The sequence below is a fragment of the Pseudomonas sp. B5(2017) genome, from assembly GCF_002112825.1.
GTDB lineage: Bacteria > Pseudomonadota > Gammaproteobacteria > Pseudomonadales > Pseudomonadaceae > Aquipseudomonas > Aquipseudomonas putida_Z.
Genome location: NZ_NEIR01000004.1, coordinates 343,672 through 400,619, shown reverse-complemented (window position 1 = coordinate 400,619; position 56,948 = coordinate 343,672). Strand labels below are relative to the sequence as shown.

The following is a 56,948-nucleotide window of genomic DNA, read 5'->3' as shown; positions in this document are numbered from 1 at the left end:
GGCCTCTTCCAGCAAGCCTTGCAAGCGCTCCACCGGCAACTGCCGTGCCGCCGCCACCCGCGGGATCTGGTAGGCCACGGCCTCCGGCGGCAGGTGCGGGTCGAGGCCGCTGCCCGAGGTGGTGAGCAACGCCTGGGGCACCGGCCCCTGCTGCGCCTGGTACAACGCAGCCGCATCGCCCTTGACCCGCTCGGCCAGCGCCGGGTTGCTCGGCGACAGGTTGCTGGCGCCGCTGGCCACGGTGGCGTAGGCGCCTGCCGATGGCCGCGCGTGAAACCAGCCATCGCCCTGGAAATCCTGGGCGATCAGCGCCGAACCGCGCACCTGGCCCCGGTCATCGCGCACCAGGCTGCCATTGGCCTGGCTGGGGAAAGCCACCTGGGCAATACCGGTCACCGCCAACGGATACAGCGCGCCGGTCACCAGGGTCATCAACAGGGCCAGGCTCAATGCCGGGCGTACATAAGCATTCATGGTGGCCTCCTCAGACCAGGTGCAGGGCATTGAGCAGCAGGTCGATCAGCTTGATCCCGGCAAACGGCACGACAATGCCACCCAGCCCGTAGATCAGCAGGTTGCGCCGCAGCAGGTGTGCCGCGCTGGCCGCCTGCACCCGCACGCCGCGCAGCGCCAGCGGGATCAGCACGATGATGATCAGCGCGTTGAACACGATGGCCGACAGAATCGCACTCTGCGGGCTGGCCAAATGCATCAGGTTGAGCACGCCCAGCTGCGGGTAGATGGCGGCGAACAGCGCCGGCAGGATGGCGAAGTACTTGGCCACATCGTTGGCGATGGAGAAGGTGGTCAACGCGCCGCGGGTCACCAGCAGCTCCTTGCCGACCTGCACCACATCCAGCAACTTGGTCGGGTCGCTGTCCAGGTCGACCATGTTGGCCGCCTCGCGCGCGGCCTGGGTGCCGTCGTTCATGGCCATGCCCACGTCTGCCTGGGCCAGTGCCGGGGCGTCGTTGGCGCCGTCGCCGCACATGGCCACCAGGCGGCCGTCGTTCTGCTCCTGGCGGATGCGCGCCAGCTTCTTCTCTGGCGTGGCCTCGGCCAGCACGTCATCCACGCCGGCCTCGGCAGCGATGGCGGCGGCGGTCAGCGGGTTGTCGCCGGTCACCATCACCGTGCGGATGCCCAGCTTGCGCAGCTCGGCAAAGCGCTCGCGGATGCCGGGCTTGACCACGTCCTTGAGGTGGATCACGCCGAGCAGGCGCTTGTCGATGCACACCAGCAGCGGTGTACCGCCGCTCTGGGCAATGCGCTCCACTTCACGGGCCAGCGCCTGGGGCATTTCCAGGCGTTGCATGCCAACGAACGCCAGCACGGCGTCGACGGCGCCCTTGCGGTAGCGGTGCTGCTGCAGGTCGATGCCCGACAGGCGCGTCTCGGCGCTGAACGCCACCGCCTCGAACTGCCCGGCGGCCGGTTCGACGAAGTCATGCAACTGGCGCAGGTACTCGACGATCGACTTGCCCTCGGCGGTGTCGTCCGCCAGCGAGGCCAGCAAGGCGCCCTCCCCCAGCTCGCGGGCGGTGATGCCCGGGGCGGCGTGCAGGGCGCTGCAGCGGCGGTTGCCGAAGGTGATGGTGCCGGTCTTGTCGAGCATCAGCGTATGCACATCACCGGCCGCCTCCACCGCGCGGCCGGAACGGGCGATGACGTTCAGCCGCACCAGCCGGTCCATGCCGGCAATGCCGATGGCCGACAGCAGGCCACCGATGGTGGTGGGGATCAGCGTCACCAGCAATGCGGCGAGAAAGATCAGCGGCAGGCTGCCACCGACGAAGTGGGCGAACGGCTGCAGGGTCACCACCACGATCAGGAAGATCAAGGTCAGGCCGATCAGCAGGATGTCGAGGGCGATCTCGTTCGGAGTCTTCTGCCGCTTGGCGCCTTCGACCAGGGCAATCATGCGGTCGAGGGTCGATTCGCCCGGGTTGCTGGTGATGCGGATCAACAACCAGTCGGAGACCAGCCGGGTATTGCCGGTCACCGCCGAGCGGTCGCCGCCGGACTCGCGGATCACCGGCGCGGACTCGCCGGTAATGGCGGCCTCGTTGACCGCAGCGATACCTTCGAGCACCTCGCCGTCACCGGGGATCATTTCGCCGGCCACCACGCGCACCACATCGTCCTTGCGCAGCGCACTGGCCGCGACGGTCTCGTAGCTGCCATCGCGCTTGCGACGCTGGGCGGTCAGGCCCTGGCTGCCGGCCTTGAGGCTGTCGGCGCGGGCCTTGCCACGGCCTTCGGCAAGGGCCTCGGCGAAGTTGGCGAACAGCACGGTGAACCACAGCCACAGGGCGATCTGCACGGCAACGCCGGTGCTCACGCCGCTGCCGGGGGCAAAGCACAGGACGGTGGTCAGCACAGCAGTCAGTGCGACTACCAGCATCACCGGCGAGCGCTTGAGCTGGCGCGGGTCGAGCTTGACGAATGCCTGTACCAGCGCCGGGCGCCACAACGCGGCGAAGCGGGTCTGGTCCTTGGCACTATGCCGAGTTTGTACTTCAGGAATGGGCATGTTCATGGTCGGTCCTCAAAAACCCAGGCTCAAGTGTTCGGCGATCGGCCCAAGGGCCAGGGTCGGCAGGAAGGTCAGGCCACCGACCAGCAGGATGGTGACCAACAGCAGGCCGGTAAACAGCGGGCCATGGGTGGGGAAGCTGTTCAGCCCCTGGGGCGCGCTTTTCTTCGCCGCCAGGCAGCCGGCCAACGCCAGCACCGGCAGGATGTAGCCGAAGCGGCCGACAAGCATGGCCAGGCCGATCATCAGGTTGTGGAACACCGTGTTGGCACCGAAGCCGGCAAAGGCCGAGCCGTTGTTGGCCGTGCCCGAGGTGTAGGCATACAGCAGCTGGCTGAAGCCATGCGCACCCGGGTTGCTGACTGCACCTGCCGGGCCCGGCAGGCTGGCGGCAATGGCGCCGAGCACCAGCACGCCGACCGGCATCACCAGCAGGGTCGCCACCAGCAACTGCACCTCGCGGGCCTGCAGCTTCTTGCCCAGGTATTCCGGGGTGCGGCCGATCATCAGCCCGGCCAGGAACACCGCGATCAGCACGAACAGCAGCATGCCGTACAGCCCTGCACCAACGCCGCCAAAGATCACCTCACCGACCATCATGTTGACTATCGCCACCATGCCGGTCAGCGGGTTGAGGCTGTCGTGCATGGCATTGACCGAACCGTTGGAGGCGGAGGTGGTAGTCACTGTCCACAGCACCGAACCGGTGGTGCCGAAGCGGCTTTCCTTGCCCTCCATGGGCGCGCTTTGCTGTACCTGCGCGCTCTCGAGGGCCGGGTTTGGCTGGTACTCGGACCACAACGCCGTGCTGCCGCCGATCAGGAACAGGGCGAGCATGCAGGCGAGGATGGCGCGGCTCTGGCGCAGGTCCTTCACGTAGTGACCAAAGGTGAACACCAGCGCCACCGGAATGAGGATGATCGAAGCCACCTCGAACAGGTTGCTCCAGGCCGTGGGGTTTTCGAACGGGTGCGCCGAGTTGACCCCGAAGAAGCCACCGCCGTTGGTACCCAGCTGCTTGATGGCGATCTGGCTGGCGGCCGGGCCCAGCGGGATGGTCTGCTCGGTGCCTTGCAGGGTGACCGCGTGGGCGTAGTCGGCCAAGGTTTGCGGTACGCCCTGCCATACCAGCAACAACGCCAGCAGCAGGCACAGCGGCAGCAGGCCGTAGAGGGTGGCGCGGGTCATGTCGACCCAGAAGTTGCCCAGCGTCGTGGCGCTGCGCCGGGCGATGCCGCGGCACAGGGCGACCAGCACGGCCAGGCCGGTGGCAGCGCTGACGAAGTTCTGCACGGTCAGGCCGAGCATCTGGCTCAGGTAGCTGACCGATGCCTCACCGCTGTAGGCCTGCCAGTTGGTGTTAGTGACGAAGCTGACCGCGGTATTGAACGCCAGCGACCATTCCTGGCCGGGCAGATGCTGCGGGTTGAATGGCAGGTAGCCCTGCAACAGCAGCACGGCGAACAGCAGCAGGAACCCGGCCAGGTTGAAGGCCAGCAGGGCCAGGGTGTACTGCTGCCAGTTCTGTTCCTGGCCGGCGCGCACGCCCGCCAGCCGGTAGCAGGTTTGCTCGACCGGGCCCAGCAGGGGCGACAGCCAGGTGCGCTGGCCTTCCATGACCTTGAAGTAGAACCGCCCGAGCCAGGGTGCCGGTAGCAGCACGATGGCGAAAAATGCCAACAGCAAGGCGAAGTCGTAACTGTGCATGGCCGCTCCCTAGCTGCGATCGGCGCGCAGCAGCGCCACCAGCAGATAAAACGCCAATGCCACTGCCAGCAGCAGTGACAGCCCGTCGAGCATGTTCATGTGTGGTTCTCCCCGTGGTGCGGCTTGGGCCGCTTTGGGGAAATTGTCCGAGCGAGGGGCGTAAAGGGGCGAGATTGGGGGGTGGGGATGGGAATAAAGAAGGTGTAAAAATCAGGGGTTGAAGTTGCCTGAGCCGGCCTCTTCGCGGGTAAACCCGCTCCCACAGGAGCTGCATCAGGTTCAAGGCCTGTGTTGTCCCACAGGAACTGCACCAGGGGCAAGGCCTGTGCTGTACCTGTGGGAGCGGGTTTACCCGCGAAGAGGCCGGTACAGGCTACCGCTGGGGCGGCTGCTGCGCCGCGTTGCGGCTCCAGTCCAGCAGCAAGCTGTAGCCGACCGCCAGCAAGGTCGGCCCGATGAACAGGCCAATGAAGCCAAAGGCGATCAAACCGCCGAATACCCCCAGCAGCACGATCACCAGCGGCAGGTTGCCGCCACGGCTGATCAGGTACGGTTTGAGCACGTTGTCCACGCCACTGATGATGAAGGTGCCCCAAACCCCCAGGAACACCGCCATGCCGTATTCGCCCTTCCATACCAGCCAGCCCGTGGCCGGGATCCAGGCCAGTGGCGGGCCCATGGGGATCAGGCTGAGCATGAAGGTCACCAGCCCCAGCACGATGGCCCCGGGCACACCGGCAATCAGGAAGCCGATCAACGCCAGCACGCCCTGCGCGGCGGCCGTACCGATCACCCCGTTGACCACCCGCTGCACCGTACCGGCCACCAGTTCCAGGTAGTACTCGGCACGGTCGCCCATCAGGCGGTGCAGCAAGCGCAGGACGAACGCCGACAAGCGCGGGCCGTCGCGGTAGAAGAAGAACACGAATACCAGGCTGAGGGTCAACTCCAGCACGCCGCTGCCGATCTGCGCGCTGCGCGCCAGCAACCAGTTGCCCACCTGCCCCAGGTGCGGCTTGACCGAGGCCAGCAAGGCCGCGCCCTGCTGGTCCAGCGATTGCCACCAGCTGACCAGGCGCTCGCCAACCAACGGGATGCCACCCAGCCACGCCGGGGCGTCGGGCAGGCCGTCCACCTGCACGTCACGCACGAACGCCGTCGCATCGCGAATGTGGTCGGCCAGGTTGAACCCCAGCCACACCAGCGGCAGCGCCACGATCAGGATCCAGGCAGTGGTCAGCAGGCTGGCTGCCAGGGTTTCGCGCCCGCCCAGCGCACGCGTCAGCAAGCGCATCAACGGCCAGCTGGCAAAGGCCAGGATGGCCCCCCACAACAGCGCTGAAATGAAAGGTGCCATCACCCACAGGCCGGCACCCAGCAGCGCCAGCAGCAGAATCTGGACCAGCAAGCGGTCATTGTTAGCCATGGTGGTGCCCGTTCAACGGATCAGTTCAAGGTGCAGGCCGTCGGTAGGCGCGCTACCGACTTCGAGGCGGCCATTGCGCACCCCCGCCTTGACCAGCGCCTCGCGCCAGGCTTCAGCCTGGGCGCCACTGAGGCTGGCACGCAGGGTGCTGTCGAGGTTCAGGCTGCGGGCCAGCAGGTTCGCCCAGGCGTCTTGCGGCGCGGCCAGGTCAGGGTAGTCGAGCTTGCCGGTGTCGCGCATTTCGCGCAGCACCGTGGCGGCGGTCGGCAGCAGTTCGCCCAGCGGGCTGCCGGCGACGAACTCTTCCACGTGCAGGTAGGCTCGGCGGTTGCCGCGGGTGACGCTGTACAGCGCAACCAGGGTATCGGCCTGCTCCGCCGAGCGGCGCAGCAGGATGAACGCCTGCTGCTCGTCGCCGCCGTTGAGGCGGGCATTGGCGAACACATCATTGGCCCACAGGCTGGCCTCGCCGCAATCGCGGCCCTGGCACCAGAACAGCGGGTAGCCACCGTCGCGCTGCAGTGCTTCGCGAGCGCTGGTGAAGGCTTCGCGGGCGGTACGCTCGACCGGCAGTTCGTAGGTTACCGAGCTGACCTGGCCACGGCTTTCGACCTTGTCCTCGACCCGCAGGCGGCCGCTGATCTTGCGCAGCGGGCCCATGGGGTAGACACGCTCCTGCTCCACGGCCGGGCGCTGGTCGACCACCTTGGCGTCCACCGGTACCGGCAGGCTGCCGGCCCACAAAACGGGGCTGGCTAACACCAGGCAGGCAGCGAAGGCATTACGGATGGCAACAGGCGCGCTCATTGGCGAACCAGGTGGCGCTCAGCGCCGAGGTGAAGCTCCAGGATGTCTGGCAGTTGCATGGTTGTCTCCCTGTTCAACCCGCCAAGCCTCGACACTTGTCCGGTGCAAGTCAAGCAAAGCCAAAGAAGCGATTGAAACAGTCTGCGACAAGGGCCGCGCCCTGCTCATCGTTCAGGTGCAGGTGATGGCCACCGGGCAGCGTCACCTGCTCGAAGGGTAGCTGCTCCAGCAACCCTGTGTGGCGCGCCAGCATGCCGTCGGCAGCCACCACCAGGCGCGCCGGGCAACTCACCCGGCGCACGTAGGCCATGGCCTGGGCCTCGCTCAGGCGCACTGGCGAAGGCAGGGTCAGGCGGCTGTCGCTGCGCCAGCTGTAACCGCCGGGCACCGGCATCAGGCCACGCTGGGCCAGCAGCTCGGCTGCCTCGCGGCTGACCGCGACCATGCCTTTCATGCGCGCCTGCACGCCCTGCTCCAGTGTGGTGTACACCGACTTGCGCTTGCCATCCAGGCGCAACTGGGCCTGCAGTGCCATGCCCAGCCGCTCACCGGCATCCTGCTCGGCGCCGGTCGGCGGGATGACGCCGTCGATCAGGGCCAGATGGGTAACCCGCTCCGGCAGCGCGCCAGCCAGTTGCACGGAAATGATTGCTCCCAGCGAATGGCCCAGCAGGGCGAACCGTTGCCAACCCAGCTGCTCGGCCACCCGCAGCACGTCATGGGCGTAGTCGGCCAGGGCATAGCCGGCGCCGAGCGGCCGGTGCTCGGAGTAACCATGCCCGGCCAGGTCCAGGGCGACGATGCGCAGGCCTTTCAGCTGCGGCGCCAGGCGGGCGAAGCTGTTGGCGTTGTCCAGCCAGCCATGCAGGGCGATTACCGGCAGCCCGTCCTCGGGGCCGAACAGGTGCGCCGCCAGTTCGATATGGCCCAGGCTCAGGCGGATTTCCTCGACCTGCGCGCTCATGCCTGGCTCCAGCGGTCGAACAGGCCCTTGATCAGGCTGGCGGTGTCGGTTGGTCGCTCCAGCGGGAACATGTGCCCACCCGGCACGCTGTGGAACTCGCCCCTGGGCATGCCGCGCACAGCCAGTGTGTGGTGGCGGCGAATGACGTTGCTGCGCTCGCCGCGGACCATGGCCAGTGGCACCTGCAATTGCCGCGCGGGCGCAGGGCTGGTATGCGGGATGCTGCGGTAGATGCTGATTTCCGTGGCCGGGTCGAAGCGCAACTGCAGCCCCTGCTCCATCGCCTGCAGGCCGTGCTCTATGTAGGCATCAAGGCAGTCGGGGTCGAAATGGCGAAACAGTGACTTGCCGGCGAAATAGTCTCGGGCACTGTCTCGGTCATTGAAGGTTTCGCGGCGCCCCAGGGTGCGGCCAGCCGGGGTGATACGGTCAATGAAGCCGAAGCGCTTGGCGGTGCGCAGCAGCCACTGGTCGGCGCGGGTGAGCACCGGCGAGTCGAGCATCACCACGCCGCGGTAGTACTCGGGGCAGCGCAAGGCTGCGTGCAGGTGCAACACCCCGCCCAGCGAATGGCCGACGCCCCATACCGGCTGGTCCTGACGGGCCAGGTGGTGCAGCAGTTCATCGACCAGGCTCTGCCAGTTGTCGTCCACCGGAAAGCGCGGATCGTGGCCGTGCTGGGCCAGGTGCTGCACCTGGTAGTCCGGTGCCAGGGCGGCAAACAGCTTGCAGTAGGTGGCCGAGGGGAAACCGTTGGCATGGGCGAAGAAGATCTGCTGCAACATGGCGCCGGGTCCGGATGGGGATGATGGCCCATTGTCGGTATCGCGGGGCAGTTCGGCAACGTCCGGAAAGGTCATCGGCGAGGGCTATCAGGTCAGGCTTGCGGGAGATCGCCCAGCCCTTTGGGCTGCGCTGTCGCGTAGATAACTGAGTTCGCAAGCAATCCGCAAACACTGTGGGAGCGGCTTTAGCCGCGAAGAATCCAACACGATGCATGGCACCGGCTGCGCCGGTGTTCGCGGCTAAAGCCGCTCCCACAGCTCAAGGCGGGGGCGGTACCTGTCCGCGCAGCGCCCCCCTGGGTTTCAGGCCGGCGAGTTGATCGCCCGAAGGGTCATCAACCCAGCCAGCGGCCAGTCCCCTTCCAGCTCCGCCAGGCTTGCAGTGCTCATGCCTGCCGGTTGCTGCTGGTGGCCATGCTGCAACGCCCCGACCAGGGTACCCACCAGCGGCTGGTGGCTGACCAGCAGCACATGCTCCAGGCCCAGGCGCTCGATTTCGCCGATAACCTGCTGCACATCACTGTCAGGCGTCAGCCAGGGCACGGTGCGCACCGGTTCGGCGAAGCCCAGGGTGTCATGCACCAGGGCGGCCGTTTGCTGGGCGCGTACGTAAGGGCTGGCGATGATCGCCTGCAGCGGCTGGCCCAGCAGGCGGGCGGCGCTATGCAGCACCTGTTCGCGACCATGGGCGGTCAGCCGGCGCTCGGCATCGCTGTTGGCCCGCGGCTCCGCTTCACCGTGGCGCAGCACCCACAGCTTCACAGCTTGGGCTCCTCGTCACGCACCGGGTGCGGGGCCGGAGCCACTGCATGCGGCGCCTCGCCTTCCGGGGCACGCGGTGCCGGCCAGTCGGCGAATGGCCACGGTTTCTGGTCGCTGTGGAAGCTACCGAAGCGGCCGATCTGCGCCAGATACTGGCTCAGGCTGTCGCCGAAGTTCATCAGGCTGGCGCTGGGGGCGCCGTACACCAGGCGGTAGATCAGTTGTACCAGCACCAGGCCACCGAGCAGCAGCTCGGCCAGCTGCCAGACCACCAGGAACACCACCATCCACAGGACCCGCAGGATGATCGACTCGCGCTGGGCGCGTTCGGGCGTATCGTTCATGTGTTGCTCCTTGCTGTTGTCAGAGCCGCTGAAGGCTCAGTTGAAACCGCTGATGGAAATGAAATCGACATCGGTCTTCGGCTCGGCACGCATCAGGTGCTCGATCACCTGGTTCAGCGTGCGGCCTTCGAACAGGATGGCATGCAGGCCAGCCACCAGCGGCATGTACACCTGCACTTCCTGCGCCTTGGCCTTGAGCACCTTGAGGGTGTTGACGCCTTCGGCCACTTCGCCCAGGCGGTTGACCGCCTGCTCCAGGCTCAGGCCCTGGCCCAGCGCGTGGCCGACCTGGTAGTTGCGGCTCTTGGGCGAGGAACAGGTGACGATCAGGTCACCGACACCGGCCAGGCCGAGGAAGGTCATGGGGTTGGCACCCTGGCTGACGGCGAAGCGGGTCATCTCGGCCAGGGCGCGGGTAATCAGCATGCTCTTGGTGTTCTCGCCCATGCCCAGGGCCACCGCCATGCCGGCGATGATGGCGTAGACGTTCTTCAGCGCCCCGCCCAGCTCGACGCCAAAGCGGTCGGCACTGGCGTAGACGCGGAAGGTACGCCCGTGCAGCACGGCCTGCACCTGCTGGCACAGTTTTTCGTCCTCGCTGGCAACCACCGTGGCGGTCAGCGCATGTTCGGCGATTTCACGGGCCAGGTTGGGGCCGGACAGCACGCCGATGCGCGCCTCGGGGGCGATTTCCTCGAGGATCTGGCTCATCAGCTTGAAGCTTTGCGCTTCGATGCCCTTGGTCAGGCTGACCAGGCCCTTGCCGCGCAGCAGCTCGGCATGCGGGGCCAGCACGCTGCGCAAGGCACTCGATGGCAGGGCGACGAAAATCAGCTCGCTGGCCTGCAGGGTGGCCAGCAGGTCGCTGACCGGCTCGACGCCGTCGTGCAGGCGGATGCCCTTGAGGTAGCGCGGATTCTCGCGATTGACGCGCATGGCCTCGGCCTGTTCCGGGTCGCGCATCCATTGGCGCACCGGCACACCGTTTTCTGCCAGCAGGTTCGCCACGGCGGTGCCGAAGCTGCCGCCTCCCAGAACTGCAACAGGTTGCTGTTCAGTCATATCCAATCCGTTAAAGCCAAAAGTTAAGTGGCGACCCGGCCATTATACGGCTCGCCTGCTACAGAACCAGTGTCAGTACCGGCCCTTTCGCGGGCACGCCCGCTCCCACAGGGATAGCGCAGTCCTTCAGAGCGGCTGTGGGAGCGGGCGTGCCCGCGAAAGGGCCCGACAGGTAGAGCAGATCACTGGCAAAACCCCCGCGGTCGGTTACCATGCCTGTTTCAATCCTGATACAAGGCCGCTTTGTGTTCCCTGGCACGCCCCCGTACCCGCGCCTGCTCATACTGACTGCCCTGCTCGGTGGCCCGGCCGTGGCCGATGACCTGTTCATCGACAACACGGACCTGCCGCAGGTTCTGACCGCCACGCGCCTGAAACAATCCCCCGCCGCAGTCCCGGGCAGCATGACCGTGCTCGACAGCGAGCTGATCCGCGCCAGCGGTGCCCGCGACATCCCCGAGCTGCTGCGCCTGGTGCCGGGCATGATGGTGGGCTACAACGCCGGCAACCAACCCACGGTCAACTACCACGGCAGCAACGTCAACGATGCCCGGCGCATGCAGGTGCTGATCGATGGCCGTTCGGTGTACCGCGCCGGCCTGGCCACGGTGGACTGGAGCGACATCCCCCTGGCCATGGAGGATATCGAGCGCATCGAGGTGTTCCGCGGCCCCAACACGGTCAGCTACGGCGCCAATGCGCTGATGGCGGTGGTCAACATCCTTACCCGCAACCCTGCCGACAGCCATGGCACGCGGCTGAAGATGACCCGCGGCCAGGACGGCATCAACGATTTCTACGCCAGCCACGGCTTCGGCTGGGATGGCGGCGACCTGCGCCTGTCGCTGTCCGGCCAGCAGGACGATGGCTTCGACGAGAACCAGTTCGGCCAGGACTACCGCGACAGCCGCCGGCTGACCCGCTTCAATATCAACGCCAGCCACAGCCTGGCACACGACCAGACCCTGGAATGGCAACTGGCGGCGAAGGAAGGCAGCAACCAGCGGCCTTATACCTATCAGCCGGTGTTCGCCAAATACGAAGCCGGTAACAACGCTGACGTCAATGCCAAGGACTACGCCGGCTCATTGCGCTGGACCAAGGACTTCAGCTCCGAGCACAGCCTGTATATCCAGGGCTCTGCCCAGCATTTCGACCGCCAGCAGGTGTGGCGTGCCTGTGACGCCTTGCAGTCGTTCAGCCCGGAATTGACCCAGCTGTGGCAAATGAACCCTGACTTCGCCGAAAAAGTGGCGCGCGGCATTGCTACCGGCGCACCACTTTCGACCAACGATCCCGTCATGAACGCGCTTCTGGAGAAGGTCCAGCAGCAATGGGCGAACGGTGGCAAGCAGCAGGTCTGCGGCGACGTCGACCAGAGCACCCGCGAAACCCGCTACGACCTGGAAATCCAGGACACCCTGAGCCTGACTGACAGCCTGCGCCTGCTCAGTGGCATGAACTACCGCTATGATCGTGCCGACTCGCAGACCTACTTCAATGGCAGCATCGACGACCAGACCTGGCGCCTGTTCGGCCAGCTGGAGTGGCGCGCCGACGAGCACTGGATCCTGCAGGGCGGTGCCATGTTCGAGGACTCACGCCTGTCCGGCAGCTCGCTGACCCCACGCGTGGCGGTCAACTACCTGATCACCCCGCGCCATGGCCTGCGTGCGGTGTATTCCGAGGCAGTGCGCTCGCCAGACATGTTCGAGAACAACATCAACTGGAGCTACACGGTCAAGAACCTGACTCCCAACGCTTTCGGCCTGCAAAACGGCGAATACTTCGTCAAGACCCGTGGCCCGGGCGACCTCGACCAGGAACGCATGCGTTCGCGCGAACTGGGCTACAACGGCTACTTCAGCGACATCGACCTGAACATGGATGTGAAGCTGTTCTACGACGAGATCACCGGAATGATCAGCGAGCCCCTGAAGAACAACCAGTACATTGCCAGCAACGCCAACAAGGCCCGTTTCAGCGGCAGCGAGGCGCAACTGGACTGGCGCCCGACCCTGCGCGACCGCCTGCGCCTTACCTACGCCTACGTGGATGCCTGGGCCAGCAACCCCGCCGACCGCCGCCTCAGCGCGCGCAACAGCGGCTCGGCCGGGTGGATGCGCGAGTGGGGCGACGGCTGGTCCAGTGCGCTGTTCTATTACGGCGACGATGCGCTCAACCAGTACCGCTACGAGCGCCTGGACCTGCGCCTGGCCAAGCGCTTCCGGGTGCATGGCAGCAACCTGGAGCTGGCGGCGCTGTGGCAACAGCGCCTGGACGATGAGCCGACCACGGCAATCCAGAACCGCTACGACAGCCGCCACCGCCTGAGCGTCAGCGCGGAGCTGGAGTTCTGATGGCCCTGCTGCTGCGCCTGTTGCTGTTGTGCCTGTGGCCGATGGGGCCGCTGTCCGCCAGCGAAATCGTGTTGGTAGGCGCGGAAGACCAGCCCGGCATTCGCAGTTTCGTCGCTGCGCTGGAAAGCCGCCGGCCGCACGATCACGTGCATTTCCAGACCACCGCCGACCTGCCACCCCCGGGCAAGCTCAAGGCTGACCAGCGCCTGATCTTGCTGGACAACGCCGCACTGGAATGGCGCCTTGGGGAAACCGCCGGCCCGCCGGCCCTGGCCATGAGGGTCAGCCGGGTACAGGCTGAACAGCGCCTGGGAAAGTCGCGGCCCGCGTTCCTCACGCTGCTGTGGAGCGACCCGCCGCTGGGCCGGCAGCTGCGCCTGGCGCGCTATCTGCTGCCGCAGGCCCAGCGCATTGGTGTGCTGTACGGTGAGCACAGCAGCTTTCTGCTCGAAGAGCTGCGCCATGCCGCCCGCGCGCTGGGCCTGGAGATCATTGCCCAGGACTGGCCCGACCCGCGCGACAGCCGCCCTCTGCAACATTTGTTGGCCAACAGTGACGTGCTGCTGGGCCTGGACGATGCCGACCTGTTCAACTCCAAGACTGCGAAGAACCTGCTGTTGAGCAGCTATGGCCGGCAGATGGCGCTGATCGGCCCGAACGCCGGGTTCGTCCGCGCCGGCGCCCTGGCCAGCACCTTCAGTGACCAGGACGATTGGCTGGCGGTGCTCGACCAGTTGCTCGACCAGCCACCGGCGCGCTGGCCGCGCAGCCTGTACCCGGTACGCTTCGGCGTCAGCGGCAACCAGCAGGTGGCGCGCGCCCTGGGCCTTGAACCGATCGATCCGAACGCCGCCGCCAAGGCCCTGGCCGAAGGAGAACCCACCCCATGAGCAAGCGCCTGAGCTGGGACATCCACACCCGCACCCAGATCATCAGCCTCGGCCCTGCCCTGCTGCTGACCTTGCTGCTGATCAGCTTCTTCACCTTCGTGCGTATCCAGGACCTGCGCCAGGAACTGAACCACACCGGGCAACTGATCGCCAACCAGCTGGCGCCAGCCTCGGAATACGGGGTGATCTCGGGCAACAACGAAGTGCTCGAGGGCCTGATGCGCGCCACGCTCAGCATCCCCCACGTGCGCTTCCTCGAGGTGCAGGACAGCCGCAACCACATCCTGGTGTATGTGGAGCAGTCCGACGAAAGCGCCAACCGCGCGCAGCGCGTCGAAGTGTTCCAGGCGCCCATCCGCCTGCAGCAGATCCGCCTGGACAGCGACTTCCTGCAACAGGGCAAGGCCACCACCCCGGCCATCGGCGACGATTACCTGGGCCGGGTCATCGTCGGCATGTCCGATGACGCCTTCAGCCAGCGCCAGCAGGAAATCGTGATCAAGGCCGGTATCCTCGCGCTGTTCGCCCTGCTGTTCACCTTCCTGCTGGCGCGCCGCCTGGCCCTGAGCCTGGCCAAGCCGATCAGCGACATGGGGCATGCGGTCAAGGCCATCCAGCAGGGCGAGTACCACACCCTGTTGCCGGTGGTCGATGACAGCGAACTGGGCCACCTGGCGCACCACATCAACAACCTGGCCCACGCCCTGGAGCAGGCCAGCAATGAACAGAAGCAGGCCATTGCCGAACTGATCCAGGCCCGCGAGGAGGCCGAACAGGCCAACCGCGCCAAATCGGACTTCCTGGCGATGATGAGCCACGAGCTGCGCACGCCGATGAATGGCGTGCTGGGCATGCTGCAGTTGCTGGAAACCACCCAGCTGAACAGCGAACAGGCCGAGTACACTGCGGTGGCAAGCGAATCCACCGGGCACCTGCTCAAGGTCATCAACGACATCCTCGACTTCTCGCGCATCGAACGCGCCGCGCTGCAACTGGAGCACATCGACTTCAACCTGGGCGAGCTGATCACCAGCAGCGTCCAGTCGTTCCAGCACAGCGCCCAGCAGCGCGGGCTTGCCCTGCACCTGCAACTGCCGGCGGGTATCGAGCAGCTGCAGGTGAACGGCGACCCCACGCGCATCCGCCAGATCCTGCTGAACCTGGTCGGCAATGCGCTGAAATTCACCGAACGCGGCCAGGTACAGGTCGAGGCGCGCTGGCAGGTGCTCGACCGCCAGCTGATCTGGCTGACCTGCAGTGTGCGCGACACCGGGATCGGCATCGACAACGAGCGCCTGGAAATGATGTTCGTCGCCTTCCAGCAGGCCGACAGCTCGATTTCCCGCCGCTATGGCGGCACCGGGCTGGGGCTGTCGATCGCCCGCACCCTGGCCGAACGCATGGGCGGCAAGCTGCGCGGCGAAAGCCGCGAAGGCCTGGGCTCGACCTTTACCCTGGAGATGCCGCTGGCCCTGGCCAGCCCTGCCCCGGTATCGCTGACGCTGCCAAGCGCTGCGCCGCCGGCGGTGGCCGACAATGATCAGGTGCTGCTGGTAGAGGACAATCCGGTCAACCAAAGTGTCATCGAGGCCATGCTGCGTAGCCTGGGCCTGGCGGTTTGCACGGCCGAGGACGGCCTGGAGGCGGTCGAACGGGTCAGCCGGCAGCGTTTTGCCGCCGTGCTGATGGACTGCCGCCTGCCGCACCTGGACGGCTATGAAGCCACCCGGCGTATCCGCCAGCTGCCCAACGGCGCCAGGCTACCGATCATCGCCCTGACCGCCAACGCCTTGCAGGGCGACCGCGAGCGTTGCATGGCGGCCGGCATGGACGACTACCTGAGCAAACCCTTGCGCCGCACCGAACTGCAGCGCGTGCTGCAGCGCTGGCTACCCGGTCAGACAACCGCGACTGGCGATAAATGCTAAAGTGCGGCAGTCTTAAACACTGGACAGGACCTTCATCGGACCTGAAAATAGACGTTTCAGTGCACACCTGTACTTCTTTCACCGGGTGCACTGTGACTTTCACCACAACGCAATAGTCTACCTGTAGGCTGCCGTCTCGGACGCGATGCGTATCGGGCCGGCCGGGAAGATTCATCCCCTGCCGCAGGGGGTTATTGAGGAGCTCGCATGACCAAACAACACGCCTTTACTCGGGAAGACCTGCTGCGCTGCAGTCGCGGTGAGCTGTTCGGCCCAGGTAATGCGCAACTGCCCGCGCCGAACATGCTGATGGTCGATCGCATCACCCATATCAGCGAAGAAGGCGGCAAGTACGGCAAAGGTGAATTGGTCGCCGAGCTGGATATCAATCCGGACCTGTGGTTCTTCGCCTGCCACTTCGAAGGCGACCCGGTAATGCCGGGCTGCCTGGGGCTTGATGCCATGTGGCAGCTGGTAGGTTTCTTCCTCGGCTGGCAGGGCCTGCCAGGCCGCGGGCGCGCCCTGGGTTCGGGCGAGGTGAAGTTCTTCGGCCAGGTACTGCCGGAAGCCAAGAAAGTCACTTACAACATTCACATCAAGCGCGTCCTGAAGGGCAAGCTGAACATGGCCATCGCCGATGGCTCGGTCAGCGTCGACGGCCGCGAGATCTACACTGCCGAAGGCCTGCGGGTCGGCGTGTTCACCTCCACTGACAATTTCTAAGGGTTATTCGCATGCGCCGCGTCGTTATCACTGGTCTGGGCATCGTATCGTGCCTGGGCAATGACAAAGCTACCGTCACCGAAAACCTGCGCAACAGCCGTCCGGGTATCCGTTACAACCCGGAATACAAGGAAATGGGGCTGCGTAGCCAGGTTTCCGGGTCCATCGACCTCAACCTCGAAGAACTGATCGACCGCAAGGTCTACCGCTTCGTCGGCCACGCTGCTGCCTACGCCTACCTGGCGATGCAGGACGCGATCAAGGACGCCGGCCTGACCGAAGAGCAGGTATCCAACCCGCGTACCGGCCTGGTGGCTGGCTCCGGCGGCGCCTCGACCCTGAACCAGATGGAAGCGCTGGACACCCTGCGCGAGAAAGGCGTCAAGCGCGTCGGCCCGTACCGCGTTACCCGCACCATGGGCAGCACCGTTTCGGCGTGCCTGGCCACCCCGTTCAAGATCAAGGGCATCAACTACTCGATCTCGTCGGCCTGCGCCACTTCGGCACACTGCATCGGCACCGCCCTGGAACAGATCCAGTGGGGCAAGCAGGACATCGTCTTCGCCGGTGGCGGTGAAGAAGAGCACTGGAGCCAATCGTTCCTGTTCGATGCCATGGGCGCCCTGTCGACCAAGCGCAACGAAACCCCGGACCAGGCCTCGCGCGCCTACGACGCCGACCGTGATGGCTTTGTCATCGCTGGCGGTGGCGGCATGGTGGTGGTCGAGGAGCTGGAACACGCCCTGGCCCGTGGCGCCAAGATCTACGCGGAAATCGTCGGCTACGGCGCCACTTCCGACGGCTACGACATGGTTGCCCCGAGCGGCGAAGGTGCCATCCGCTGCATGCAGCAGGCGCTGTCGACCGTCGACACCCCGGTCGACTACCTGAACACCCACGGCACCTCGACCCCGGTCGGTGACGTTGCCGAGATCAAGGGCGTTCGCGCAGTGTTCGGCGACAAGGCACCGAAGATCAGCTCGACCAAGAGCCTGTCGGGCCACTCGCTGGGCGCTGCCGGCGTACACGAGGCGATCTACTGCCTGCTGATGATGGAAAACAACTTCATCGCCGGCTCCGCCAACATCGACGAGCTGGACCCGGAGGTCGCCGACCTGCCGATCCTGCGCAAGACCGAAGAAAACGCCAAGATCGACACGGTCATGAGCAACAGCTTCGGCTTCGGCGGCACCAACGCCACCCTGGTGCTCAAGCGCTGGGAAGGCAAGTAAGACGCTGCCGCGGTAAACGAAAACGCCCCGACTGGTTCGGGGCGTTTTCATTTGTGTTGCCTGTACCGGCCCTTTCGCGGGTAAACCCGCTCCCACAGATACAGCGCCGGTTTCAAGAGCAGCACGGTCCCTGTGGGAGCGGGTTTACCCGCGAAAGGGCCGGCACAGGCGAAATACTATTGCTTGGGCAACACAGCCAGAAAATTCTCCCTGGCCACCTTATTGGCAACTTGTTCCGGCAATGCATCCAGAAACGGCCTGAACCCATGCATCTGCTCCCCAAGGCTACCAAACTGCCCCACCACATCCGAACCCAGCATGAACCGCTCCGGGTATTTCTCGACCAGTGCCAGCCACGCCTTGCGCGGCACACCCCGGTCATCCAGCAGATAAGGCTCCAGCACGCTCCACGACAAATCGACATACAGGTTCGGGTAATCCTCCAGTAACCGCGTCAGCACCGGCAGCAGAAAGTCCATCTGTGTCTGGTGCCGGTGAATCTCCATGCTGCTGCCGGCGTGCGCCCAGATGAACCGCGTGTGCGGGTGATTGCGCAGCGGCTCTTCGATCTCCGCCAGGTACAAGGGGTTGCGCTCGCGTTTGGAGGTGATGTTGGAATGCAGCAGCACCGGCAAGTCGCGCTCGGCTGCCAGGTGATAGATACGCGTCATGGCTTCGTTGTTGGCGCGCGGCGTGTCACCGCTGGTCAGTGCCGTCAGGTCATCGTGGCGGGTGAACACCTCGCCAATGCCCTGCCACAGCCCCGGATACAGATCGAGCATGCGCTCGATATGGCTGGCGGCGTTCTTGTCCACCGGATTGAAGCCGGCCAGGAACGGATGAAAGCGCTTGCGCTGCTCGTCGGGCAATTGCTGCAACGCCGCGGCCACATAGGTGTCGGTGGCGCTGTACCAGTAGGCTTCGGCGTCATCCCCAGCGTAATAGCGCGGGCGCTTGGGCTCGTCTTCGTGCCACTTCTTGGCCACCGGGACGCCGGAAATCATCGACTGCTCGATACCGGCGGCATCCATGGCCTTGATCAGCGCGGGCATGCCTTCGCTTTCCTGGAAGAAGTCGACGTAGTGCAGGTGGGCATCACTGTAGCGGTAGTCGCGCGCCTGCGCCGCTTGGCACAGCCAGGTGGATAACAGCACGCAGGCGAGCGCTCTGACGATCATGATGAAGCTTCCTTTTCCGGGTACCACACCTCTAGACCGGCCAGCCAACGAGACGGTTCAGCCGCAGCGGGCAAACCGCTATGCTTGGGGCATTTCCACCTTGCCTGGAGCCTTCCCATGAGCAGCCCCCTGGTCATCCGCCCACGTGCCGAATCGGTCGAGGGCCAGCCGATCCTGCGCCCGCTGCCGTCGGCCCAGTGCCGCAGCGTCGGCCCGTTCGTGTTTTTCGACCACATGCTCGAAACCGACTATGCCCCTGGGCATGGCATGGACATCCGCCAGCACCCGCATATCGGCCTGTCGACCCTTACCTACCTGTTCGAAGGGGCAATCCTGCACAAGGACAGCCTCGGCTCGGCGCAACGGGTGCTGCCGGGCGATGTCAGCTGGATGACCGCAGGCAGCGGCGTGGCCCATGTCGAGCGCACACCTGAAGATGCCCTGGCCCATGGTTCACGCCTGCACGGGTTGCAGGTATGGCTGGCGTCACCACGCGAGCATGAACAAGGCCCGCCAAGCTACAGCCACCACCCGGCGGCGAGCCTGCCGGTCAGCGACAACCTGGGGGTGCGCATCTGCATGATTGCCGGCAGCGGGTTCTGCCTGGAGTCGCCGGTGCCGGTGCTCTCCCCTACCCTTTACGCGCATGTGCGGATGCAGCCGGCGACTACCTTGCAGGTGCCGAATGAGCATGCGCAACGGGCGCTGTACGTACTGGATGGCGAATTGCTGATGAACGATGAGGAGGTGGAGCCGTGCAGCCTGGTGGTGCTGCCGGAGGGCGAAGAGGTGACACTGTATGCGGAAGGTGAGTGCCAGCTGGTGCTGATTGGTGGCGCGCCACTGGATGGACCGCGGCGGATGAACTGGAACTTTGTCTCCAGTGACCCGGATCTGATCGAGCGGGCCAGGGCGCGATGGGCAGCGGGGGATTGGCCGGTGGTTTCGGGGGAGACCTCCAGGATCGAGTTGCCGCGCTGATTTTGGGGCTGCTTTGCAGCCCATCGCGACACAAGGCCGCTCCTACAGGGACCGCGCATGCCATGAGCCATGCTATCCCTGTAGGAGCGGCCTTGTGTCGCGATGGGCCGCAAAGCGGCCCCCTGCATTGTCAGCGCTGGAACACTTCGGTCAGCAGGTTATGCATCGAGCGGAACGCCCGCTCCGAGGTACGCCGGTCATACTGCATCTTGCCCGGCACATTGGCACTCGGGTCGGTAAACGAGTGCACCGCGCCGCCATAGCTGAGCAATTGCCAGTCAACCTTGGCCGCGTTCATCTCCTCCTCGAACGCCGGCAACTGCTCCTTCGGCACCAGTGGGTCGGAAGCGCCGTGCAGCACCAGCACCGAACCCTTGATGCGCTTGGCATCTTCCGGGTTCGGCGTGTCCAGCGTGCCATGGAACGACACCGCCGCACGCAAATCGGCACCGGTACGGGCCAGTTCCAGTGCACAGCAGCCACCAAAGCAGAAACCAAACGTGCCGACCTTGCCCGGCTCCAGCAGCGCCTTCGACTGCCCCACCAGTTGCGCCAAGGCTTCCTGCATGCGCTTGCGCAGCTCGCCACGGTCGTTCTTCAACGGCATCATCGCCGCGCCGGCCTCGTCGGCGTTGGACGGACGCACCGATTGCCCGTACAGGTCGGCAATCAGCACCACATAGCCCTTCTCGGCCACTTCCTTGGCGATGCGCTCGGCACCTTCGCCGATACCCATCCAGTTCGGCGCCATCACCAGGCCTGGCCGCCCCAGCGCGCCCGGCTCGTAGACCAGGCGGCTTTCATACGCCTTGCCGGACAGGTGATAGACCAGCGATTCGACGATTACTTTGCTCATCAAGCACTCCTTTGGCACTCGTCATCAATATGCTCGCCATGAAAAAAGCCCGCCGAAGCGGGCTTTCCTATGCATCAACTCAAGCAGACAGCTCGACCAGCAGCTTGTTCAGGCGACGAACGTAAGCCGCCGGGTCCTTCAAGCTGTCACCGGCCGCCAGGGCCGCCTGATCGAACAGGATGTGCGACAGCTCGGCGAAGCGGTCTTCGCTCTGCTCGTTGTCCAGCTTCTCGATCAGCGGGTGGGTCGGGTTGAACTCGAAGATAGGCTTGGACTCCGGCACCTTCTGCCCGCTGGCTTCGAGGATCTGGCGCATCTGCAGGCCCAGGTCCTGTTCACCGATGGCCAGGATCGCCGGCGAGTCGGTCAGGCGGTGCGACACGCGCACTTCGGCCACGCTGTCACCCAGCGCGCCCTTCAGGCGCTCGACCAGGCCTTCCTTGTCCTTGGCGACTTCTTCCTGGGCCTTCTTGTCTTCTTCCGAATCCAGCTTGCCCAGGTCCAGGTCGCCACGGGCGACGTCGACGAAGGCCTTGCCGTCGAACTCGTTGAGGTAGCTCATCAGCCACTCGTCGATACGGTCGGTCAGCAGCAGCACTTCGATGCCTTTCTTGCGGAAGACTTCCAGGTGCGGGCTGTTCTTGACCTGCGCGTACGACTCGCCGGTGAGGTAGTAGATCTTGTCCTGGCCTTCCTTGGCGCGTGCCAGGTAGTCGGCCAGGGCAACGCTCTGCTCGCCGCTGTCGTCCTGGGTGGAAGCGAAGCGCAGCAGGCCGGCGATCTTTTCCTTGTTGGCGAAGTCTTCGGCCGGGCCTTCCTTCAGCACCTGGCCGAAGTTCTTCCAGAAGCCCTTGTACTGCTCGGGCTCGTTCTTCGCCAGCTTCTCCAGCATGTCCAGCACGCGCTTGGTCAGCGCGGTCTTCATCGAGTCGATGATCGGGTCTTTCTGCAGGATTTCACGCGACACGTTCAGCGACAGGTCGTTGGAATCGACCACACCCTTGATGAAGCGCAGGTACAGCGGCAGGAACGACTCGGCCTGGTCCATGATGAACACGCGCTGCACGTACAGCTTCAGGCCGCGTGGCGCTTCGCGCTGGTACAGGTCGAACGGCGCGCGGGCCGGCACGTACAGCAGCGAGTTGTATTCGAGCTTGCCTTCGACCTTGTTGTGGCTCCAGGCCAGCGGGTTTTCGAAGTCATGGCCGATGTGCTTGTAGAACTCCTGGTACTCCTCGTCCTTGATCTCGGTACGCGGACGGGTCCACAGGGCGCTGGCACGGTTGACGGTTTCCCACTCTTCGGCCGGCTGTTCTTCACCTTCGGCGGCAGCTTGCTCTTTCGGCAGCTGGATCGGCATGGCGATGTGGTCGGAGTACTTCTTGACCACGTTGCGCAGGCGCCAGCCATCAGCGAACTCCTGCTCGTCCTTCTTCAGGTGCAGGACGATGCGGGTGCCGCGCTGTGGCTTGTCGATGGTGGCGACTTCGAACTCGCCCTCGCCTTTCGACGACCAGTGCACGCCTTCGGCGGCCGGCTGGCCGGCACGGCGGCTGTACACATCGACCTTGTCGGCAACGATGAACGCGGAGTAGAAGCCCACACCGAACTGACCGATCAGGTGCGAGTCCTTCTTCTGGTCACCGGTGAGGTTCTTCATGAAGTCGGCGGTGCCGGACTTGGCGATGGTACCCAGGTGGGCGATGACGTCTTCGCGGCTCATGCCGATGCCGTTGTCCTCGAGGGTCACGGTACCGGCGTCCTTGTCGAAGCTCAGGCGAATCTTCAGGTCGGCGTCGCCTTCGAACAGCTCTGGCTTGGCCAGGGCCTCGAAACGCAGCTTGTCGGCGGCGTCGGAGGCGTTGGAGATCAATTCACGCAGGAAGATCTCCTTGTTCGAATACAAGGAATGGATCATGAGGTGCAGCAGCTGCTTTACCTCGGTCTGGAAGCCCAGCGTTTCTTTTTGAGTCTCCACACTCATGGTCTTCAAAACTCCGATCTGATGGCAGTTGACGCCTGGCGGCCAGGTTGGCCTGCGTTAGCGGCGGATGTCATGCAGATGGGGGCTGCCCGGATGATTTCAAGGGCTTTTCCGGTTCGATCTTGAAATGCGCGCGAGCCGTGGCGATCGGCGACTGCCTGTCACCCTGCCAGGCGGTGATGGCCACATTGGTCACCCGCCGGCCCTGTCGCCACAGTTGGCACTGGGCGTAGGTATCGCGAAAGTGCCCGGCGCGCAGGTAATCGATGGAAAAGTCGATGATCTTCGGAATGCTCGCGCTCTCGCTGAAGATCAGCAGGTACAGCGCTGCCGACAGCTCCATGAAGCCCGCGATCACCCCGCCGTGGATGGCAGGCAGCAGCGGGTTGCCGATGTTGTCCTGGCTGGCCGGCAGACGGAACAGCAGGTCATCGCCCTCGCGCTCGCATTCGATGCCGATCAGGCCGGCATAGGGGATCAGTGCCAGCAAAGGCCGATAGTCTCCCACTGCATGGGCGGCGTTGAGCTGTTGGCGAACCTCGTGCGGAATCATGCCCCGCCCTCCTTCAGGCTGTTGCCGAAACGGATGCCACCCTTGATCCCCTGGCCCAGGCGCATGAACGTGCCCACCACCTGGCAGATCGGCTGGGCGGGGTCGTCCTGGTAGGCCGTGCCACGGGTGAAGATCACATCGCGGGTGACCCGGTAGCACTGGGCATGGCCGTAGATGTCCTTGCCGGCTTCTGCCGGGTGCATGTAGTCGATGCGCAGGTCCAGTGTCGGGCACACCTCGAAGCGCGGCAGCACACACAGCGTGGCCATGCCGCAGGTGGTGTCCATCAGCGTGGTCAGCGCGCCGCCATGCACGGCGCCGGTCTGCGGGTTGCCGACGATGGCCGGTGACCAGGGCAGCACCAGGGTCATGCCATCGGCATTGGTTTGCGCCACGCGCATTTGCAACAACTGACAATGTTTCAGGGCCGAGAGAAAACGCTCGGCCATGGCCATCAAGGTTGAATCGCTCATTGGCTGTTTCCCTGCCATTGCCGCAGCGGCATAAAATCGTTAAAAAGTCTATATAGAACGGGGCGTTATATATGTGTAATCTTCGCGGAACTTATTCCGCGTAGTTGCACTCGAAGGAACAAGTCACTTATTCCACCAAGGAGAAACACCCCCATGCGTAAACCTTTTGCTTTTGCTCTGATGCTGGCCGCTGCCATGGGCCTGGCCGCTTGCGATAAAGCGAGCGAAGACAAAGCCCAGGACGCACAGCAACACGCCGAGCAAGCCCAGGAAAAAGCGGGCGAAGCTCAGGATAAAATGAACGAGGCTGCCAAGGAAAACGCCGAAGCCGCCAAAGATCAGGCCGAAGCCGAGCAGAAGGCCGCCGAAGAAGCCGCTCCGGCTACTCCGGCTCCGGAAGCCGCTCCAGCTGCTCCAGCCGAACCTGCCAAGCAGTAATCGGCTAAAACAAGAAAACCCGACATTGTCGGGTTTTTTTGTGCCTGAAACTTATGGATTAAACGTTTCAGGTTCCAGAAACGGTGTTTTCCTTGGCGGGTTCGATCGAAACACTTTCGGTAGGTGTGAACACCATCACATCCAACACATCCGAATGGAACTCGCGGCGGTACAGAATCAGCACTACTCCGACACTCATGACCATGAACAACCATGGGCTGATGAACCAGCTCAACATGGCCATGCCGAAGTAATAGGAACGCAGGCCCAGGTTGAACTGGTTGGCGGCAAGCGACAGCACCCGCGCCGCCCGCGAGGCGAATGCCTTGCGTTCAAGTTCATTGACCAGCCGTTCACCGATCATCGGCGCCGAACCCACCAGCACTGCCGCGAAGTTGTATTGGCGCATGCACCAGCTGAAGGTGAAAAAGGCGTAGACGAAGACCATGGCCAGGCACAGCAGCTTGATCTCCGACATGCCCTGGGACGTCTGCTGCACCAGCGGCAGGTCGGCCAGCAGCGAAAGCGCCCGGTCGGAGGCCCCTAGCACGGTGAGGATACCGGCAAGGATGATCAGGGTGCTGGAGGCGAAGAACGAGGCGTTGCGCTCGAGGTTGCCGATCACGCTGGCATCGGCAATGCGGTTGTCGCGCAGCAGCATACGGCGCATCCAGTCTTCGCGGTACAGGTGCAGCACGCTGGCCAGGCACGCGGTGTCGCGGCCCTTCCAGATGGCATAACGGGTGTAACCGCCCCAGCACAGGGCGAACCAGGCGATGGCCAACAGGTTGTTGAAGTTGCTTTGGATGAAGTTCATGCAGGGTTCCCGGGAGGGCCAGATACCTGAAGGATAGGGACCGGATTTCGACGCTGGCAAGCGGCAAAAGGCACACATCCATCCTGATATTTGCACTGCTCATCCGGCCTCTTCGCGGGCACGCCCGCTCCCACATGTACAGCGCCAATTCTGAGATTTGCGCTTGACCTGTGGGAGCGGGCGTGCCCGCGAAGAGGCCGGTACAGGCAAAGAAAAAGCCCCGCATCCTCTAGGATACGGGGCTCTTGAGTTTCCACCCTTGGCGAGCACCCTTCGGCTTGTGGCCGGTGCCGCCCTCAGGCTTCGACTATCAGGCCAGCGCTTCGCGCGGCTTGCCGAGCATGCGGTCGCAGGCCACGGCGCCAACCAGGGTCACCACCGAAGGAACCAGCCAGGCCAGGCCCTGGTCGCTCAACGGCAGGTGGGCCATGAAGTCCGGCAGCACGTGGGCAATGCCGCTGCCCTTGATCGCATCGACCATGCCGAACAGCAGCGACACCAGCATCACTGGCGCCAGGATGCGGGTTGGCGAGTTCCACAGGTCCTTCACGAAGCTGAGCCCGACCACCACGATGCACGGCGGGTAGATCGCGGTGAGCACCGGGATCGAGAACATGATCAGCTTGGTCAGGCCGAGGTTGGAGATCAGCAGCGAGAAGCCCGCCAGGATCACCACCAGTGCACGGTACGACAGCGGCAGCATCTGGCTGAAGTACTCGGCGCAGGCACAGGTCAGGCCAACCGCGGTCACCAGGCAGGCCAGCGCGATCAGCACGGCGAGGAAGCCGCTGCCCAGCGAACCGAAGGTGTGCTGCACGTAGGCATGCAGTACCGCCGCGCCGTTGGTGGCGTCAGCCGCGATATCGTGGCTGGTTGCACCCAGGCGGAACAGGCTGATGTACACCAGAGCCAGGCCGACCCCGGCGATCAGGCCGGCGATGATGGCATAGCGGGTGATCAGCTTCGGCGACTCGACACCGCGCGAGCGGATGGCGTTGACGATGACGATACCGAACACCAGGGCACCCAGGGTGTCCATGGTCAGATAACCATCGGAGAAGCCCTTGGAGAACGCTGCGGCGGCATAGGCCGGCTGCGCGTCACCAATGGTGCCGGCAGGCAGCGCGAAGGCGGCGATGCCCAGCACCGCCAGGGCGATGATCTTCAACGGCGCCAGGAAGCGGCCCACGGTATCGAGCAGCTTGCCCGGGTACATGGACACGGCCAGTACCACGAGGAAGTACACCAGGCTGTAGATGAACAGCGCCAGCGGACTTTCACCGGTCAGCGGCGCAACGCCCACTTCGAACGATACGGTCGCGGTGCGCGGGGTGGCGAACAGCGGGCCGACCGACAGGTAGCACACGGCCGCCAGCAGGCCACCGAAGAACTTGCCGATCGGGCTGCTCAGGGCATCCATGCCGCCGCCGACCTTGGCCAGGGCGACCACGGTGATGACCGGCAGGCCCACGGCGGTAACCAGGAAGCCCAGGGCCGCCATCCATACGTGCGGGCCAGACTGCAGACCGACGATAGGCGGGAAGATGATGTTGCCAGCGCCCACGAAAAGCGCAAACGTCATAAAGCCAAGCGCCAGGATATCCTGGCCTTTGAGAACTTTCATTTAAGGTAGTACCACACTGCTGAAATCGGGATTCGAGAGGGGATTTCCCTTTGGATGAGGGGAAATGCTGCCCGGCTTGATAGGCCAGACCCGTTTAGCGTGTCGTTCCCTTTTGGGGTACGGGCACAGAGTGAACGCGTAATGTAACTGTTTTGTCAGTCAAACGCACTGGCACAGTGCTGCTTGTCCGATGTGCGTACATGTTTGTCGTCTGTGCGACCGAGGACAGCGAGAATTATCCTCGGATTGAAATATTCGTCTGCGTGAAAATTCCTATCAAACTCATCGAAAAATCCCTGTTGTCTGTGCCGGCCTCTTCGCGGGTAAACCCGCTCCCACAGGTGCTTCACAATTCTCAAGGTTAGTGATTTCCTGTGGGAGCGGGCAAGCCCGCGAAGAGGCCGGCACAGGAATACCCAACCCCCAGAAACGACAAAGGCCACCCGAAGGTGGCCTCTGTGCGCGTGGGGGGTGTAGCAGTATTACTTCTTGACTTCCCAGCCAGTCAGCTCGGCCAGGGCCTTGCCGATGTCAGCCAGGGAACGCACGGTCTTCACACCAGCGTCCTGCAGGGCGGCGAACTTCTCGTCCGCAGTGCCCTTGCCGCCGGAGATGATGGCGCCAGCGTGGCCCATGCGCTTGCCCGCAGGTGCGGTAACACCAGCGATGTAGGAAACGACAGGCTTGGTGACGTTGGCCTTGATGTAGGCCGCAGCTTCTTCTTCAGCCGAACCGCCGATCTCGCCGATCATGACGATCGCTTCGGTCTTCGGGTCTTCCTGGAACAGCTTCAGGATGTCGATGAAGTTGGAGCCCGGGATCGGGTCACCGCCGATGCCGACGCAGGTCGACTGGCCGAAGCCGGCGTCGGTGGTCTGCTTCACAGCTTCGTAGGTCAGGGTGCCGGAACGCGAAACGATACCGACCTTGCCTGGCAGGTGGATGTGGCCTGGCATGATGCCGATCTTGCACTCGCCCGGGGTGATGACACCTGGGCAGTTAGGGCCGATCAGGGTCACGCCCAGCTCGTCGCACTTGACCTTGGCATCCAGCATGTCCAGGGTAGGAATGCCTTCGGTGATGCACACGATCAGCTTGATGCCGCCGAAGGCAGCTTCCAGGATCGAGTCCTTGCAGAAAGGAGCCGGAACGTAGATGACCGAAGCGTCAGCGCCGGTAGCTTCCACAGCTTCTTTCACAGTGTTGAACACTGGCAGGCCCAGGTGGGTGGTGCCACCCTTGCCTGGGGTTACGCCGCCGACCATCTTGGTGCCGTAGGCGATGGCCTGTTCGGAGTGGAAAGTACCCTGCGAGCCGGTGAAGCCCTGGCAGATGACTTTGGTGTCTTTATTGATCAGGACGCTCATTACTTGCCCTCCGCAGCTTTGACAACTTGTTGAGCAGCGTCGGTCAGGCTGGTTGCCGCAATGATGTTCAAACCGCTTTCTGCCAGTACTTTAGCGCCCAGTTCGGCGTTGTTGCCTTCAAGGCGAACGACAACCGGAACTTTCACGCCGACTTCTTTCACTGCACCGATGATGCCTTCGGCAATCATGTCGCAGCGAACGATGCCGCCGAAGATGTTGACCAGAACGGCCGCGACATTGCTGTCGGACAGAATGATCTTGAACGCTTCGGTAACGCGCTCTTTGGTAGCACCACCACCAACGTCGAGGAAGTTGGCCGGCTTGCCGCCGTGCAGGTTGACGATATCCATGGTACCCATGGCCAGGCCGGCACCGTTGACCATGCAGCCGATGTTGCCTTCGAGGGCAACGTAGTTCAGTTCGAACTTGGCAGCGTGGGCTTCACGGGCGTCGTCCTGCGACGGGTCGTGGAAGGTTTTCAGCTTAGGCTGACGGTACATGGCGTTGGCGTCGATGTTGATCTTGGCATCGAGGCAGTGCAGGTCGCCGTCGGCCTTGATCACCAGCGGGTTCACTTCCAGCAGGGCCAGGTCGTGATCCTTGAACAGCTTGGCCAGACCAACGAAGATCTTGGCGAACTGTTGAACTTGCTTGCCTTCCAGGCCCAGCTGGAATGCCAGCTCGCGACCCTGGAACGGCTGAGCGCCGACCAGCGGGTCGATGGTGGCCTTGAGGATCTTCTCAGGCGTTTCGTGAGCGACTTTCTCGATGTCCACGCCACCTTCGGTGGAAGCCATGAACACGATACGGCGGCTCGAACGATCGACTACAGCGCCCAGGTACAGCTCTTTGGCGATGTCAGTGCAGGATTCGACCAGAATCTTGGAGACGGGTTGACCGTTGGCATCGGTCTGGTAGGTAACCAGATTCTTGCCCAACCACTGTGCAGCGAACGCCTTGGCGTCTTCTTTGCTGCGAACCAGCTTGACGCCGCCCGCTTTACCGCGACCACCCGCGTGAACCTGGGCTTTTACAACCCACTCGTTCCCGCCGATCTTGTCGCAGGCTTCTGCAGCTTGCTCAGGGGTATCGACAGCGAAACCCTTGGAAACTGGCAGGCCGTATTCAGCGAACAGCTGCTTACCCTGATACTCGTGAAGATTCATGCTTTTTACCGTCTTCGTTAGGTACTGCGCTTCGGCGCTGCGCCATCACTGGCGCCGCACCACCTGTGACCGTTGACCCCGGGTTTTCCCGTGTGATCCGGTCCGGCGGACTTTCCGCGGTGAGTCATGCACGCAAGACTCACGACGGGCAGCCCGCCGTGGTTTCTTATAATTAACGCTTCTTACGGTTGGCCACGTGAATGGCGCCGCCATTCACTGCCAGCGCTGCTTCATGCAACGCTTCGGACAGGGTCGGATGGCTGAAGACCATCATGCCCAGATCCTCGGCACTGGTGCCGAATTCCATGGCGATTGCGCCCTGCTGCACCAGTTCGGCAGCCGATGGGCCAATCACGTGTACACCCAGGACGCGGTCGGTCTTGGCATCGGCGATGACCTTGACGAAACCACCGGTGTCGTTGGCAGCCATCGCACGGCCGCTGGCCGCGAACGGGAAGGTGCCCACGTTAACCTCAACGCCCTCGGCCTTCAAGGCCTGTTCGGTCTTGCCGACCCACGCGATTTCCGGGTGGGTGTAGATGACCGACGGGATCAGGTCGTAGTTCATCTGGGCCTTGTGACCCTTGATGCGCTCGACCACCATGATGCCCTCTTCCGAGGCCTTGTGGGCCAGCATCATGCCGCGTACCACGTCACCGATGGCATACACGCCCGGCACGCTGGTAGCGCAGTAGTCGTCGACGAAGATGTAGCCACGCTCGTCGATGGTCACGCCGCTGTCGGCGGCCAGCAGATCAGTGGTCACCGGGCGACGACCGACCGCGACGATCAGCTTGTCGAAGGTGATCTTCTGCTCGCCGTTGGCGTCGGTGTAGGTCACTTCGACTTCGTTGCCGTTGACTTTCGAGCCGGTGACGCGCGCGCCCAGCTTGATGTCCAGGCCTTGCTTGGTCAGGGTCTTCTGGGCTTCTTTCGACACGGCGGTGTCGGCAGCCATCAGGAAGGTGTCCAGGGCTTCCAGGACGGTGACTTCAGCACCCAGGCGAGCCCATACCGAGCCCAGCTCCAGGCCGATCACGCCAGCACCGATAACGCCCAGGCGCTTCGGCACGGCCTGGAATTCCAGGGCGCCGGTGGAGTCGACGATGACGTTCTGGTCGACCGGAGCCGGTGGAATGTCGATCGGGCGCGAGCCGGAAGCCAGGATCACGTTCTCGGCTTCGATGACTTCGGTGGTGCCGTCAGCCTTGGTGACTTCGACTTTCTTGCCGGCCAGCAGCTTGCCGTGGCCCTGGATCGAAGTAACGCCGTTGGCCTTGAACAGGGTGGCAACGCCACCGGTCAGGTTCTTGACGATGCCAGCCTTGCGGCCAACCATCGCGGCGACGTCCATCTTCACTTCACCAGTGGAGATACCGTGGACGTTGAAGCTCTCTTTGGCTTCCTTGTACTTCCAGGAGCTGTCCAGCAGCGCCTTGGAAGGAATGCAACCTACGTTCAGGCAGGTGCCGCCCAGGGCCAGCTTGCCCTCGGCGTCGGTGTACTTCTCGATACAGGCAGTCTTCAGACCAAGTTGTGCGGCCTTGATGGCAGCCACATAGCCGCCAGGACCTGCACCAATCACCACTACGTCGAATTTCTGGGTCATAAAAGATTCCTTATCAGCTACAAGCTACAAGCCGCGGACCGCGCGGCATGGCTTCCTGCGAAGCCAAGGCCGGCACGGTACGCAGCCAGAGGGTTAGATGTCCAGCAGCAGGCGAGACGGATCTTCCAGCAGGTTCTTGATGGTGACCAGGAAGGTTACCGCTTCCTTGCCGTCGATCAGGCGGTGATCGTACGACAGCGCCAGGTACATCATCGGGCGAATCACCACCTGGCCATTGATGGCCATCGGGCGCTGGATGATGTTGTGCATGCCGAGAATGGCGGCCTGCGGCGGGTTGACGATCGGGGTCGACATCATCGAACCGAAGGTACCACCGTTGGTGATGGTGAAGGTGCCACCGGTCATCTCTTCGATGGCCAGCTTGCCGTCACGGGCCTTCTTGCCGAAGGTGGCGATGCCGTTCTCGATTTCCGCCAGGCTCATCGACTCGGCGTTACGCAGTACCGGCACCACCAGGCCACGGTCGCTGGATACGGCAACGCCGACGTCGGCGTAGCCGTGGTAGACGATGTCGTTGCCGTCGATCGAGGCGTTGACAGCCGGGAAGCGCTTCAGGGCTTCGGTGGCGGCCTTGACGAAGAACGACATGAAGCCCAGGCGTACGCCATTGTGGGTCTTCTCGAACAGGTCCTTGTACTTCGAACGCAGGGCCATGACTTCGGTCATGTCGACTTCGTTGAAGGTGGTCAGCATGGCCATGCTCGACTGGGCTTCGACCAGACGCTCGGCGATCTTGGCGCGCAGGCGGGTCATCGGCACACGCTTCTCGGTGCGGTCGCCAGCGGCAACGACAACCGGGGCAGCAGCGGCAGCGGCGGCAGGCTTGGCAGCTGCAGCAGGCGCCGACTTCTTGTTGGCGACGGCAGCGACGACGTCTTCCTTGGTGATGCGACCACCTTTGCCGGTGCCGGCAACGGTAGCCAGGTCGATGCCGTTCTCTTCAGCCAGCTTGCGCGCGGCCGGGGCGGCAACCGGGTCTTCTTCGCCAGCGTCGGCAGCGGCGGCGGCAGCCGGGGCAGCAGCGGCCGGGGCGGCAGCTGGTGCAGCGGCGGCAGCACCGCCTTCAACGATCGAACCCAGTACTTCGTCGGACAGGACGGTGTCGCCCTCGCCCTTGACGATGGCGCCCAGCACGCCGTCGGCGGTGGCCAGTACTTCCAGGACGACCTTGTCGGTCTCGATGTCGACGATCAGCTCGTCACGCTTGACGGCATCGCCCGGCTGCTTGTGCCAGGTGGCAACGGTGCCATCGGCAACCGATTCCGGGAAGGTTGGGGCTTTGATCTCGATAGCCATTATCTGTGTTTCCTTAAATTCGGTTTCAGGTGCGCGAAGGCATTAAACAGTGAAGGCGTCTTGCAGCAGTTTTTCCTGCTGTTCGGCGTGCTTCGATGCATAACCACAGGCTGGCGCGGCGGAAGCGTCGCGGCCGGCGTATTCCAGGACCAGTGCCTTGTTGTGGCGGCCCAGGATACGGCGCATGTGGTGCTGGCTGCTGTACCAGGCACCCTGGTTCATCGGCTCTTCCTGACACCAGACCGCATGCTTGAGGTTGGTGTAAGGCGCCAGGATTTCGACCAGGTCGTCCTCAGGGAACGGATACAGCTGCTCGATACGCACGATGGCGATGTCTTCGCGGCCTTCGGCACGGCGTTTTTCCAGCAGGTCGTAGTAAACCTTGCCGCCGCACAGGACCAGGCGTTCGACCTTGGCCGGATCGAGGCTGTCGATTTCCGGGATCACGGTCTGGAACGAGCCTTCTGCCAGGTCTTCCAGGGTCGAGATGGCCAGCTTGTGGCGCAGCAGCGACTTCGGCGTCAGCACGATCAGCGGCTTGCGCAGCGGACGGATGACCTGGCGACGCAGCAGGTGGTAGATCTGGGCCGGGGTGGTCGGTACGCAGACCTGGATGTTGTGCTCGGCGCACAGCTGCAGGTAACGCTCCAGACGCGCGGAGGAGTGCTCCGGGCCCTGCCCTTCATAACCGTGTGGCAGCAGCATGGTCAGACCGCACAGACGACCCCACTTGTGCTCGCCGCTGGTGATGAACTGGTCGATCACCACTTGCGCACCGTTGGCGAAGTCACCGAACTGGGCTTCCCAGATCACCAGCGCGTTCGGCGTGGTGGTCGAGTAGCCGTATTCGAAGGCCAGTACCGCTTCTTCCGACAGGAAGGAGTCGTACAGTTCGAACTGAGGCTGGCCCGGGAACAGGTTCTTCAGCGGTACGTAGGTGCTGGCGTCCTTCTGGTTGTGCAGCACCGCGTGACGGTGCGAGAAGGTGCCACGGCCGATGTCCTGGCCGGTCATGCGGATCGGGTGACCTTCGAACTGCAGGGTGGCGTAGGCCATGGTCTCTGCATAACCCCAGTTGATCGGCAAGCCACCGGCCTGCATCTTCTGACGGTCTTCGTAGATCTTGGCGACCTGGCGCTGGACGACGAAACCTTCCGGGATCTCCAGCAGCTTGGCCGACAGTTCCTGCAGGGTCTTGAGGTCGAAGCGGGTGTCGTGACGCGCGGTCCAGGCATGGCCCAGATACGGACGCCAGTCGACGAACAGCTCGCGGTTCGGCTCCTTGACCAGGCTCTTCACCACGTGCAGGCCGTTGTCCAGCGCGTTGCGGTACTCGTCGATCTTGGCCTGGGCGCGCTCGGAATCGATGCGCCCGGCCTGGATCAGCGCCTCAGCGTACAGTTCACGCGTGGTGCGCTGCTTGCTGATCTGCTGGTACATCAAAGGCTGGGTGCCGTTCGGCTCGTCGGCCTCGTTGTGGCCGCGGCGGCGGTAGCAGACCAGGTCGATGACCACGTCACGCTTGAACTGCATGCGGTAGTCGATGGCCAGCTGGGTCACGAACAGCACGGCTTCCGGGTCGTCGCCGTTCACGTGCAGGATCGGCGCCTGGATCATCTTGGCAACGTCGGTGGCGTACTCGGTGGAGCGCGCGTCCAGCGGGTTGCTGATGGTGAAACCAACCTGGTTGTTGATCACGATGTGCACGGTACCGCCGGTCTTGAAACCGCGGGTCTGCGACATCTGGAAGGTTTCCATGACCACGCCCTGGCCGGCGAATGCTGCGTCGCCGTGGATCGAGATCGGCAGTACCTTGTCGCCAACGGTGTCGTTGCGGCGGTCCTGACGGGCGCGCACCGAACCCTCGACCACTGGCGAGACGATTTCCAGGTGGGACGGGTTGAACGCCATGGCCAGGTGCACTTCGCCACCCGGGGTCATCACGTTCGAGGAGAAGCCCTGGTGATACTTCACGTCACCGGAGCCCAGCTCGTTCATCTTCTTGCCTTCGAACTCGTCGAACAGCTCGCGCGGGTTCTTGCCGAAGGTGTTGACCAGAACGTTCAGGCGGCCACGGTGGGCCATGCCGATCACGACTTCCTTGGTGCCGTAGGAACCGGAACGCTGGATCATCTCGTCCAGCATCGGGATCAGGCTTTCGCCGCCCTCGAGGCCGAAACGCTTGGTGCCCGGGTACTTGGTGCCCAGGTATTTCTCAAGGCCTTCACCGGCGGTGACGCGCTCGAGCAGGTGGGCCTGCACGTCAGCGGAAAACTCCGGACGGCCGCGCACGCTTTCCAGGCGCTGCTGGAACCAGCTGCGCTGCTCGGAATCGACGATGTGGGTGAACTCGGCGCCAATGGTGCGACAATATGTCTTCTGGAGCGCCTCGAAGATCTCGCGTAGGCTCGCCTCCTCTTTGCCGATGAACAGGTCGCCGGCACGGAAGGTCGTATCAAGATCGGCATTGGTCAAGCCGTAGTGATTGATCGACAGGTCTACGGGCGCAGGACGCTGCCACAACCCCAACGGGTCGAGCTTGGCAGCCTGATGGCCGCGCATACGATAGGCCTGGATCAGTCGCAGAACTTCAACCTGCTTCTTCTCGTGTTCACTGCTCACGCTCCCGGCGGATACCGGTTGGGCGCGGCGCTGGTTCTTTGCCAGCAGTACGAAATGGTCGCGGATTGTCGAGTGCGATACATCGGTAGCGGTGCTGCCGTCGGCGGGCAACTTCTGGAAGTAGGTGCGCCACTCTTCTGGCACAGCGTTAGGGTCGTGCAGGTAGAGCTCATAAAGCTCTTCCACATATGCAGCGTTACCACCTGAAAGGTGGGCGCTTTCCCACATGCGCTGCATCACGCTTTCTTGCATGCTTGGTCACCCTCGGTTAGGGGACTGATCGGCGAGAGCCACAGCAAACCTGGAAAAGTCCGAATACAGCGACTGAACCACGCCACTTGGATCCTGCTGATTTTCCGGGTACCAGCCCGGAAAGCCCCTGCTGGTCTCATATCTTCATAGGTAATGAACGCGGGCTTTGTGAGCCCTTGTTCGGGTTTTACCTCAGTGCGGGCTCACCACCCGCACCTCGGCTTACTGCAGGTACAACACTTTGTATCAGGTGCCGCTTTGCAGCAGCATGTTACGTACGTGGCCGATTGCCTTGGTCGGGTTCAGACCTTTCGGGCAAACGTTGACGCAGTTCATGATCCCGCGGCAGCGGAATACGCTGAACGGGTCATCCAGGGACGCCAGGCGCTCCTGGGTCTTGGTGTCACGGCTGTCGGCCAGGAAGCGATAGGCTTGCAGCAGTGCGGCCGGGCCCAGGAACTTGTCCGGGTTCCACCAGAACGACGGGCAGGAAGTCGAGCAGCAAGCGCACAGGATGCACTCGTACAGGCCGTCCAGCTTGTCGCGGTCTTCCGGCGACTGCAGGCGCTCGATGGCCGGCGCCGGGGTGTCGTTCTGCAGGAACGGCTTCACCTTCTCGTACTGCTTGTAGAAGATGCTCATGTCGACGACCAGGTCACGAATGACCGGCAGGCCCGGCAGCGGGCGCAGAACCAGCTTGTTGCCCTTCACCACCGCCGACAGCGGGGTGATGCAGGCCAGGCCGTTCTTGCCGTTCATGTTCATGCCGTCGGAACCGCAAACGCCTTCACGGCAGGAGCGACGGTACGAGAAACCTTCGTCCTTTTCCTTGATCAGCGCCAATACATCGAGAACCATCAGGTCCTTGCCGCCGGTATCGACGTCGAACGACTCCATTTTGGGCGCCGAGTCGGTGTCCGGGTTGTAACGATAAACTTCGACTTTCAACATAGCAGCCACCCTTAGTAAGTCCGGACTTTTGGTTCGAAGGCTGGAACAGTCTTCGGCGCAAAGTTGACGCCGCGCTTGGCAACGCGTTTCTCACCCGGGTAGTACAGGGTGTGGCACAGCCAGTTTTCGTCGTCACGGTCTTCGAAGTCTTCACGGGCGTGGGCGCCGCGGGACTCTTTACGGGCTTCGGCCGCGATGGCGGTAGCTTCGGCGACTTCCAGCAGGTTCTGCAGCTCCAGCGCTTCGATACGCGCGGTGTTGAAGGCCTGGGACTTGTCGTTGATCTTGACGTTGGCAATACGGTCACGCAGGCCGGCCAGCTGCTCGATACCCTTCTGCATGTATTCGCCAGTACGGAATACACCGAAGTAGTTCTGCATGCAGCTCTGCAGCTCGCGCTTCAGGCTGGCAACGTCTTCGCCAGCGGTACGCTCGTTGAGCTTGTTCAGGCGGTTCAGGGCGACATCGATATCGGTGTCGCTGGCGTCGCGGTATTCCACGCCGTCGGACAGCGATTTTTCCAGGTGCAGGCCAGCGGCACGACCGAATACCACCAGGTCGAGCAGCGAGTTGCCGCCCAGACGGTTGGCACCGTGGACCGATACGCACGCCACTTCACCCACTGCGAACAGACCCGGGATGATGTGGTCCTTGCCTTCGGCGTCCATGGTGATGGCCTGGCCATGAATGTTGGTGGCAACGCCGCCCATCATGTAGTGGCAGGTCGGTACGACCGGGACCGGTGCGACGACTGGGTCGACGTGGGCGAAGGTCTTGGACAGCTCGCAGATACCTGGCAGGCGGCTGTGCAGCACTTCCTCGCCCAGGTGGTCCAGCTTCAGCAGCACGTGGTCCTTGTTCGGGCCCACGCCGTTGCCGGCGATGATTTCCTTGACCATGGAACGGGCAACCACGTCGCGGCCGGCCAGGTCTTTCGCGTTCGGCGCGTAACGCTCCATGAAGCGCTCGCCGTGGGCGTTGATCAGGTAGCCACCTTCACCGCGGCAACCTTCGGTAACCAGTACACCGGCGCCGGCGATGCCGGTCGGGTGGAACTGCCACATCTCGATGTCCTGCACCGGTACGCCCGCACGCAGCGCCATGCCGATACCGTCACCCGTGTTGATCAGGGCGTTGGTGGTGGAGGCGTAGATACGACCGGCACCGCCAGTGGCCAGAACGGTGGCCTTGGACTTGATGTACATGGTTTCGCCGGTTTCGATGCAGATTGCGATCACACCGACGAACGCGCCGTCCTGGTTCTTCACCAGGTCAACAGCGTAGTACTCGTTGAGGAAGGTAGTGCCTGCCTTCAGGTTGCCCTGGTACAGGGTGTGCAGCAGCGCGTGACCGGTACGGTCGGAAGCAGCACAGGTACGGGCGGCCTGGCCACCTTTACCGAAGTCCTTGGACTGGCCACCGAACGGACGCTGGTAGATGCGGCCGGTTTCGGTACGCGAGAACGGCAGGCCCATGTGGTCCAGCTCGAAGACCGCAGCCGGGCCTTCCTGACACATGTATTCGATAGCGTCCTGGTCACCGATGTAGTCGGAGCCTTTGACGGTATCGTACATGTGCCAGCGCCAGTCATCGTTCGGGTCGGCCGAAGCGATGGCGCAGGTGATGCCGCCCTGGGCGGATACAGTGTGCGAACGGGTCGGGAAGACCTTGGTGACCACGGCAGTCTTGTGGCCGCCTTGAGCCAGCTGCAGCGCTGCGCGCATGCCGGCGCCGCCGCCACCGATGATGATGGCGTCGAAGGAAATGGTTGGAATGCTAGCCATGGATCAGATACCCCAGAGAATCTGCACACCCCAGACGAAGTAAGCGAACATCGCAACGCCGCATACCGCCTGGAACAGGAAACGAATCGCAGTTGCCGACTTGCCGAACGACATTGGCGTCAGGTAGTCGGTCGCAATGGTCCACATGCCGACCCAGGCGTGAGCGCCCAGGGCAACGAGGGCCAGCAGACTGAAGATCCGCATCGCGTTGTTGGAGAACAGACCATGCCACTGGGTGTAGTCGATGCCTGGGTGGGCGACCACGTAGCCGATCAGGAAGAGGAAGTAAGCCGCGAGAACGACCGCAGAAACGCGCTGCGCCATCCAGTCATAGAGGCCCGAACGCGACAGGTTCGTGACATTGGTTACCATACCCAAACTCCCACCAGAACGATCAGCACCACGGAGATGACGATCACGATTTTCGAGCCCAGCTTGCCGCCTTCCAGCGTCTCACCGATGCCCATGTCCATGATCAGGTGACGTACACCTGCCACGAGGTGATAAAGCAGGGCGGATAGCAGGCCCCAGGTCACGAATTTGGCCAGCGGGCTGGTCAGACACGCCTTCACCTCACCAAAGCCTTCCTCGGAACCCAGCGACTTGCCCAGTGCATAAAGCATGATGGCAAGGCCAAGGAACAGGATGACGCCGGAGATACGATGCAGGATGGACGTGTACGCAGTGACGGGGAGCTTGATGGTCCTTAGGTCTAGGTTTACAGGTCGTTGGCTTTTCACGGCTTTTTTCACACTGAAGAGCCCCTAGCGAATCAGGGCAAAGTTGTTGGTAAGTGTACTGGTCAGGTACCCACCACCCAGGGAACGGCGACCCCCAGCAGTTCGGGCTTGCAAGCCCCTGGCGGTCGGGTTGCGAGTATAGACAGTTAGGCTGCTTATGACAACGTGACGGGGTAGCCCAAATAGCGCATTGCCTTTAACGCACAAAAGGCGTAAATGGGCGAGAATTTCGCGAAAAATCAGGCCTCAATGCCTGTTTCAACAAGCCTTTAGGCAAATTGACATCTGAATTTATCCCTCTATAGTGGTGCGGGCCCTGCGTGGGGGGTCTGTCTGATGATTTCAAGCATTAATAGGAGGCCACATGGCTGACAAAAAAGCGCAGTTGGTCATCGAGGGCGCTGCCCCCGTCGAGCTGCCCATTTTAACCGGCACCGTTGGTCCTGATGTAATCGACGTCCGCGGGTTGGGGGCCACTGGTCACTTCACCTTCGACCCTGGTTTCATGGCGACTGCCTCGTGCGAGTCGAAGATCACCTACATTGACGGCGACAAAGGTATCCTGCTGCACCGCGGCTACCCGATCGAGCAGCTCGCCGAAAAGTCCGACTACCTCGAAACCTGCTACCTGCTGCTCAACGGCGAACTGCCGAATGCCGAGCAGAAGGCCCAGTTCGTCAGCACCGTGAAGAACCACACCATGGTTCACGAGCAGCTGAAGTCCTTCTTCAACGGCTTCCGCCGCGACGCCCACCCGATGGCGGTGATGTGCGGCGTGGTCGGCGCCCTGTCGGCGTTCTATCACGACTCCCTGGACATCAATAACCCGCAACACCGCGAAATTTCCGCGGTGCGCCTGGTCGCCAAGATGCCGACCCTGGCCGCGATGGTTTACAAGTACTCCATGGGCCAGCCGATGATGTATCCGCGCAACGACCTGTCGTACGCGGAAAACTTCCTGCACATGATGTTCAACACCCCGTGCGAGATCAAACCGATCAGCCCGGTGCTGGCCAAGGCGATGGACCGGATCTTCATCCTCCACGCCGACCACGAGCAGAACGCCTCCACCTCTACCGTTCGTCTGGCCGGCTCGTCGGGTGCCAACCCGTTCGCCTGTATCGCCGCTGGTATCGCCGCACTCTGGGGCCCGGCCCACGGCGGTGCGAACGAAGCGGTACTGACCATGCTCGATGAAATCGGCGATGTCTCGAACATCGACAAGTTCATCGCCAAGGCCAAGGACAAGAACGACCCGTTCAAGCTCATGGGCTTCGGTCACCGCGTGTACAAGAACCGCGACCCGCGCGCCACCGTGATGAAGCAGACCTGCGACGAAGTCCTGCGCGAGCTGGGCATCAAGAACGACCCGCAGCTGGAACTGGCCATGCGCCTGGAAGAGATCGCCCTGACCGATCCGTACTTCATCGAGCGCTCGCTGTACCCGAACGTCGACTTCTACTCGGGGATCATCCTCAAGGCGATCGGCATTCCGACCAGCATGTTCACCGTGATCTTCGCCCTGGCACGTACCGTGGGCTGGATCTCGCACTGGAAAGAAATGCTCTCCAGCCCGTACAAGATCGGCCGCCCGCGCCAGCTGTACACCGGCGAGCAGAAGCGCGACATCGTTGCGCTGCAGGACCGCAAGTAAGCTTCCATAGCCGAACGCAAAAAGGCTGCCCTCGGGCAGCCTTTTTTATTCGTCCTGTGCTGGCCTCTTCGCGGGTAAACCCGCTCCCACAGGGACCCCACAGGCCCGAAAGTTTGCGGGATACCTGTGGGAGCGGGTTTACCCGCGAAGAGGCCGGCACAAGTGACACAATGCCTCAGTTTTTCTCAGCCCGCTCCCGCAACCCTTTCAGCGTATTGAACGGCGCATCCACCACGAACTTGTTGGCCACCATCGCCGGCACGCTACCACCCGGCTCGGTGTGCACCTGATAGGTCACTTCCGTGCTGTCACCCTTGGGCACCAGCTTCCAGAAGCCTTCGACCTTCGCCACCCGCACAAAGCCCTTCTCTTCCGGGACGTAGGTTGGCTCTTCCTTCAGGTTGCGCACCAGGCTGCCGTCAGCCCCCTTGACCGTGGTCACATGCAATACCGAGTCCCGCGGCGTGACCGGCCATGGCGTATTGAACTGGGTGTAGGTCCAGCTCTGGTCACCTTCGTGCTTGAGCAGCTTCTGCGACTTGCATTCGTGAATCCATGCACAAGCCCCGACCACATCCTCCTGCAACGCCTGCACCTTGGCCAGCGGCGCCTTGATCACGGTGACGCCTTGATAGGCCTTGTACTTGGAACCGGCCACTTCACTGAGGGAAACCTTGATCCCCTCCTCGTCCTTGGCCACCTGCCAGTTTTCGGCCCAGGCCGCGGGCGACAGCAGAACACCCATGCCACACAGCAGAGCAATACGCTTGAACGATCTCATCATGTTTATCCTTGTTGTCGAAGATCCAGCCTGTCACGCCGCCGTCATCTGCTCCCACCAGCCAAGAATCCTGATGGCCTCGTCACGGTCACTGCCGCACACCTCCACATCCGCCTTGAAACCGCCACACACTGCCGGCCGCTCGGGCTTGCCGAACAGGTCGCAGAGGTTGTCGACGGTCAGGTGCAGGCAGCGCTCGCCAGCCGGCTTGCCATTGGGCATGCGCGGCATCGCAGAGGTGATGGACGGGGCGATGCAGCAGGCACCACAGCCCTCACGGCAATTCATGGCTATTCACCAAAATCAGGACTCCCTGGAACAAAACGGGACGAACGTCCCTGGATAGTAACCGCTCAAACAGGCGTTTGAAATTGCTGGCATGATGAAATCTGCCGTGACCCGGCAGTCAGTTCACCTGCTACTGGCGGTACTCGAAATCGATGGCCGCCCCTTCCACGTCGCGACGGCTGTCATTGCGCAGCTGCAGCTGCATTTCGTTGCTGATCAACCGGCCATTGAGCTGGAACGGGCTGTCGCTGGTCTCCGGCTTTTCAGTGAACATGGGTGGCAGCAAAGGCTTGCGTCGCTGTATCGGCGAAGGGCTGCCCACATTCGGCTCAAGGTCATCGACCATATCGGCCGGCAGGCTGAGGTCCAGCTTCGCCTTGGGTAGCGGCTTGGCAACCTCCTTGCTCACCTGCTTGCGCGCCGGCCTGGCCTTGCTGTTACCGGCTTTTTTTGCAGGCTGCTTGTGCGCTGGCCTGGCTGCGGCTTTCTGCACCGGCTTGGCTTTCTGCACCGGCGCCGCCTGCGCCTGGCCTGCCGGCTGCGCAGCCTGGGCAACACCAGCCAGGCTGCCGAGCGGTACAAGGCACAAGATCAGGGCATAACGGCGCAAAGCATTCATGGCAAATAGACAGACTGGCAGGAAAAGTGCGTATGCTCCCTGTTCCACGGGCGCGTGGCAAGCCTACAAAAGTGCCGCTGCTGGCTCCCGGCACAATTGCTGAGCCAGCAAACCGAGCGTGATCACCGCGCGCTCGGCTTCCTTGTTCCAGGGTATACCGCAATTAAGCCGGATACAGTGGTTGAACTGCTCGGTGTTACTGAAGATCAGCCCCGGCGCAATACTGATACCCTGCTCCAGCGCGCGCACATGCAGCTCCTGGGTATTGACCCGCCCCGGCAGGCTCACCCACAGGATGAAACCGCCCGTCGGCCGGGTCATCTGGGTACCCTCGGGGAAGTGCTGCTGCACCGCCAGCTGGTAGGCACTGAGGTTCTTGCGGTACTCCTGACGGATGTAACGCAGGTGCCGGTCGTAGCCGCCATTTTCCAGGTAGGCCGCCACCCCCATCTGCGTCACGCTGCAGGCCGAGTGGGTGGTGAAGGTTTGCAGGCGCTGGATCTCGTCCTGATAGCGCCCGGCGATCATCCAGCCAACGCGAACGCCGGGGGACAGGGTCTTGGAAAAACTCGAGCAATAGATCACCCGGTCCAACCGGTCGAATGCCTTGAGCGCCTTGGTCTTGCCCTGCTCGAACATCAGCTCGCCATAGATGTCATCCTCGACGATCTGGATATCGAAGTCCGACGCCAGGCGCAGCAACTGCTTCTGCCGCTCTTCCGGGACAGTGCCACCCAGCGGGTTGCTGAGGCGCGCAGTCAGAACCAGGGCCTTGATCGACCACTGGTTGGCCGCCAGCTGCAGCGCTTCGAGGCTGATACCGGTGGACGGGTCGCTGGGGATCTCGATCACCTTCAGGCCCAGCAGGTCGGCCAGCTGCAGCAGCCCGTAATAGGTGGGCGATTCGGCGGCGATCAGGTCGCCGGGACGGGTCAGCACGCGCAGAGACATCTGCAGCGCATCGACACAGCCATGGGTCACGATCACTTCACGCGGGTCAACCAGCACACCGGCATCACGCATGCGAATGGCGATCTGCCGGCGCAGCGGCTCGAAACCGGGGCTGAACATGTAGCTGAAGGCACGCGGGCTGTGGAAGCGCGTGACCTTGGCAATCTGCTGGTGCAAGGCACGGACCGGCAGGTAGTCGACGTGCGGCACAGCGGCGCCGAACGGGAACACGCCATCACGACGCGCCTCGGTCAGCACCTGCTGGATGATACTGGCGCGGGTGACCAGGCCGGGGCGCTCGACCCGGGCGATGTCCGGGGTCTGCGCGGTCAGGGCCGGGGTCTGGTGCACGTAGTAGCCGGACTGCGGCCGCGCACGGATCAGCCCCTGGTCCTCGAGATTGGCATAGGCCTGCAGCACCGTGGCATGGCTGACATTGAGCTGGGCGCTCATCTTGCGCACGGAGGGTACCCGCTCGCCTGGCTGGTAGACACCACGACGGATGTCATCGGCCAGTTGCTGGGCGATACGCTGGTACAACAGCAGGTTGGTCATGGCTGGCTCTCGACGCGCGGACGGGCTCGTTGTTCTTGTGTCGCTCACTGACGGTAGAGGATACCGTAACAGTTGCAAAGTGTACTGGGACAGATCGCAGGATAGTCAACAATACAGTTGCGTGACAGCCATGGAAACGATCAAACCCGGGTAGCCCGACGAAAAGCCGGGGGCGCTCTGCGCCCCTTTCGCGACACAAGGCCGCTCCTACAGGTACTGTGCATACCTTGAAGTTAACACTGTACCTGTGGGAGCGGCTTTAGCCGCGAACACCGGCAAAGCCGGTGCCATCCACCGCGCCGCCAAGCGGTCAGCGTGCTGGCGCCAGCTTGCCCTTGTCATCGGAGAACACGATCTCCACCCGACGGTTCTGCGCCCTGCCCCGCTCCGAGGCATTGGCCTCGATCGGGTACTGGTCGCCATAGCCCTCGACCTGCAGGCGCTTCTCGTCGATGCCCAGGTCTACCAGCATGTCGGCCACGGCCTGCGCCCGATCACGCGACAGCTTCAGGTTGTCCTCAGCCGGGCCGGTGCTGTCGGTATAGCCCTCGATCCGCACCACCCGGCGCGGGTTGAGCTGGAGGAACTGCACCAGCTTGAGCACGGTACGGCTGGCCGAGTTCTTCAGGTCGGCGCGGCCGGTGTCGAACAGCACGTCCCCCAGGGTCATCACCAGACCACGGTCGGCCTGCTCCGAGGCCAGCGCGGCGATCTGCGACTCGACCCACTTGCCCTGCTGCTGAACACTGGCCAGCTTGGCCTCGCGCAGGGCCAGCTGCAGGCGCTGGCGCTCCAGGTCGAGCTTGGCCTGGCGTTCCTGGTTCAGCGCCAGCTTGGCATGCTCGCTGGCAATTTCGCTGTAGCGCTGGCTCAGGAAGGCGTAATGGCGCACGTCGGCACCGGTGCCGATGTAGCTGGACAGGCGCTCGGCACGGGCCAGCGACTCGCCCGCGCGAATCACGTCACGCGGCGCGCTGCGCAACACATTGGAATCATCCTTGACCTTCTGGAAAGCTGCAGTGGCATCATCCAGCGCTGCGCTGCTGCGCTGGCTGGCGCAGCCTTGCAAACCTGCCGCCAGCGCCAGCACTGCCAGCGCGGCCAATGGCACACGACGGATCATGGCTGCACCTCCAACTGCTTGCGCAGGCGCTGGACCCGCGACTGCAGCAGTTGCAGCTGCTCTTCGCTCTTCTGGTTCAGTACCTGGGCCTCGGCCAGGCGCGCATCCAGTTCGGCCTGCTCGGCACGCATGCGCGCATCGCGGTAGTCTTCGGTGAGCATGTTGGCCTTGGCCCGGGCCAGCTTGTCTTCAGCCAGCTTGAGCGCATCGACCTGCTCGGTGGCACCGACGGCCCTGGCCTGCTCCAGCGCCTGTTCGGAAATGCGCATCTGCTCGTTAGGGGCCGGATCGTTGGCGCAGCCAGCCAGGCCGAGCACGGCCAGGGCAAGGATTAGTGGTTGGGTTCTCACGCAATCTTCCTAGTGTTTGGGGGCGTCCGACGGCACCTGCAGCTGCGCTTTCCAGCGCTCGACATTACGTTGCAGCACGGCCTCGGATGCTCCGGAGATCGGCAATTCTGTCAGTTTTTTCGCCAATTGCCCACGCAACCAGCTGTCATTGCAGGCCGAATTGTGCGACAGGGCCAGGTACAGGCCCGGCCGATCCACCGGCAGGCCGCGGGCGATCAGGTCATTGCTCATGCCCAGGCTCTGGGCCATGGCCATGCCCGAATAGCGGCCAGCGAGCACATAGTCCACCTGGCCGAGCACCAGCTTCTGGAACGCCTGGGTCAGGTTCTGTGCTGGCACCAGTTTCAGCTGGGCCTTGGCGAAAGCGGTAAAGGCCGGGGTCAGCCGCGCACGCTCGGACAAACTGCCCTGGTACTGGGCCAGGTCCGCCGGGCCCTCGAAGGCCAGTGTGGCGTCGTGGCGCGTCCACACCAGGTATTCGTTGAGCTGCAGGGGTGGATGGATGTAGTCCAGCGCGGTCAGTTGCTCCACCTGCATGGGGGTGTCGAGCAGCAGGTCCATGCGCCCGCTACGTACTTCTTCCAGCGCCTGGTCACGACGACCGGCGCTCAGCACCTCCACCTTCACGCCCAGTTCGCCAGCCACCTGGCGCAGCAGATCGACGTTGGCGCCGATCAGGTGTTTCGGGTCGTTCGGGTCCCGCCACGAATAGGGCGGCGCATCAGGGCTGCCGGTTGCCACCAGGCGCTCGCACTTGCCTGCCGCCATGGCCAGCGGCGAAACCAGCACCGCCATGCATGCCAGCACCCTGCCTGCTTTACGCAGCACCATTGCTCACTCCTTGTATTGCTTTGCCCGGCCCGATCGCCGGCAAGCCAGCTCCCACAGGTACAGCACCGCCCTTGAGAACTGCGCTGTACCTGTGGAGCCGGCTTGCCAGCGATCGGGCCGGAAATGACCACAAAAAAACCCGGCCCCCTGTACGAGGGCCGGGTTCTTTATAAGTGAAGCAGGCAGATCAGACCAGCTTTTCCAGCTCCGGAACCGCTTCGAACAGGTCAGCGACCAGGCCGTAGTCGGCTACCTGGAAGATCGGCGCTTCTTCGTCCTTGTTGATCGCCACGATCACCTTGGAGTCCTTCATGCCGGCCAGGTGCTGGATCGCGCCGGAGATACCGACGGCGATGTACAGCTGTGGCGCAACGATCTTGCCGGTCTGGCCGACCTGCATGTCGTTCGGCACGAAGCCGGCGTCGACCGCGGCGCGCGAGGCACCGACGGCAGCGCCGAGCTTGTCGGCCAGGCTGTACAGGTGCTTGAAGTTGTCACCGTTGCCCATGCCACGGCCGCCGGAAACGACGATCTTGGCAGCGGTCAGCTCTGGGCGGTCGGACTTGGCCAGCTCTTCACCAACGAAGGCCGAGATGCCGGCGTTGTGCGCGGCGCCGACGGCTTCGATGGAAGCCGAACCACCTTCGGCGGCCACGGCGTCGAAGCCGGTGGTACGCACGGTGATGACCTTGATGGCAGCGCTCGATTGCACGGTGGCAATGGCGTTACCGGCATAGATCGGGCGCTTGAAGGTGTCAGCGGACTCGACCGAGATGATCTCGGAGATCTGGTCCACGTCCAGCAGCGCGGCAACGCGCGGCAGGATGTTCTTGCCGTTGGTGGTGGCCGGAGCCAGCACGTGGCTGTAGCCCTTGGCCAGCTCGACGATCAGCGGCGCAACGTTTTCTGGCAGGGCGTGGGCGTAGGCAGCGTTATCGGCAACCAGCACCTTGGCCACGCCAGCGATCTTGGCTGCGGACTCGGCAACGCCGCCCACGTTCTGGCCAGCGACCAGCACGTGCACATCACCACCGATCTTGGCGGCAGCGGCAACAGTGTTCAGGGTGGCCGGGGCTACGGCACCGTTCTCGTATTCAGCGACAACCAGGATAGTCATTTAGATTACCTTCGCTTCGTTCTTCAGCTTCTCGACCAGTTCGGCCACCGATTTGACCTTGATGCCAGCGCTGCGGGCAGCCGGGGCTTCAACCTTCAGGGTCTTGTTGGTGGAGGCGAGGGAAACGCCCAGCGCGTCTGGAGTAACGGTCTCCAGCGGCTTCTTCTTGGCCTTCATGATGTTCGGCAGCGACGCGTAGCGTGGCTCGTTCAGGCGCAGGTCGGTGGTGACGATGGCCGGCAGGTTCAGTGCAACGGTCTGCAGGCCGCCGTCGATTTCACGGGTGACGTTCAGCTTGTCGCCAGCAACTTCCACCTTGGAGGCGAAGGTGCCCTGGGCGAAGCCGGTCAGCGCAGCCAGCATCTGGCCGGTCTGGTTGTTGTCGCTGTCGATGGCCTGCTTGCCGAGGATGACCAGCTGAGGCTGCTCTTTGTCGACAACGGCTTTCAGCGCCTTGGCCACAGCCAGGGAATTCAGTTCGTCAGCGGCTTCGACCAGGATGGCACGGTCGGCACCCAGGGCCAGGGCGGTACGCAGTTGCTCCTGGGCAGTGGTCGGGCCGACGGAAACGACGACGATCTCGGACGCGACGCCCTTTTCCTTCAGGCGTACGGCTTCTTCCACGGCGATTTCGCAGAAGGGGTTCATGGACATCTTGACGTTAGCAAGGTCGACGCCGGAGTTGTCCGCCTTGACGCGAACCTTGACGTTGTAGTCGACCACTCGTTTGACAGCTACAAGAACCTTCATGGATTCCTCGTTACTCTCCGGTGAATAGATAGTCGCCAGGGGCAGAGCCCTGCGATGCGCGTGGGTACAAGGGCACCTCTAAAAACGTACCGGGAGGCGGTAACTTCACAGTGACCGAACAGTCTTGTCCGGACTCTTGCGACAAATACTCACGGGTCATTTTCTGTCGTGGCGTGTAAACTCCACTACAAACCGGCCCAAGGCCGCAAAACCCTGCTCCACACCTGGTCTTTAGAGGTGTACCTGCGCCCGGCTGCAAGCCTACGGCGAACGTAAAACCGCTCGTATCTTGACCGTAACACCCAATCCGGTCAATACGGCAAATCGGTCACCCTCCAGCCGCGTTCCTGTGATTTTACTGGCCTGCGGCAAATTCAAACAAACGTTTGTATTGGACCCGCCAAGTGGTGTAGATATAATGCGCGGCCAAGACAAAACGGTGTAGTCCGTCATTTGCCCAGCTACAGTTCCGCCGTTGCGTAGAACCGCTGCGAATGCCCCGCGCACCCATAAGACAAAGCAACAGCACGAGCCTTGATGAGTAGGAGAGAACCAGTGGAACGCGAATACATGGAATTCGACGTGGTCATCGTCGGCGCCGGCCCGGCGGGCCTGTCCGCCGCCTGCCGCCTGAAGCAGAAGGCCGCCGAAGCCGGTAGCGAAATCAGCGTCTGCGTGGTGGAAAAAGGCTCTGAAGTCGGCGCCCACATCCTCTCCGGCGCGGTATTCGAACCCCGTGCCCTGAACGAGCTGTTCCCAGACTGGAAAGAGCTCGGCGCGCCGCTGAACACCGAAGTGAAGCGTGACGACATCTACGTGCTCAAGGATGCCGGCAGCTCGACCAAGGTGCCTGACCTGTTCGTGCCCAAGACCATGCACAACCAGGGCAACTACATCATCTCGCTGGGCAATCTGTGCCGCTGGCTGGCCCAGCAGGCCGAGAACCTGGGCGTGGAAGTCTACCCGGGCTTCGCCGCCCAGGAAGCGCTGTTCGATGAAAACGGCGTGGTACGCGGCATTGTCACCGGCGACATGGGCGTCGACCGCGAAGGCAACCCGAAAGACGGCATGTACACCCCTGGCATGGAGCTGCGTGGCAAGTACACCCTGTTCGCCGAAGGCTGCCGTGGCCACATCGGCAAGCAGCTGATCAAGCACTTCAACCTGGATAGCGAATCCGATGTGCAGCACTACGGCATCGGCCTGAAGGAAATCTGGGAAATCGACCCGGCCAAGCACGAGCAGGGCCTGGTGGTGCACACCGCCGGCTGGCCGCTGGACGTGATGGCCAAGGACAACACCGGTGGTTCGTTCCTCTATCACCTGGAAAACAACCAGGTGGTGGTCGGCCTGATCGTCGACCTGTCCTACGCCAACCCGTACCTGTCGCCGTTCGACGAGTTCCAGCGCCTCAAGCACCACCCGGTGATGGCGCAATATCTCGAAGGCGGCAAGCGCATCAGCTACGGTGCCCGTGCCATCTGCAAGGGCGGCTTCAACTCGCTGCCGAAGATGGTCTTCAACGGCGGCGCGCTGATCGGCTGCGACCTGGGCACCCTGAACTTCGCCAAGATCAAGGGCAGCCACACCGCGATGAAGTCCGGCATGCTGGCCGCCGAAGCGGTGGCTGACGCACTGCTCGCCGGCAGCGAAGGCGGTGACCAGTTGAACGGTTACGTCAGCGCCTTCAAGGCCAGCTGGCTGTACGAAGAGCTGTTCGCCAGCCGCAACTTCGGCCCGGCCATGCACAAGTTCGGCCCGCTGCTGGGCGCTGCGTTCAACTATGTGGACCAGAACTGGTTCGGCGGCAAGCTGCCGTTCACCCTGCACGACACCAAGCCGGACTACGCCTGCCTGAAGCTGGCGGCCGAGTCGCAGAAGATCGACTACCCGAAACCGGACGGCAAGCTCAGCTTCGACAAGCTCAGCTCGGTATTCCTCTCCAGCACCAACCACGAAGAGGAACAACCCTGCCACCTGAAGCTGACCGACCCGAACGTGCCGATCGCCAGCAACCTGCCGCTGTACGACGAGCCGGCCCAGCGCTACTGCCCGGCGGGCGTGTACGAAGTGGTCACTCAGGAGGATGGCAACAAGCGCTTCCAGATCAACGCGCAGAACTGCGTGCACTGCAAGACCTGCGACATCAAGGACCCGGCCCAGAACATCACCTGGGTCACCCCTGAAGGCGCTGGCGGGCCGAACTACCCGAACATGTAAGGCCCCTGCCCTGCGCTAACGAAAAGCCCCCGGTTCTCACGAGCCGGGGGCTTTTTGTTTTACCTGTTCTGGCAGTACTGGCCCGTGTAGGAGCGGCCTTGTGTCGCGATGGGCTGCGCAGCAGCCCCGATGGTTTGCGCTGGAGCATAGGTCCTGGGGCTGCTGCGCAGCCCATCGCGACACAAGGCCGCTCCTACAAAGTCCGCGTGCCATCCCACTGTGGTGCCGGCTCAGGAAGTCTGTCTCAGCCCCCAAGACCATTACACGCTCATTTGTCACCACACATGATGGGCATCGGCTCCGCGGCAAACGCCAATGGCTCCCGACGCCCGAAATACAAGGCCGTCAGCAACCCCACCGTACCCATGACCAGACAAAAGCCGACACACACCCACGGGCTCCACGGCATCAGCGCAATCAGCGCCAGCGGCGTGGTGCTGGCCCAAAGCGCGTAGGCCACGTTATAGGTAAAGGAGATGCCCGACACGCGGATCTCGGCCGGGAACAACCCGACCATCACTGACGGCACCACGCCCACCACGCCGCAGGACAGGCCCGCCAGCGCATAGGCCAGCCAGGTCATGCCCCACTGCCCCACCAGGCTGGCATACAACGCGCCGATGCCCACTGGCAGCAACAGGCTGTAGAGCATCAATGCGCGCCAGGCGCCTGCACGGTCGACCAGCAGCCCGGCCAGCACGCAGCCGATGTTGAGGAAGACGATGCCCACGCTGCTAAGGGCAAAGGTGTGCCCGGCACTCATGCCGAAGCGCTGCTGCATCACTGTCGGGGTAATCACCACCAGCACCACCACGGCGGAAGTCAGCACGCAGGTCAGCAGCGCCGCCGGGATCAACGCCCGGCGGTGTTCGCCCAGCACCCGCCGCAGCGGGAAGTTCACCGGCTGCTCCTGGCGCGCGCGCAGGGCAAGGAACACCGGTGTTTCGCTGAGCCAACGACGCAGCCACACGCCGATCACGCCGAATACCCCGCCGAGCAGGAACGGGTAGCGCCAGGCGTAGTCGAGGATTTCCTGCGGGGTGAACACTTGCGCCAGCAAGGTCGCGGTCAGTGCCCCCAGCAGATAGCCAAAGGTCAGGCCGGCCTGCAGGAAGCCCAGGGCATAACCGCGCCGCCCGGCTGGCGCGTGCTCGGCGACGAAAGTCCAGGCGCTCGGCACCTCGCCGCCCACCGCCGCGCCCTGCAGGATACGCAGTGCCAGCAGGATCAGCGGCGCGGCATAGCCGATATCGGCGTAGGTCGGCATTACCCCGATCAACAGGCACGGCAGGGCCATCATCAGGATGCTCAGGCTGAAGACCCGCTTGCGTCCCAGGTGGTCGGCGAAGTGCGCCATCAGGATGCCGCCCAGCGGCCGCGCCAGGTAGCCGGTGACGAAGATTCCGAAGCTTTGCAGCAGGCGCAGCCATTCGGGCATCTCGGGCGGGAAGAACAGCTGGCTGAGGGTCAGCGCAAAGAATACGAAGATGATGAAGTCGTAGATTTCCAGCGCGCCGCCCAACGCCGCCAGGCCCAGGGTCCGGTGGTCGCCGCGGCTGAACCGGGGCGGGCGAGCGGTATCGATGGCAGTCATGGCAGGGTCCGCAAATCGGCAAAGGGCAAGAGGATAGCAAATAGCTGCCCCCTTGCCCTGCCCACTGCGGCTTTAGCGGTTGAACATGGTGTTGACGAAATTGGCCTTCGGCCGTGGCCGCACCGTGGCAGCCGGCATGGCGCCCGGCAGCGGCAGCTTGCCGACCAGCAGCGGCGTATCGATGATCGCCATGAACGCCTCCAGTGCCTCGTTGTCCGGCACCTGGGGCAGGCTCAGGCTGACGGCCTGGCGCTCGGTCTGCGGCACCATGGGCACTTGCAACTGGGTAGAGTGATAAAGAAGGGCGTGCTGGATCTGCGTGCTGACGCGACAGAAGCGCGCCAGGTCGACCCCGACATGGCTGGCCAGCTCGATATTGCCCAACAGCAGGTGGAAAGGCTGCAAGGCACTCAGCACCAGGCGCTGCAGCTCCTCGAAGCTGTCCACTGGCGCTATCCGGTAGTAGCCCAGGCCGTTGAGCAGCCGCTCCAGTTGCAGGCGCTGGCAGGGGTGTGCGTCGGCGATGAGGATGCGCAGGGTCTTGTTGGCCATGGCGGGACCTGGGCAGTTGGGTAATGGGTAGGCTCCATGACCATACTGCGCCAGTAACGGCTGCTGCCAAGGCTACGCCTGGCAGGGGTCTTCTTTGATAGAAGTCGGAAAAACCGTGGAAATCAAGTGATCGACTGACGGAATTTTCATCTGCATTCAACCCGGCGATCAGGATTCCCACTCGCGCATGCGCACCCGGCAGTGCTTCATGGCATTGACGATGTGCTTCTCCACCAGGCTGCGGGAAATACCCAGGTGCTCGGCAATCTGCTGGTGTGACAGGCCTTCGAGCTTGCGCAGCAGGAAGCAGTCGCGGCAGACCTTGCTCAGCTCATCCAGCGCGCGCTGCATCAGTGCCAGGCGCTGGTCGAGCTGCATGTCGTGGGTCGGCGCCGGGGTATGCCAGCGCTCGTCGCTGTCCAGCACCTCCAGCGGCTCGGCCTGGCGTACCTGATGCCGCCGGTGGCGGTCGACCACCAGGTTGAGCGCGGTGCGGTAAAGGAAGGCACGCGGGTGCTCGATGCGCTCGGCGTCGGTGCGTTCCAGCACCCGCAGGTAGGCATCGTGCGCCACATCTTCGGCGGCCTGACGATTGCCCAGGCGCGCGGAAAGGAAGCCCACCAGTTCGCGATAGTAATGTTCCACGACGTTACCTGAGATCGTCCTGCCAGCCTATGCCAGAAAGCCCTTTCAGGCAGCAACGCGGGACCGAGTGATGTCAGCGTGCGATCTTACAAATTATAATTATTCTCAGCAACAAGGTGCATGGAGCAACACCGCCACCACCCCAAGTGTATGCGCCCGTCTGTGGGAGCGGCCTTGTGTCGCGAAAGGGCCGCAAAGCGGCCCCGGCAATCTGCAGTGATGCGAAGATCCTGGGGGCGCTTCGCACCCCTTTCGCGACACAAGGCCGCTCCTACACAGACCGCGCCAAACTCACTGCGCTAAATCCCCTTCTGCCGCTTTCGTCTATCTGGCACCCCCTCGGCTGGATGTCTGCATGAGACCTTTAACCAACACCCGTCGCTGGCTCCTGCTCAGCAGCCTGGGCCTGCTCGGCCTGGGCTGCCTGCTGGCCTGGAAGGCCCTGCCCTACGGCGCACAGCCGCTCAGCACGGTTGCCGTGACCCGCGCCGACATAGAAAGCAGCGTCACCGCACTGGGCACCCTGCAACCAAGGCGCTACGTGGACGTCGGTGCCCAGGCGTCGGGGCAGATCCACACCCTGCATGTGGAGGTTGGCGACACGGTGCGCAAAGGCCAGCTGCTGGTCGAGATCGACCCTTCGACCCAGCAGGCCCGGCTGGATGCCGGCCGCTACTCGATCGACAACCTCAAGGCCCAGCTGGCAGAACAACGCGCACAGTTCCAACTGGCCCGGCAGCAGCTCAAACGCCAACGGGACCTGGCCGCCGCCGGTGCCACCCGCGACGAGGACGTGCAAACGGCCGCCGCACAGCTGAAGGTCACCCAGGCGCGCATCGACATGTTCCAGGCGCAGATCCGCCAGGCCCAGGCCAGCCTGCGCAGCGACGAGGCCGAGCTGGGCTACACGCGCATCTACGCGCCGATGGACGGTACGGTAGTGGCGGTGGATGCCCGTGAGGGGCAAACCCTCAATGCCCAACAGCAAACCCCGCTGATCCTGCGCATCGCCAAGCTCTCGCCGATGACCGTGTGGGCCCAGGTGTCGGAGGCCGACATCGGCAAGGTCACCCCGGGCATGACCGCCTACTTCACCACCCTGGCCGGCGGCAAGCGCCGCTGGACCAGCACCGTGCGGCAAGTGCTGCCGATCCCGCCCAAGCCCCTGGAGCAGGCCAGCCAGGGTGGCGGCAGCCCGGCCAGCGTCAGCAATGGCAGTGCCGGCAGCCAGGTGGTGCAGTACAGCGTGCTGCTGGATGTCGACAACCCGGACGGCGCGCTGATGGCCGAGATGACCACGCAGGTGTTCTTTGTCGCAGGCAAAGCCAGCCAGGTGCTGACCGTACCACTGGCCGCGCTGGACGATGGCGATGGCCTGCGCCTGGCGCATGTGCTGACCCGCGACGGCAAGGTGGAACAGCGCCAGGTACGCACCGGCCTCAGCGACCGCCTGCGCGTGCAGGTGCTGGACGGCCTCAACGAAGGCGAACGCCTGGTGATCGGCGCCCCTGGCGTCAGCGGAGGTTGAATGAGCACACCCCTGATCGAGCTGGTCGACATCCGTAAATCCTACGGCGGCGTCGAAACGCCCAAGGTCGATATCCTCCATGGCATCAGCCTGCGCATCCATCCCGGCGAGTTTGTCGCCATCGTCGGCGCCTCCGGCTCCGGCAAGTCGACCTTGATGAATATCCTCGGCTGCCTCGACCGCCCCACTTCCGGCAGCTACCGCTTCGCCGGCAAGGATGTGGCCGAACTGGGCAGCGACGAACTGGCCTGGCTGCGCCGCGAGGCGTTCGGCTTCGTGTTCCAGGGCTACCACCTGATCCCCTCGGGCTCGGCCCAGGAAAACGTCGAAATGCCGGCCATCTATGCCGGCCTTGCCGCCAGCGAACGCCACGCCCGTGCCAGCGCCCTGCTCGGTCGCCTGGGCCTGGCCAGCCGCACCGGCAACCGCCCGCACCAGTTGTCTGGCGGCCAGCAACAACGGGTGTCGATTGCCCGGGCGTTGATGAATGGCGGCCATATCATCCTCGCCGACGAACCCACCGGCGCCCTCGACAGCCACAGCGGCACCGAAGTGATGGCGTTGCTCGACGAGCTGGCCAGCCAGGGCCACGTGATCATCCTGATCACCCATGACCGCAACGTCGCGGCGCGGGCGCAGCGCGTGATCGAAATTCGCGACGGCCTGATCATCAGCGATTCGGCCGCCGAAAAGCCCACGGTCGACAACGGCCGCGGGCTGCAGGCCGACCAGCTGCGCCAGCGCCTGGACCGTGGCGCGACCTTGCACGGGGCGTGGAAGGGCGAATTGCTCGAAGCCCTGCAGGCGGCCTGGCGGGTGATGTGGGTCAACCGCTTCCGCACCGCCCTGACCCTGCTGGGCATCGTCATCGGCGTGGCCTCGGTGGTGGTGATGCTGGCAGTGGGCGAAGGCAGCAAGCGCCAGGTCATGGCGCAGATGGCAGCCTTCGGCTCGAACATCCTCTACCTCAACGGCAAGCCGGCGAGCCTGGGCGAGCAGGCCGGCACCATCACCCTCGACGATGTCGCTGCCATCGGCCAACTGCCGCAGGTCAAGCACGTGATGCCGGTGATCGGCGAAAAGATGATGGTGCGCCACGGCAACAACAGCCAGCGGTTCTATGTGGGTGGCAACAACACCGGGTTCCCCGAGATTTTCAACTGGCCGGCGGTGCAAGGCAGCTTCTACACCGATGCCGATGAAGCCAACGCTGCCGCGGTGGCGGTGATCGGCCAGAAAGTGCGGGAAAAGATGCTCGACCCTGGGCGCGACCCTCTGGGGCAGTACCTGCTGATCGGCAATGTGCCGTTCCAGGTGGTCGGCATCCTGGCCGGCAAGGGCGCCAGCTCTGGCGACCAGGACAGCGACGGGCGCATCGTGGTGCCCTACTCCGCCGCAGCCATCCGCCTGTTCGGCCAGCGCGACCCGGACTACATCGCCGTTGCCGCCCTGGACTCCACGCGGGTCAACGAGGCCGAAGCGGCCATCGACAAGCTGCTGCGCCAGCGCCACAACGGCCGCCAGGACTTCGAGCTGACCAATGACGCGGCGCTGATCCAGGCCGAGGCGCGCACGCAGAACAGCCTGTCGCTGATGCTGGGGGCGATCGCTGCGATCTCGCTGCTGGTGGGCGGCATCGGCGTGATGAACATCATGTTGATGACGGTGCGCGAGCGCACCCGTGAAATCGGCATCCGCATGGCCACTGGTGCGCGCCAGCGCGACATCCTGCGGCAATTCCTCAGCGAGGCGGTGATGCTGTCGATGGTCGGCGGCCTGGCCGGCATCGTCCTGGCCCTGGCCATCGGTGGCGGCCTGATGCTGGCCGAAGTGGCGGTGGCCTTTGCCCTGCCCGCCATGCTCGGCGCCTTCGCCTGCGCCGTCGTCACCGGCATCGTGTTCGGCTTCATGCCAGCGCGCAAGGCCGCCCGCCTCGACCCGGTCAAAGCCCTTACCAGCGAATAACCCATGACTCTGCCTAGCCGCATCAGCCTGTTGACCTTATGCGTATGCCTCGCCGCCTGCAGCACGCCGCCAACACCCGCCAGCGGCATCGCCGCGCCATCCGCCTGGCAAGGCGAGGCCGCATCACCCTCGGCACAACTGCCAACGACACAGTGGTGGCAAGCCTTCGCCAGCAGCGAGCTCGACCGCCTGGTACAGCACGCCCTGCACAATGCCCATGACCTGGCTGCCGCCACGGCGCGGGTACGCCAGGCCCAGGCCCGCGCGGTCATTGCCGGCGCGCCGCTGTTGCCGGAGTTGAAGCTGGGCCTGGACGGCAGCCGCCAACGCCTGCTGCACGGTGACGGCTATGACCAGCTGGATGTCAGCCGCAGCGAGCCCACCAGCACCTCGTTCGACATGCAGCTCAGCGCCAGCTACGAAATCGACTTCTGGGGCGGCCTGCGGGCGACCCGTGACAGCGCCCTGCGCAGCCTGGATGCCAGCCGCTTCGACCGCCAGACCGTGGCGCTGACCCTGGTCAGCGCGGTGGCCGACAGTTACCTGCAGGGCCTGGCTTTGCAGGAACAGTTGCGCATTGCCCGCCTCAACCTGCGCAATGCCCAGGACGTGCTGGGCCTGGTCGAGGCACGCCAGCGCAGCGGGTCCGCCACGCGCCTGGAACTGGCCCAGCAGCGCAGCCTGGTGGCCGCGCAGCAACGCCAGTTGCCGTTACTGGAACAGAAGTGGCAAGACAGCCGGGTCACCCTGGCGACCCTGCTCGGCGACCCGGTGCAGTCGCTACCCACCAGCCAGGACGCGATCAACAGCCTGCAATGGCCCGCCATTGGCAGCGGCGTGCCCAGCGAGCTGCTCACCCGCCGCCCGGACATTGCCGCGGCGGAAGCACGGCTGGCCGCTGCCAGCGCCAACGTGCAGGTCGCCCGCGCCGCCATGCTGCCCAAGCTCACCCTCGGGGCCAACCTGGGAGCTGGCGCCAATACCTTTGCCCATTTGTTCGACAGCTCCTACTACACCCTCACCAGCGGCCTGGTCGCGCCGATCTTCAACAACGGCCGGCTGCGTGCCGCGCGTGAACTGGCCGAGGCTGAACAGATGGAGTTGCTGGAGACCTACCGCAGCAGCATCCTGGCCGCTTTTGCCGATGTCGAGAAAGCGCTCAATGCGATCCAGGGCGTGGACCGCCA

The 56,948-nt window shown here is 63.6% G+C and carries 51 protein-coding genes (2 of these 51 only partly in view); 12 read left to right on the top strand and 39 right to left on the bottom strand.

All coding sequences use genetic code 11. The features are described 5' to 3' along the window. The 11 genes from kdpC to CAG00_RS08715 form a co-directional block, all read right to left on the bottom strand. Positions 1-474: the 5' portion of a potassium-transporting ATPase subunit KdpC gene (gene kdpC, locus CAG00_RS08765; protein ID WP_085664059.1), read on the bottom strand. The gene continues 78 nt to the left of window position 1, outside the view; only the first 474 of its 552 coding nucleotides appear in the window; the start codon lies at positions 472-474; its stop codon lies off the left edge, out of view. Positions 475-484: 10 nt separating this feature from the next. Then, complete coding sequence (kdpB, locus tag CAG00_RS08760; protein WP_085664058.1) at positions 485-2,539, bottom strand: potassium-transporting ATPase subunit KdpB; 2,055 nt, start codon at positions 2,537-2,539, stop codon at positions 485-487. 9 nt (positions 2,540-2,548) lie between these two features. After that, on the bottom strand, positions 2,549-4,243 hold the full coding sequence (gene kdpA / locus CAG00_RS08755; RefSeq protein ID WP_085664057.1) for a potassium-transporting ATPase subunit KdpA: 1,695 nt from the start codon (positions 4,241-4,243) through the stop codon (positions 2,549-2,551). Positions 4,244-4,252: 9 nt separating this feature from the next. Beyond that, complete coding sequence (kdpF, locus tag CAG00_RS08750; RefSeq protein ID WP_003251485.1) at positions 4,253-4,342, bottom strand: K(+)-transporting ATPase subunit F; 90 nt, start codon at positions 4,340-4,342, stop codon at positions 4,253-4,255. A gap of 274 nt (positions 4,343-4,616) precedes the next feature. Continuing rightward, on the bottom strand, positions 4,617-5,669 hold the full coding sequence (locus CAG00_RS08745; RefSeq protein WP_085664056.1) for an AI-2E family transporter: 1,053 nt from the start codon (positions 5,667-5,669) through the stop codon (positions 4,617-4,619). A 12-nt stretch (positions 5,670-5,681) separates the two neighbouring features. After that, positions 5,682-6,476 (bottom strand): DUF4892 domain-containing protein, encoded by a 795-nt coding sequence (locus CAG00_RS08740; RefSeq protein WP_085664055.1) that lies wholly within the window; start codon positions 6,474-6,476, stop codon positions 5,682-5,684. Positions 6,477-6,585: 109 nt separating this feature from the next. Beyond that, on the bottom strand, positions 6,586-7,440 hold the full coding sequence (locus CAG00_RS08735) for an alpha/beta hydrolase (RefSeq protein WP_085664054.1): 855 nt from the start codon (positions 7,438-7,440) through the stop codon (positions 6,586-6,588). Next, positions 7,437-8,225, bottom strand: a complete 789-nt coding sequence (locus CAG00_RS08730; protein ID WP_085664053.1) for an alpha/beta fold hydrolase — start codon at positions 8,223-8,225, stop codon at positions 7,437-7,439. Before CAG00_RS08730 ends, CAG00_RS08735 begins: the two co-directional genes overlap by 4 nt. A gap of 303 nt (positions 8,226-8,528) precedes the next feature. Then, a complete protein-coding gene (sixA, locus tag CAG00_RS08725; RefSeq protein WP_015271084.1) occupies positions 8,529-8,987 on the bottom strand; it encodes a phosphohistidine phosphatase SixA in 459 nt (152 codons plus the stop codon). Beyond that, positions 8,984-9,331, bottom strand: coding sequence for a DUF4389 domain-containing protein (locus CAG00_RS08720; RefSeq protein WP_025339957.1), 348 nt, complete (start codon positions 9,329-9,331; stop codon positions 8,984-8,986). Before CAG00_RS08720 ends, sixA begins: the two co-directional genes overlap by 4 nt. Before the next feature lie 36 nt (positions 9,332-9,367). Next, entirely contained in the window at positions 9,368-10,393 is a 1,026-nt protein-coding gene (locus tag CAG00_RS08715; protein WP_025339958.1) for an NAD(P)H-dependent glycerol-3-phosphate dehydrogenase, read from the bottom strand. Positions 10,394-10,605: 212 nt separating this feature from the next. On the opposite strand from CAG00_RS08715, the gene CAG00_RS08710 reads away from it, so the two are divergent. The 5 genes from CAG00_RS08710 (at position 10,606) to fabB (ending at position 17,526) form a co-directional block, all read left to right on the top strand. Further along, positions 10,606-12,753 (top strand): TonB-dependent siderophore receptor, encoded by a 2,148-nt coding sequence (locus tag CAG00_RS08710; RefSeq protein WP_176240865.1) that lies wholly within the window; start codon positions 10,606-10,608, stop codon positions 12,751-12,753. Then, positions 12,753-13,643, top strand: coding sequence for an ABC transporter substrate-binding protein (locus CAG00_RS08705; RefSeq protein WP_025339960.1), 891 nt, complete (start codon positions 12,753-12,755; stop codon positions 13,641-13,643). Before CAG00_RS08710 ends, CAG00_RS08705 begins: the two co-directional genes overlap by 1 nt. Then, positions 13,640-15,571 carry an ATP-binding protein gene (locus tag CAG00_RS08700; RefSeq protein ID WP_085614436.1) on the top strand — a complete coding sequence of 644 codons (1,932 nt, stop codon included), beginning with the start codon at positions 13,640-13,642 and terminating at the stop codon, positions 15,569-15,571. The genes CAG00_RS08705 and CAG00_RS08700 overlap by 4 nt, the downstream gene beginning before the upstream one ends. Before the next feature lie 207 nt (positions 15,572-15,778). After that, positions 15,779-16,294, top strand: a complete 516-nt coding sequence (fabA, locus tag CAG00_RS08695; RefSeq protein ID WP_003251509.1) for a 3-hydroxyacyl-[acyl-carrier-protein] dehydratase FabA — start codon at positions 15,779-15,781, stop codon at positions 16,292-16,294. A gap of 11 nt (positions 16,295-16,305) precedes the next feature. After that, the gene (gene fabB / locus CAG00_RS08690) at positions 16,306-17,526 is read left to right on the top strand and encodes a beta-ketoacyl-ACP synthase I (protein ID WP_085664051.1); all 1,221 of its coding nucleotides are present in this window, start codon (positions 16,306-16,308) and stop codon (positions 17,524-17,526) included. Positions 17,527-17,702: 176 nt separating this feature from the next. On the opposite strand, the gene CAG00_RS08685 is transcribed toward fabB, so the two are convergent. Then, positions 17,703-18,704, bottom strand: coding sequence for an amidohydrolase family protein (locus tag CAG00_RS08685; RefSeq protein WP_085664050.1), 1,002 nt, complete (start codon positions 18,702-18,704; stop codon positions 17,703-17,705). Between the two features lie 117 nt (positions 18,705-18,821). On the opposite strand from CAG00_RS08685, the gene CAG00_RS08680 reads away from it, so the two are divergent. Continuing rightward, positions 18,822-19,685 (top strand): pirin family protein, encoded by an 864-nt coding sequence (locus tag CAG00_RS08680; RefSeq protein ID WP_085664049.1) that lies wholly within the window; start codon positions 18,822-18,824, stop codon positions 19,683-19,685. A 130-nt stretch (positions 19,686-19,815) separates the two neighbouring features. Here CAG00_RS08680 and CAG00_RS08675 read toward each other — a convergent pair whose 3' ends face one another. The 4 genes from CAG00_RS08675 to CAG00_RS08660 form a co-directional block, all read right to left on the bottom strand. Further along, positions 19,816-20,541: a dienelactone hydrolase family protein gene (locus CAG00_RS08675; RefSeq protein ID WP_085614439.1), complete on the bottom strand. Its 726-nt coding sequence runs from the start codon at positions 20,539-20,541 to the stop codon at positions 19,816-19,818. Between the two features lie 79 nt (positions 20,542-20,620). Further along, the gene (htpG, locus tag CAG00_RS08670) at positions 20,621-22,525 is read right to left on the bottom strand and encodes a molecular chaperone HtpG (protein WP_025339964.1); all 1,905 of its coding nucleotides are present in this window, start codon (positions 22,523-22,525) and stop codon (positions 20,621-20,623) included. Between the two features lie 70 nt (positions 22,526-22,595). Continuing rightward, on the bottom strand, positions 22,596-23,078 hold the full coding sequence (locus CAG00_RS08665; RefSeq protein ID WP_025339965.1) for a PaaI family thioesterase: 483 nt from the start codon (positions 23,076-23,078) through the stop codon (positions 22,596-22,598). Continuing rightward, the gene (locus CAG00_RS08660) at positions 23,075-23,551 is read right to left on the bottom strand and encodes a PaaI family thioesterase (protein ID WP_085664048.1); all 477 of its coding nucleotides are present in this window, start codon (positions 23,549-23,551) and stop codon (positions 23,075-23,077) included. Before CAG00_RS08660 ends, CAG00_RS08665 begins: the two co-directional genes overlap by 4 nt. A gap of 153 nt (positions 23,552-23,704) precedes the next feature. Between CAG00_RS08660 and CAG00_RS08655 the strand changes: the two genes are divergently transcribed. After that, on the top strand, positions 23,705-23,989 hold the full coding sequence (locus CAG00_RS08655) for a hypothetical protein (RefSeq protein ID WP_023661534.1): 285 nt from the start codon (positions 23,705-23,707) through the stop codon (positions 23,987-23,989). A gap of 67 nt (positions 23,990-24,056) precedes the next feature. On the opposite strand, the gene CAG00_RS08650 is transcribed toward CAG00_RS08655, so the two are convergent. The 11 genes from CAG00_RS08650 to sdhC all read right to left on the bottom strand — a co-directional run bounded on the left by CAG00_RS08650 (position 24,057) and on the right by sdhC (position 38,250). Then, positions 24,057-24,806 carry a DUF599 domain-containing protein gene (locus tag CAG00_RS08650; RefSeq protein WP_025339967.1) on the bottom strand — a complete coding sequence of 250 codons (750 nt, stop codon included), beginning with the start codon at positions 24,804-24,806 and terminating at the stop codon, positions 24,057-24,059. 310 nt (positions 24,807-25,116) lie between these two features. Continuing rightward, positions 25,117-26,430 carry a branched-chain amino acid transport system II carrier protein gene (gene brnQ, locus CAG00_RS08645; protein WP_075045845.1) on the bottom strand — a complete coding sequence of 438 codons (1,314 nt, stop codon included), beginning with the start codon at positions 26,428-26,430 and terminating at the stop codon, positions 25,117-25,119. Between the two features lie 482 nt (positions 26,431-26,912). Then, the gene (gene sucD, locus CAG00_RS08640; protein ID WP_004376004.1) at positions 26,913-27,797 is read right to left on the bottom strand and encodes a succinate--CoA ligase subunit alpha; all 885 of its coding nucleotides are present in this window, start codon (positions 27,795-27,797) and stop codon (positions 26,913-26,915) included. Further along, positions 27,797-28,963 carry an ADP-forming succinate--CoA ligase subunit beta gene (gene sucC, locus CAG00_RS08635; RefSeq protein ID WP_003254205.1) on the bottom strand — a complete coding sequence of 389 codons (1,167 nt, stop codon included), beginning with the start codon at positions 28,961-28,963 and terminating at the stop codon, positions 27,797-27,799. The genes sucD and sucC overlap by 1 nt, the downstream gene beginning before the upstream one ends. A 172-nt stretch (positions 28,964-29,135) precedes the next feature. Then, positions 29,136-30,572, bottom strand: a complete 1,437-nt coding sequence (lpdA, locus tag CAG00_RS08630; RefSeq protein ID WP_013973439.1) for a dihydrolipoyl dehydrogenase — start codon at positions 30,570-30,572, stop codon at positions 29,136-29,138. A 93-nt stretch (positions 30,573-30,665) separates the two neighbouring features. Continuing rightward, on the bottom strand, positions 30,666-31,889 hold the full coding sequence (odhB, locus tag CAG00_RS08625; RefSeq protein WP_085614443.1) for a 2-oxoglutarate dehydrogenase complex dihydrolipoyllysine-residue succinyltransferase: 1,224 nt from the start codon (positions 31,887-31,889) through the stop codon (positions 30,666-30,668). A gap of 42 nt (positions 31,890-31,931) precedes the next feature. Further along, entirely contained in the window at positions 31,932-34,763 is a 2,832-nt protein-coding gene (locus tag CAG00_RS08620; RefSeq protein WP_025339970.1) for a 2-oxoglutarate dehydrogenase E1 component, read from the bottom strand. A gap of 246 nt (positions 34,764-35,009) precedes the next feature. After that, the gene (locus CAG00_RS08615) at positions 35,010-35,714 is read right to left on the bottom strand and encodes a succinate dehydrogenase iron-sulfur subunit (RefSeq protein WP_016711649.1); all 705 of its coding nucleotides are present in this window, start codon (positions 35,712-35,714) and stop codon (positions 35,010-35,012) included. Between the two features lie 11 nt (positions 35,715-35,725). Continuing rightward, positions 35,726-37,498 (bottom strand): succinate dehydrogenase flavoprotein subunit, encoded by a 1,773-nt coding sequence (sdhA, locus tag CAG00_RS08610; RefSeq protein WP_085614444.1) that lies wholly within the window; start codon positions 37,496-37,498, stop codon positions 35,726-35,728. A gap of 3 nt (positions 37,499-37,501) precedes the next feature. Beyond that, a complete protein-coding gene (gene sdhD / locus CAG00_RS08605) occupies positions 37,502-37,870 on the bottom strand; it encodes a succinate dehydrogenase, hydrophobic membrane anchor protein (protein WP_003254214.1) in 369 nt (122 codons plus the stop codon). Then, positions 37,864-38,250 (bottom strand): succinate dehydrogenase, cytochrome b556 subunit, encoded by a 387-nt coding sequence (gene sdhC, locus CAG00_RS08600; protein WP_012315350.1) that lies wholly within the window; start codon positions 38,248-38,250, stop codon positions 37,864-37,866. The genes sdhD and sdhC overlap by 7 nt, the downstream gene beginning before the upstream one ends. Positions 38,251-38,602: 352 nt before the next feature. On the opposite strand from sdhC, the gene gltA reads away from it, so the two are divergent. Further along, positions 38,603-39,892, top strand: a complete 1,290-nt coding sequence (gltA, locus tag CAG00_RS08595; RefSeq protein ID WP_013973445.1) for a citrate synthase — start codon at positions 38,603-38,605, stop codon at positions 39,890-39,892. A gap of 175 nt (positions 39,893-40,067) precedes the next feature. Here the strand turns inward: gltA and CAG00_RS08590 are convergent, their stop codons facing one another. The 9 genes from CAG00_RS08590 to CAG00_RS08550 form a co-directional block, all read right to left on the bottom strand. After that, positions 40,068-40,673 (bottom strand): START domain-containing protein, encoded by a 606-nt coding sequence (locus CAG00_RS08590; RefSeq protein ID WP_075045846.1) that lies wholly within the window; start codon positions 40,671-40,673, stop codon positions 40,068-40,070. Between the two features lie 33 nt (positions 40,674-40,706). Beyond that, positions 40,707-40,961, bottom strand: a complete 255-nt coding sequence (locus CAG00_RS08585) for a YkgJ family cysteine cluster protein (RefSeq protein WP_025339973.1) — start codon at positions 40,959-40,961, stop codon at positions 40,707-40,709. A 130-nt stretch (positions 40,962-41,091) separates the two neighbouring features. Continuing rightward, positions 41,092-41,580, bottom strand: a complete 489-nt coding sequence (locus CAG00_RS08580; protein WP_085664047.1) for a hypothetical protein — start codon at positions 41,578-41,580, stop codon at positions 41,092-41,094. A gap of 63 nt (positions 41,581-41,643) precedes the next feature. Beyond that, on the bottom strand, positions 41,644-43,086 hold the full coding sequence (locus tag CAG00_RS08575; protein ID WP_025339975.1) for a PLP-dependent aminotransferase family protein: 1,443 nt from the start codon (positions 43,084-43,086) through the stop codon (positions 41,644-41,646). A gap of 310 nt (positions 43,087-43,396) precedes the next feature. After that, positions 43,397-44,209: an OmpA family protein gene (locus tag CAG00_RS08570; RefSeq protein WP_023661850.1), complete on the bottom strand. Its 813-nt coding sequence runs from the start codon at positions 44,207-44,209 to the stop codon at positions 43,397-43,399. After that, positions 44,206-44,559, bottom strand: a complete 354-nt coding sequence (locus tag CAG00_RS08565; RefSeq protein WP_023661849.1) for a DUF4398 domain-containing protein — start codon at positions 44,557-44,559, stop codon at positions 44,206-44,208. Before CAG00_RS08565 ends, CAG00_RS08570 begins: the two co-directional genes overlap by 4 nt. Before the next feature lie 9 nt (positions 44,560-44,568). Next, positions 44,569-45,390 carry an ABC transporter substrate-binding protein gene (locus CAG00_RS08560; protein WP_085664046.1) on the bottom strand — a complete coding sequence of 274 codons (822 nt, stop codon included), beginning with the start codon at positions 45,388-45,390 and terminating at the stop codon, positions 44,569-44,571. A 187-nt stretch (positions 45,391-45,577) separates the two neighbouring features. Further along, positions 45,578-46,507 (bottom strand): electron transfer flavoprotein subunit alpha/FixB family protein, encoded by a 930-nt coding sequence (locus tag CAG00_RS08555; RefSeq protein WP_085664045.1) that lies wholly within the window; start codon positions 46,505-46,507, stop codon positions 45,578-45,580. After that, positions 46,508-47,257 (bottom strand): electron transfer flavoprotein subunit beta/FixA family protein, encoded by a 750-nt coding sequence (locus CAG00_RS08550; RefSeq protein ID WP_025339979.1) that lies wholly within the window; start codon positions 47,255-47,257, stop codon positions 46,508-46,510. It abuts the gene before it with no gap. Positions 47,258-47,794: 537 nt separating this feature from the next. Here CAG00_RS08550 and CAG00_RS08545 point away from each other — a divergent pair. Beyond that, on the top strand, positions 47,795-49,477 hold the full coding sequence (locus CAG00_RS08545) for an electron transfer flavoprotein-ubiquinone oxidoreductase (RefSeq protein ID WP_085664044.1): 1,683 nt from the start codon (positions 47,795-47,797) through the stop codon (positions 49,475-49,477). Positions 49,478-49,745: 268 nt separating this feature from the next. Here CAG00_RS08545 and CAG00_RS08540 read toward each other — a convergent pair whose 3' ends face one another. The 3 genes from CAG00_RS08540 to CAG00_RS08530 all read right to left on the bottom strand — a co-directional run bounded on the left by CAG00_RS08540 (position 49,746) and on the right by CAG00_RS08530 (position 52,268). Continuing rightward, entirely contained in the window at positions 49,746-51,071 is a 1,326-nt protein-coding gene (locus tag CAG00_RS08540; protein WP_085664043.1) for an MFS transporter, read from the bottom strand. 72 nt (positions 51,072-51,143) lie between these two features. Further along, the gene (locus tag CAG00_RS08535) at positions 51,144-51,623 is read right to left on the bottom strand and encodes a histidine kinase (protein WP_085664042.1); all 480 of its coding nucleotides are present in this window, start codon (positions 51,621-51,623) and stop codon (positions 51,144-51,146) included. A gap of 168 nt (positions 51,624-51,791) precedes the next feature. Next, the gene (locus CAG00_RS08530; RefSeq protein WP_025339983.1) at positions 51,792-52,268 is read right to left on the bottom strand and encodes a sigma-70 family RNA polymerase sigma factor; all 477 of its coding nucleotides are present in this window, start codon (positions 52,266-52,268) and stop codon (positions 51,792-51,794) included. Positions 52,269-52,623: 355 nt separating this feature from the next. Between CAG00_RS08530 and CAG00_RS08525 the strand changes: the two genes are divergently transcribed. The 3 genes in view from CAG00_RS08525 to CAG00_RS08515 are tightly spaced (at most 3 nt apart) and all read left to right on the top strand, a layout consistent with a single transcriptional unit that may run on beyond the window. Continuing rightward, a complete protein-coding gene (locus tag CAG00_RS08525) occupies positions 52,624-53,796 on the top strand; it encodes an efflux RND transporter periplasmic adaptor subunit (protein WP_085664041.1) in 1,173 nt (390 codons plus the stop codon). Beyond that, positions 53,797-55,761 (top strand): MacB family efflux pump subunit, encoded by a 1,965-nt coding sequence (locus CAG00_RS08520; RefSeq protein WP_025339985.1) that lies wholly within the window; start codon positions 53,797-53,799, stop codon positions 55,759-55,761. 3 nt (positions 55,762-55,764) lie between these two features. Further along, positions 55,765-56,948 carry the 5' portion of an efflux transporter outer membrane subunit gene (locus CAG00_RS08515; protein WP_085664040.1) on the top strand. Its footprint extends 220 nt past the window's final position, so the window shows 1,184 of its 1,404 coding nt (coding positions 1-1,184); its start codon is at positions 55,765-55,767; its stop codon lies beyond the right edge, outside the window.

What these genes read in the sequence shown, in the direction of transcription:
- CAG00_RS08590 (WP_075045846.1), bottom strand. Translation starts at nt 40,673, where the DNA reads ATGAGATCGTTCAAGCGTATTGCTCTGCTGTGTGGCATGGGTGTTCTG.
- CAG00_RS08745 (WP_085664056.1), bottom strand. Translation starts at nt 5,669, where the DNA reads ATGGCTAACAATGACCGCTTGCTGGTCCAGATTCTGCTGCTGGCGCTG.
- CAG00_RS08520 (WP_025339985.1), top strand. Translation starts at nt 53,797, where the DNA reads ATGAGCACACCCCTGATCGAGCTGGTCGACATCCGTAAATCCTACGGC.
- kdpF (WP_003251485.1), bottom strand. Translation starts at nt 4,342, where the DNA reads ATGAACATGCTCGACGGGCTGTCACTGCTGCTGGCAGTGGCATTGGCG.
- brnQ (WP_075045845.1), bottom strand. Translation starts at nt 26,430, where the DNA reads ATGAAAGTTCTCAAAGGCCAGGATATCCTGGCGCTTGGCTTTATGACG.
- CAG00_RS08720 (WP_025339957.1), bottom strand. Translation starts at nt 9,331, where the DNA reads ATGAACGATACGCCCGAACGCGCCCAGCGCGAGTCGATCATCCTGCGG.
- CAG00_RS08575 (WP_025339975.1), bottom strand. Translation starts at nt 43,086, where the DNA reads ATGACCAACCTGCTGTTGTACCAGCGTATCGCCCAGCAACTGGCCGAT.
- CAG00_RS08620 (WP_025339970.1), bottom strand. Translation starts at nt 34,763, where the DNA reads ATGCAAGAAAGCGTGATGCAGCGCATGTGGGAAAGCGCCCACCTTTCA.
- fabB (WP_085664051.1), top strand. Translation starts at nt 16,306, where the DNA reads ATGCGCCGCGTCGTTATCACTGGTCTGGGCATCGTATCGTGCCTGGGC.
- CAG00_RS08730 (WP_085664053.1), bottom strand. Translation starts at nt 8,225, where the DNA reads ATGTTGCAGCAGATCTTCTTCGCCCATGCCAACGGTTTCCCCTCGGCC.
- sucD (WP_004376004.1), bottom strand. Translation starts at nt 27,797, where the DNA reads ATGAGCGTCCTGATCAATAAAGACACCAAAGTCATCTGCCAGGGCTTC.
- CAG00_RS08650 (WP_025339967.1), bottom strand. Translation starts at nt 24,806, where the DNA reads ATGAACTTCATCCAAAGCAACTTCAACAACCTGTTGGCCATCGCCTGG.
- CAG00_RS08735 (WP_085664054.1), bottom strand. Translation starts at nt 7,440, where the DNA reads ATGAGCGCGCAGGTCGAGGAAATCCGCCTGAGCCTGGGCCATATCGAA.
- kdpB (WP_085664058.1), bottom strand. Translation starts at nt 2,539, where the DNA reads ATGAACATGCCCATTCCTGAAGTACAAACTCGGCATAGTGCCAAGGAC.
- CAG00_RS08555 (WP_085664045.1), bottom strand. Translation starts at nt 46,507, where the DNA reads ATGACTATCCTGGTTGTCGCTGAATACGAGAACGGTGCCGTAGCCCCG.
- CAG00_RS08570 (WP_023661850.1), bottom strand. Translation starts at nt 44,209, where the DNA reads ATGATCCGTCGTGTGCCATTGGCCGCGCTGGCAGTGCTGGCGCTGGCG.
- CAG00_RS08665 (WP_025339965.1), bottom strand. Translation starts at nt 23,078, where the DNA reads ATGATTCCGCACGAGGTTCGCCAACAGCTCAACGCCGCCCATGCAGTG.
- CAG00_RS08550 (WP_025339979.1), bottom strand. Translation starts at nt 47,257, where the DNA reads ATGAAGGTTCTTGTAGCTGTCAAACGAGTGGTCGACTACAACGTCAAG.
- htpG (WP_025339964.1), bottom strand. Translation starts at nt 22,525, where the DNA reads ATGAGTGTGGAGACTCAAAAAGAAACGCTGGGCTTCCAGACCGAGGTA.
- sucC (WP_003254205.1), bottom strand. Translation starts at nt 28,963, where the DNA reads ATGAATCTTCACGAGTATCAGGGTAAGCAGCTGTTCGCTGAATACGGC.
- CAG00_RS08685 (WP_085664050.1), bottom strand. Translation starts at nt 18,704, where the DNA reads ATGATCGTCAGAGCGCTCGCCTGCGTGCTGTTATCCACCTGGCTGTGC.
- CAG00_RS08700 (WP_085614436.1), top strand. Translation starts at nt 13,640, where the DNA reads ATGAGCAAGCGCCTGAGCTGGGACATCCACACCCGCACCCAGATCATC.
- CAG00_RS08535 (WP_085664042.1), bottom strand. Translation starts at nt 51,623, where the DNA reads ATGGCCAACAAGACCCTGCGCATCCTCATCGCCGACGCACACCCCTGC.
- CAG00_RS08680 (WP_085664049.1), top strand. Translation starts at nt 18,822, where the DNA reads ATGAGCAGCCCCCTGGTCATCCGCCCACGTGCCGAATCGGTCGAGGGC.
- CAG00_RS08585 (WP_025339973.1), bottom strand. Translation starts at nt 40,961, where the DNA reads ATGAATTGCCGTGAGGGCTGTGGTGCCTGCTGCATCGCCCCGTCCATC.
- lpdA (WP_013973439.1), bottom strand. Translation starts at nt 30,572, where the DNA reads ATGACCCAGAAATTCGACGTAGTGGTGATTGGTGCAGGTCCTGGCGGC.
- odhB (WP_085614443.1), bottom strand. Translation starts at nt 31,889, where the DNA reads ATGGCTATCGAGATCAAAGCCCCAACCTTCCCGGAATCGGTTGCCGAT.
- kdpA (WP_085664057.1), bottom strand. Translation starts at nt 4,243, where the DNA reads ATGCACAGTTACGACTTCGCCTTGCTGTTGGCATTTTTCGCCATCGTG.
- fabA (WP_003251509.1), top strand. Translation starts at nt 15,779, where the DNA reads ATGACCAAACAACACGCCTTTACTCGGGAAGACCTGCTGCGCTGCAGT.
- CAG00_RS08580 (WP_085664047.1), bottom strand. Translation starts at nt 41,580, where the DNA reads ATGAATGCTTTGCGCCGTTATGCCCTGATCTTGTGCCTTGTACCGCTC.
- CAG00_RS08545 (WP_085664044.1), top strand. Translation starts at nt 47,795, where the DNA reads ATGAGTAGGAGAGAACCAGTGGAACGCGAATACATGGAATTCGACGTG.
- CAG00_RS08675 (WP_085614439.1), bottom strand. Translation starts at nt 20,541, where the DNA reads ATGAGCAAAGTAATCGTCGAATCGCTGGTCTATCACCTGTCCGGCAAG.
- sdhA (WP_085614444.1), bottom strand. Translation starts at nt 37,498, where the DNA reads ATGGCTAGCATTCCAACCATTTCCTTCGACGCCATCATCATCGGTGGC.
- CAG00_RS08525 (WP_085664041.1), top strand. Translation starts at nt 52,624, where the DNA reads ATGAGACCTTTAACCAACACCCGTCGCTGGCTCCTGCTCAGCAGCCTG.
- CAG00_RS08740 (WP_085664055.1), bottom strand. Translation starts at nt 6,476, where the DNA reads ATGAGCGCGCCTGTTGCCATCCGTAATGCCTTCGCTGCCTGCCTGGTG.
- CAG00_RS08615 (WP_016711649.1), bottom strand. Translation starts at nt 35,714, where the DNA reads ATGTTGAAAGTCGAAGTTTATCGTTACAACCCGGACACCGACTCGGCG.
- sdhD (WP_003254214.1), bottom strand. Translation starts at nt 37,870, where the DNA reads ATGGTAACCAATGTCACGAACCTGTCGCGTTCGGGCCTCTATGACTGG.
- CAG00_RS08655 (WP_023661534.1), top strand. Translation starts at nt 23,705, where the DNA reads ATGCGTAAACCTTTTGCTTTTGCTCTGATGCTGGCCGCTGCCATGGGC.
- CAG00_RS08660 (WP_085664048.1), bottom strand. Translation starts at nt 23,551, where the DNA reads ATGAGCGATTCAACCTTGATGGCCATGGCCGAGCGTTTTCTCTCGGCC.
- gltA (WP_013973445.1), top strand. Translation starts at nt 38,603, where the DNA reads ATGGCTGACAAAAAAGCGCAGTTGGTCATCGAGGGCGCTGCCCCCGTC.
- CAG00_RS08560 (WP_085664046.1), bottom strand. Translation starts at nt 45,390, where the DNA reads ATGGTGCTGCGTAAAGCAGGCAGGGTGCTGGCATGCATGGCGGTGCTG.
- CAG00_RS08710 (WP_176240865.1), top strand. Translation starts at nt 10,606, where the DNA reads ATGCCTGTTTCAATCCTGATACAAGGCCGCTTTGTGTTCCCTGGCACG.
- CAG00_RS08540 (WP_085664043.1), bottom strand. Translation starts at nt 51,071, where the DNA reads ATGACTGCCATCGATACCGCTCGCCCGCCCCGGTTCAGCCGCGGCGAC.
- CAG00_RS08705 (WP_025339960.1), top strand. Translation starts at nt 12,753, where the DNA reads ATGGCCCTGCTGCTGCGCCTGTTGCTGTTGTGCCTGTGGCCGATGGGG.
- CAG00_RS08715 (WP_025339958.1), bottom strand. Translation starts at nt 10,393, where the DNA reads ATGACTGAACAGCAACCTGTTGCAGTTCTGGGAGGCGGCAGCTTCGGC.